Here is a 57,671-nt window from a genome sequence, read left to right on the forward strand (position 1 = left end):
TTGGTTGTAGGATTGAAAATTGGTATTCATATCTTTGATTGTCAGTACTTAAAGATAAAAAATAACCAATTTTTAAGCAAGCTTTTTAATAGAAAAAGCCGCCCCAGGTTTTGAGACGGCTTCTTTTAAAAAGCGGTTAATTGTAATATTTAACCCAATTTATCCAAATCTATTTCGTCAATTGCGTCCCAAGTTTCATCAATATCCATGTTGTTTCCTTTGGCTTCCAGATAGAAACGGTTGCCTTCCATCAATTGAATAGTACTGTTGTTGTTTCCTGAACGATATTCCTCAATAGCTTTTGTGCCATTCTTGGTTACGGTCCTTCGGGAGCCGTTTTCACTTTCTTCCTCAAAATCTTGGCTCATTACCATCCGAATGCCTGCCGTGGCCGCCGCGCCCACTTGGCCAGCGCCGTCAATGATGCTGATGGTGAATTTTTTCGATTTGTCTTCATTGGCATAAGCTGCTTCAATAGAGGCAATGCCCATCATCCCGGCTTGGCCGGCTTTATAGCTGATGCGTTTCATTCCATTTACCTCATCGGGCAGCCAAGCTTTTAATTCCTCGTTGGTGAGCGGGGTTGCTTCTTGCAGTTCTTTGATGTCGTCCTGCATTTTGGTCATTTCTTCCACCGCATTGGAGGTATTTGAAACCGCCTCTTTGGTTTCTTTTATTTTTTTGCTCACGGGATTGTCTTTACAGCTTACAAAAGCCGAAAAAACAAAAAGAGCCAATAGATACTTTTTCATAATTGAAGGTTTTAATTAATGATTAATTTTGTTGAATTTCAAACACTAATATAATCAATATCAATAAAATATCGATAGCATGTGAAAAAGTTATCGTGAAGCATTACATTTCGGAAGCTATCTTTTCCAGTTCGGCATACCAGTTTTCGCCGAATTTGCGGATAAGGGCAGTTTTCACAAATTTATAAACGGGCACTTGCAGCTCTTTTCCCAAAGTACAGGCATCATCACAAATGGGCCAGCGGTGGTAGTTTACCGCTGCAAATTCACTGTATTCTTGTACCCGAACAGGATATAGATGACAAGAAATAGGTTTTCTGAACCCGACAGCTATCGGGTCGATGGCGCCAGCATTGAAGGCATCTTCAATGCCACAGCTTGCAATGCCTTTGTCCGTAAAAGTTACGTAAGCACATTCCTTTCCTTCCACGAGTGGAGTTTCCAGTTCGCCGAGCTCGGTTTTAATGTGAGTGCCCTGTTTTTCAATGGCAGCAATACCTTCGGGGCGAAGGAAAGGCTTCACTTTTGGGTAAATATCCCTAAGAATTTTTACCTCCGCTTCAGTAACAGGAGCTCCCGCTTCACCTTCAATGCAGCATGCACCTTTGCAGGCGTTGAGGTTGCACACGAAATCCTTTTCGATTAAATCTTCGGAGACTATTGTCTTGCCAAGTTGAAACATGCGGCAAAGATAAATTGTTTCGGCATTCCATTCCGAAGAAATTGTGCTTTTATTAACCATGTTTTATTTTACGCCAACGGGAATTATTGTCTAATTTTGCGGGCTCAAAAAGAAAAGGATGAATTTCAACTTTAAGGAAATAGCTACGGCCACAATGGTGCTTTTTGCCGTAATCGATATAATAGGGAGTATCCCCATCATTATCGGTCTGCGCGAAAAAGCCGGGCATATTAACTCTGGGAAGGCTTCAATAATTGCCGCAATTGTAATGATTGTATTTCTTTTTTTAGGCGAAAGTATTCTGCATCTTATAGGTGTAAACGTCAATGAATTTGCAGTGGCGGGTTCTTTGATACTTTTCTTTATTGCCTTGGAAATGATTCTTGGGGTAACCCTTTTTAAGGAAGGAGATACCACGCCCGATTTGGCTTCTATCTTTCCGTTGGCATTTCCGTTGCTTGCCGGGCCGGGAAGTTTAACGACCCTACTTTCACTGCGGGCCGAGTATGCCATCGAAAATATTATTGTGGCAATACTTGTGAATATTGTAATTATTTATGCCGTTTTGAAAACTTCTGCCCGGTTGCAACGCTTTTTGGGAAAGAACGGAATTGCGGTAATCCAAAAAATATTTGGTGTAATTTTGCTGGCCATTGCGGTGAAGCTTTTCACCTCAAATATTCAAGAACTTTTTAATTAATTTAAAAGTTGTGGAACAAAGAGGGCGAATTTTTTTTCTTGCCCCATTCACATAAAAAGAACCATACAATGAAAATTTTCATCTACATTTTAATGGCTTGTGCTGCAGGACTTGTTGTTTTCAACAGTACAAAACTAAATTTTGACCATTTGCTTGAAGGCGATAGCTCTGTTGCGGCAGTAGGTATTTTGGCTGGATTGTGTGCTTTACTGGCACTTGGTATTTTGCTTATTTCTAAAAAAATTGCTTCCAAAGTAAAAAAATAGTCTTTTACTTTTTGTCCAAATGATTTTTTGCCTCCAGTTCCAAGACCTTTAAGAGCATGGGGTCTGTTTCGTTGAGAATTATTTCGTACTCATTCGGGCCGAAAAGCTGTTGGGCGATGTTCGCTTTCAGCGTTCTTTTAAGCTCTTCGGTATAATTTGAAAGATCTATCTGGGCTTCGTTGAATTTAGCGTATTCAATAAATTCCTTTGAAAGGGCGTCGTCCACTTTAAAATTCTTCCTAAAATCATCGAATTTAATTCCCTTAAAAAAGGTTCTGTTCTTTTCGAGATATTCAAAGATGAAGTAACTCATAAACCCGCTGCGAGCAACATATTGCAGGGTTTCATTTTCCACGCTCGTATCTTTCGGCACAAAAACATCTGGAATAATTCCACCGCCACCATACACCACTTTTCCTTTAGGGGTAACATATTTCAGGGAATCGGCAACCTTGATACTATCTGCGTGTATCAATTCGCCGTTGCGGTACCGTTTTTCATAATCGCTGTAATAGGTGTCATTTCCTTTCCCGTATGGCCGTTGAATGGAACGGCCCGTCGGGGTATAATAGCGGGCAATGGTCAAACGCACCGCGCTGCCATCGCCGAGTGACATTTCGCGCTGCACCAATCCTTTTCCGAAAGAGCGGCGACCGATGATGGTTCCTTTGTCATTGTCTTGAAGCGCACCAGCCACAATTTCGCTGGCAGAAGCCGAGTTTTCGTTTATTAGCACATAGAGTTTTCCGTGTTCAAAATCGCCACGGCGGGTCGCGTATGTTTTATTGATTTCGCCACTTTTATTTTTTGTGATAAGAACGAGTTTGTCGTTTTCCAAAAACTCATCAACTACCCTTTCGGCAGTTGAAATATAGCCTCCCGGGTTGCCGCGGAGGTCCAAAACAAGTTTTGTGATGCCTTGGTCTTTCAGCTTTTCGAGGGCGCTTTCAAATTCTTTATAAGTGGTTTCAGAAAAGCGGTTCAGTTTTATATATCCCAAATCGTCGGCCAATTTATAGGAAGCGTCCACGCTTACCAGCGGCACTTGTTTTCTCCGCACCTTTATTTCCAAGGTCTTGTTTTCACTGGGGCGATAAACGTCCAGCGCAACTTTGCTGTTTATTTCGCCTTTCAGATAATTTGAGATGCTGTCGCGCTGGACCAATTCACCAAAAAGTTTTTTTCCGTCGGCATAAAGGATTCTGTCGCCTCCTTTTATCCCTGCCTTTTCTGCGGGACCGCCTTCAATGGCGCGGATTACGGCAATGGTATCTTTATAAACATAAAAGCTAACGCCAATGCCCGTGAAGGCGCCACGCATATCGTCTGCATTGTGCTGGTATTCGCTTTTGGGAATATACACCGAATGTGGATCGAGGTTTTCAAGAATTCCGTTTACCGTAACATCCACGATGCTGTCCGTATTTACATTGTCCACATATTCGTAATCTATATAATCTATAAGCCTATTGAGCTTGTCTTTTTTTGAGCTAGTGGCAAAGATTTTTTCGGTATTATCGTGAAAATTGAGTTTGGACCCAATAAAAACACCCGCGGCAAGTGCCAACCCGATCCATAGAGGCAAGTATTTTTTTTGATTTCCCATTATTCTATATCCAAATCTGTAATGTGTTGTATGCTTACTCCGGCTTTCTCAAGAAAGGTAATGCCCGAGTTGTCTTTATATTCGTTGTAATAAACCAATCTTTTTATACCTGCTTGGTGTATCAATTTGCTACATTCCTTGCAGGGCGACATGGTTATGTAAAGCGTTGCGCCCTGACAGGCCTGGGTTGACGACGCCACTTTTAAAATTGCATTTGCTTCGGCATGCAGCACATACCATTTTGTGTAGCCTTCGTCGTCCTCACAAATATTTTCAAACCCGGTAGGCGTGCCGTTATAACCATCGCTGATAATCATTTTGTCCTTTACAATAAGCGCGCCAACCTGTCTGCGCTTGCAATAGGAAAGTTTGCTCCACTCTTGGGCCATCCGCAGATAGGCAATATCGTATTTGCGTTGTTTGCTGTCCTTCATACTTTTATATAGGTAGCGAAATTACTGGGAAGTTACGCCACTGCCAAAAAAAATGTTGTTAAGTTATTGCCAAAGAAGTTGAGGGGCCTATGAGTTTAAAAAGTTTAGGGGAAAAGTGGGGAACTCTAATTTTATTTATGAAGCCGCCCGGGCTCCCTTTTACCCTGTTTCGCGAATCTCTTCTCAAAAAATCCAATTGTTTATGAGCATCGGTATAACCATTCCTATAACTAATGAAGAAACCACCAGTACCCAATCTCTTTTGTTGAAACGGAAGATGGTTTGAAAGATAAAGGCGATAATCAAAATAATAATGACCACTATAATCTGTGCGGCTTCAATGCCAAGGGCGAATTCGAGCAATGGCAGAAAGCCTCCGCCACTGTCCAATGCAGTAAAGAACGAGGCAAACCCCAATCCGTGAATCAATCCGAAGAAAAGAGTTACCATATAAAAAAGGCCCATTTTTTCAACTTTCTTTTCTTTTCCTGCTGTAAAAAGGTTGAAAAGAGCCGTGACTAAAATAGTAACCGGAATTAAAAATTCGATGACCCTGCCCGAAACACTAATTACGTTATAACTGGCCAAAAGCAATGAAACCGTATGCCCCAGCGTAAATAGGGTAACAAGGAGCAACAATCTTTTCCAAGAGGAAAAAGTATAGGCAGCACAAAGCACGATCAAAAAGAGAATGTGGTCGTAGGCCTTCCAATCCAGCACGTGGTGGAGGCCAAGATTAAAATACAACCAAAAATCAGACATTGGGGATGATGTTTTTCAAGATTTGCCCAAATATAGTGATTGTAATCAATATTCTTAGCTTGAAAAACACACTTTTAAAAATTCAAATAATCACCCGCACTTCGCCCAACTGCTGAACCCGATACGGAAACAGTTCGCCCGGAGCGCCTATAAACATAAAGTTGATCGGGATCTTCCACCGCTTTGACAATTCCTTTATTTTTTCGGGACCAAAAATGCCCGGCTCCTCCACAAATTGGATTTTGATGTCGGGATACATGCGGTTCAGGACCTCAATGTCATTTTTTAGATTGTTCGCCACTTTCATCCCTTCATCGAGTACGGCAACAATTTTCAATCTCTTGGTAGGCTCGTTGTGTTTTATGTACTGCATTACCTTATTCAGGGTTTCCACGTTATCGTTATTGGTAAAAAACACAAACTGTTTGTTGGTGAGTCGCTGCAACTTGTTTTTCGTGATTTGGTTCCATTTTTTAAAAAACTTGTTGTCATCGGGAGCGATATATTCTATGAACCTGAGAGCCGCCTTCAGTATATAATGATGGTAAAGCATAAAAAACACAACCAGCAAGGTAGGGACCAAGTATTCAAAAAAGGTTATTAGAAAACCCGGGTTCAAAATAATATTGCCCAACAGTGCGGCAATAACCGAGGCAATGGCAAGAATTACTGCCAAATAGGAAGCGCGCTCAGGCCGCGGAAGGTTTTTTCGATTTACTTTCAACAACAAGTTACCAATCCCAAAAAGTACCATCACCGATAGAAAAGCAATGGTATAGACCCCCGCCAATGAAGGCAAATCGCCATGCGTCACCACGAGAATGGAAGTGCATAGCGCGAAGAATAGAATGAAAATTAAATAGGGGCTTTTCTTTTTGTTCCTTTTCAGTAAAAAACTGGGAAGCACCCGATCCAGTGCCATGCGTTCCATCAAGCCACCCACGCCCACATAGGAGGTTAGGACGGCACCGCTCAAAACCAGGGCGGCGTCAATTCCTATTAAAAAGGAGAGCCAATGGCCGCCCGAAGTTTCCCCAAGAAAGGAGAGCAGCGCGTCCTGATTGTTGTTTACTATTTCCTGGGGAAGCAGCCCCAAGGCCAAAAAAGCGATAAGCGGATTAAAAATGCTCACTACGATCCACATATTGCGCAGCGTTTTAGGGAATACTCCGGGCTGTTGCTCCTCCACGTAATTTGCCGAACTTTCAAAGCCACTAATGCCCAGCATGGCTGCTGAAAAGCCAAAAAAGAGCGCCATGGTAATGCTTCCGCCAACGGGCATTTTAAAATTTGCAATCAAGGTTTCAAAACCGTTGCTGAAGAAAAAGTAGAGGCAAAATCCACACAAAAGCGTAAGGGAAAGAAGATGGAACAGAAAAATAGCAACGGCCACTTTTGAGGATTCGCCTATACCCAATATAACCAAGCCCATAAACAACAGCAAAAGGCCTATAGTAACCGGAAACACGGGGATTGCTCCCCAAACACTGTGGGCATATTTAACGGCCTCGCTTGCGGAAAGCACTGCCGTGGCCATATAGGACAGGACGGTCAAGGCCGCCGCAACCGAGGCTGTGGATTTTTTGGTGGTGTTTAAAAGCGCATTGTAGGCTCCCCCGTTTAAAGGCAGGGCGCCAACTACCTCGCCGTAGATTTTTCGGAAAAGAAACAAAACGCCGGCAACCATCAAAAGCGAGATCCACGCGTATTGGCCTGCATAAAAAATGGCAAGTGCCGAAACATATAAACATGAAGAACTAATGTCGTTGCCACAGATAGCGGTGGCTTCCAGTTGGTTTAGTTTTTTAGGCATTTTTTGGGATTGAAAGATTAAAGGTAAGAACACAAAAAAACTTTTATGAAAAAGATTTTGTTAAAATTTAGGAAGGAAAAAGTAATTCAGTTTAAATGTAAATAAGAATATTGTTTTATTTCTTAGAGAGAAAAACAAGATTTGGAAATATTTGATTGGCTCACAGAAAAAACAACATTTCTATTGAGGTTCTGTATTTTGAGCCGGTTCCAAGGCTTCAATGGGACTGGTATAATTAAAAAACCCCCCAACAATTTCTGTTAGGGGATTTTGTACTCAAGGTGGGAATCGAACCCACACTCCCGAAAGAACTGGATTTTGAATCCAGCGCGTCTACCAATTCCGCCACTCGAGCAAACGGGAGGCAAAAATAAACAATTATTTATAATTTACTTAAAAATTTATCCAGCTATTTTTTTAAAAATCACTAACTATTAATTTTTACCTTTGTTGCCTAAATAACCCAAAACCACAAATTATGTCAACCGCTGTTCCGGAACCAAAGATTTTTGCCTGTAAACAAAGTGAAGAGCTCGCGCAGGACATTGCAGATGCCTTCGGAATACCTTTGGGAAAGGTAATAACATCTCATTATAGCGATGGTGAATTTCAGCCTTCCTTTGAAGAATCCGTTCGCGGAAGTCGCGTCTTTTTAATTGGTTCCACCTTTCCGAACAGCGACCATTTAATGGAGCTTTTGCTGATGATAGACGCCGCAAAGCGAGCTTCGGCAAGACATATTACAGCCGTATTGCCTTACTTTGGTTGGGCGCGTCAAGATCGAAAAGATAAGCCGCGTGTGCCGATTGCCGCAAAGTTGGTCGCAAAAATGCTTGAAACCGCAGGAGCAACACGTATCATTACAATGGATTTGCATGCAGACCAGATTCAAGGTTTCTTTGAAAAACCAGTGGACCATCTTTTTGCCTCAACCATATTTCTTCCTTATTTAAGAAGTTTTAAACTTGACAATCTTACAATAGCTTCTCCTGATATGGGCGGTTCAAAACGTGCCTATGCCTATTCAAAATTTTTGGAAAGCGATGTGGTAATCTGCTACAAGCAGCGTGAAAAAGCAAATGTAATCTCGCACATGGAACTGATTGGTGATGTAAAAGGGAAAAACGTCGTTTTGGTTGATGATATGGTTGATACAGCCGGCACCCTCACTACCGCTGCCGATTTGATGATGGAGCGCGGTGCTTTGAGTGTTCGCGCGGTTTGTACGCACCCATTGCTTTCTGGAAATGCTTACGAGCGAATTGAAAAATCGCAAATGCTCGAACTGATCGTTTCAGATTCCATTCCTACCAAACCGAGCAAGAAAATTAGGGTTATAAGTTGCGCAAAATTGTTTGCAGATGTTATGTTGAGCGTAAATGCCAACAAGTCTATAAGCGGCAAGTTTTTAATGTAAATTTCTTCACACGGAAAAAATCAAATTTCCTAAACCGATAATCCAAAATAAAATTTATCTTTGCACTCCCTAAAAAACAGCTTTTTAGGGAGTTTTTTAATAAATAAACAATTCAAACAAAATGAAATCTATTACAATTAAAGGATCACAAAGAGAAAGCGTGGGCAAAAAGGCAACGAAAGCCCTACGTAATGCTGGAATGGTTCCTTGCGTAGTTTACGGAGGGGATGAGCCAATTAGCTTTTCAGCAGAAGAAATTGCATTTAAAGACTTGGTTTACACTCCAGACGTACACACGGTTGTAATCAACCTGGGAGGCACAAAAATTAACGCCATCCTTCAGGATATACAATTTCACCCAGTGACTGACCGTATTCTTCACATCGATTTTTACCAAATTTTTGATGACAAGGAAGTAACTATGGAAATTCCGGTGCGTACCGTTGGTAACTCCCGCGGTGTTCGTAACGGTGGGGTTTTGCGTATTGTTACACGTAAACTTCGTGTGAAGGCTTTGCCAGAAAATCTACCGGATTTTATTGAGGCAGACATTACCGAAATGCGTATTGGTAACAAAATGTACACAAAGTCACTTAAAACTGACAATTACAAAATCATGCACCCAGATAACACCGTTATCTGTCAGGTTAGAACTTCACGTACCGCCATTGTGGACGAAGTTGAAGAAGAAGATGAAACTGCTGAAGGTGCAGAAGGAGAAGAAGTTCCAGCTACAGAAACCGATGATGTTGCTGCAGTAAAGGAATAAATTTCTTTTTAAGAAGATTACCCAAAAGCATCCCGTTAATTCGGGGTGCTTTTTTTATTTTTACCGAAGATTGACAGTAGTATGTTTTCATTTTTCAAAAAACTTTTTTCGGCAAAAACTGTCGATACTATTTCAGAAGAAACAGATCCAATGAAGAAATTCCTTATTGTGGGCCTTGGCAATATTGGCCCAAAATACGCAAACACCCGCCACAACATCGGTTTTAAAGTGGTCGATTTTTATGCCGAAAAGAATTCACTTTCGTGGGAAACGGCAAAATTGGGCGACGTTACTTCGCATAAAGTAAAAGGAAGAACGCTCATATTTCTGAAGCCGAGCACGTATATGAATTTAAGCGGAAAGGCCGTAAATTACTGGCTTGAAAAAGAAAAAGTTCCGTTGGAAAATATGCTGGTGATTACGGACGATTTAAATTTGGCTTTTGGAACCATTCGCGTAAAAACCAAAGGCAGCGACGGCGGGCACAACGGATTGAAGGATATTCAGAATACGCTGCAAACCACCAATTACAACCGTTTCCGTTTCGGGATAAGCGATGCTTTTTCGAAAGGACGACAGGTAGATTACGTTTTGGGCGAATGGGAAGCCGAAGAGGAAAAACAACTGCCCGAGCGGCTGGAGTTAAGCTGCAAGATTATAGAATCCTTTGCCCTCGCGGGGATGAATATTACGATGAACACATATAACGGCAAATAATTTTGAAGAAATATCCATCAGCTTCCGCATATAAAAATTCCCGCCAAAGTGTGGTCACAATCGGCACTTTTGATGGCGTGCATATTGGCCACAAAGCCATTTTGAAGCGTTTGGTAGAAACCGCAAAAAAGGAAAATCTGGATTCCGTGGTGCTTACTTTTTTCCCACATCCGCGGATGGTGCTTCAGCAAAATGTGGATATAAAATTGATAAACACCATCGAAGAGCGCACCGAACTGCTCGAAAACACAGGGCTGGACCATTTGGTTATCCATCCGTTTACCCACGCTTTTTCACGATTGACCGCTTTGGAATACGTGCGCGATATTTTGGTAAATAGTTTAAAGGCGAAAAAAATCATCATCGGTTACGACCACCGCTTCGGAAGAAACCGAAATGCCGATATTGAGGATTTAAAGGAATTCGGAAAAACCTATAATTTTGAAGTGGAGGAAATTTCAGCAAAGGAAATTGACGATGTGGCCATCAGTTCCACAAAAATCCGCAAATCCTTGAACGAAGGCGATATTGAAACGGCCAACAATTATTTGGGGTATAACTTTATGATTTCGGGTGAAGTGGTAAAGGGAAAAGCCATTGGCCGAACTATAAATTACCCTACGGCGAATTTGAAATTGAAGGAAAACTACAAACTCATTCCCAAAAACGGCGTTTATATTGTAGAATCCACAATTGAAGGCGAAAAAAAATTTGGAATAACAAGCATCGGCACCAATCCCACCGTTGGCGGAACCGAAAAAACCATCGAAACACATTTTCTCAATTTCAATAAAGACCTTTACGGAAAGGAAATAACCATTGCGTTTTTAAAATACATCCGCGACGAGGAAACGTTTGATTCGGTGGAAATTCTAAAACAAGAAATTGAAAAGGACGAAACCTTCGCAAAGCAATTTTTAAAGGACCGTGGATAAATTTCTTTTCAAACAAATTGACAATATTGGTTTGGTCCTTTTTAGGGCCGTTTTTGGTCTTTTGATTACCATCGAGGCTTTTGGAGCAATTGCCACAGGGTGGGTACGGCGTACACTGGTAGAGCCGCCTTTCACTTTCAACTTTATTGGGTTTGACTTTTTGCAACAACTGCAAGGGCCCGGAATGTATTATTACTTCGTGATAATGGGTATTTTCGGGATTTTTGTGATGCTTGGTTTTAAGTATAGGTTCAGCATGATAGCCTATGCGCTAATGTGGACCTGCGTATATTTAATGCAGAAAAGCAGCTACAATAACCATTATTACCTAATGATGCTGCTGTGCTGGATTATGGCCTTTCTTCCCGCCAACCGATGGTTTTCAGTGGATGCAAACCTAAATCCTGAAATTAAATCGCCGTCCATGCCGCGCTGGGTGCTGTTGATTTTGATTTTGCAGGTATGGATAGTTTATACCTACGCCTCCATCGCAAAACTATACCCCGATTGGCTCGATGCCTCCATGCCGGCACTGTTGATGGCCGGGAAAAAAAATTATTGGCTCATTGGCGAATTTTTGCAGCAAAACTGGGTGCATTGGGCCATTGCTTATACGGGTATTTTTTTCGATTTGCTCATAGTGCCGTTAATGCTGTGGAAACGTACGCGCTTATTGGGTTTTATAATTTCCGTGTTTTTTCATCTTTTCAACTCAATCGTCTTTCAGATTGGCATTTTTCCGTATATGTCCATTGCGTTCGCACTGTTTTTCTTTTCTCCGGAAATACTCAAAAAACGATTTCTCCCGAAGAAAAAATTATATACGGGCAATGCGGTAATCGTGCCGAAATACAAAAACCTGTTGCTTGCGGTTTTTGGGATTTATTTCGCCTTTCAAATAGGTTTACCGCTGCGGCATTGGTTCTTTAAGGACGATGTGCTTTGGACCGAAGAAGGCCACAGGCTTAGCTGGCGGATGATGCTCCGTTCCAAAAGCGGAAGTCTTACAGTGTGGGTAAAAAATAAGCCTGATGGTGAAAAGAGACGGTACAATTATAGTGAGCTTTTGGGTCCCAAGCAACAAGGCTCCGTCGCTACAAAGCCAGATGTTATGTGGCAACTTGCCCAAAAAATAAAAGCAGTGGAAGCTAAAAAAGGGAATGATGTGGCTGTGTATATGGAAGCTTCCGTTCGCGTAAATCACGGTAAATACCACCCCTTTACCGATCCAACCGTAGATTTGGCCGCCGAGCCATGGCATCCCTTTAAGCATAGTGAATGGATTTTGCCCTCGCCGGAGGATTATAATGAAAAGCCAGTAAAAGAATAAGGCGATTTTCCTAACTTTGCGCTTCAAAATATTTTAGGAAAATGCTACAAGTAACCGACATCCGAGAAAACAAAGAGAAATATATAAAAGCCCTTGCCAAACGCGGCATAGATGCTGCTTCCGTTTTGGAAGAAGTTTTAAATGCGGATGAAGAACGCCGAGCTTCACAAGCGCAGCTGGATGAGGTTTTGGCACAGAGCAATTCCTATTCAAAGGAAATCGGGAAACTTTTTCAAAGTGGCGAAGTCCAAAAAGCAAACGAACTAAAAGAGAAAACAGTTGAATTGAAGGAGTCCTCAAAACAACTGAACGAGCAAATGCTTGCCGCTGCCGAAAAATTGCAGCAATTACTTTATACGCTTCCAAACATTCCGAATGATTTGGTGCCTGCCGGAACTGATGAAAACGACAACGAAGAAGTTTTCAAGGAAGGCGAAATTCCAAAACTTGTTGATGGCGCGCTACCGCATTGGGAACTTGCCAAAAAATACGATTTGATTGATTTTGAACTCGGCGTAAAAATTACGGGCGCAGGTTTTCCTGTTTACAAAGGGAAGGGCGCGCGTCTGCAACGGGCGTTGATTACCTACTTTTTGGATAAAAACACAAAAGCCGGTTATACCGAATATCAAGTGCCGCATCTGGTGAACGAAGCTTCGGGCTATGGCACCGGCCAACTTCCGGACAAGGAAGGGCAGATGTACCATGTGGGCATTGACGATCTTTATTTAATCCCTACCGCTGAGGTTCCCGTAACAAATATGTTCCGTGGCGATTTACTGAACCATTCCGAATTGCCAATTACCTGCACAGGCTATACGCCTTGTTTTAGAAGAGAAGCAGGAAGCTACGGCGCGCACGTTCGCGGTCTAAACCGTTTGCACCAATTTGATAAGGTGGAAATCGTCCGCATCGAGCATCCTGATAATTCCTACCAAGCTTTGGACGGAATGGTAGAGCACGTAAAGGAAATTCTTCGCGAATTGAAATTGCCATACCGAATTCTTCGCCTATGCGGCGGCGATTTGGGCTTTACTTCAGCATTGACGTATGATTTCGAAGTATTTTCAACCGCGCAGGACCGTTGGCTGGAAATTTCATCATGTTCAAATTTTGAAACCTTCCAAGCCAATAGATTGAAACTTCGTTTTAAGGACAAAGACGGTAAAAACAAACTCGCGCACACATTGAATGGAAGTGCTTTGGCATTGCCGCGTGTTCTGGCGGGCATTCTTGAAAACTACCAAACCGAGGATGGAATAAAAATCCCGGAAGTCTTGGTTCCGTATTGCGGGTTTGATTTTATAGACTAATTTTTTAGTGTAGTAAACAGCAAAAACCCCAAAAGTCTCAAGAACCTTTGGGGTTTGTTGTATTTAAATATATCAAATTTTCTACTCTTTCGGTGCAGACATAGTTGTGTATTCCAAAACAAGGGCACTCAGCCAGTCCCAATTAATGGATTTGTAAGGATATTTTGCCATAAACTCGGCATTGTCGCCAAAAAGGAATTCATAATTTTCCTCAAAATCACTTTTAGGAAGCCAGATTACTTTATCGCCTTTTTGCACGTAGTATGATTTTACGACACCGCCGCCAATAGTAGGGCCAGGCCCCATTTTAAACCCTGAGGATTCTTTGGCAAAAGGATCGTGGTAAACAGAGATTATTTGGCTGAAGTCTGGATTGATCAACTGCATCAAAAACTCCCTTTCGTCTTTTTTGTTTTTCAGGGAAACCTTTTGGTTTACGAAATAAATCTGGTCATTGCTCGTAATTTTCTTTACACTGTTTCTTCCGCCCATCCCGAAGTTGCTGAATTTTTTGGACACTTTTCCAAATTTTTCAAAACCGCTTGCATATAGATAAGCTTCGGCAATTTGCTGTGCGTCGTAGGTCTCCTTATTGCCCGTTACACTGTCCTTAAAAACAATTTGGGCAATCTGGCCTTTTTTGGTTACAACACCTTTGCAATACCCTTTGTGTTCGGAACCATCTTTCATAATAACGGTTGATACTTTTTTTGTGGCCGGTTGGTCAAAACCTTCACTGAAATAATACGCTTTAAGCATATCGCGTTCTTCGTCGGTATATTTCACCTTGTCTTGCGCAAAGGCAAAACCGCAGGCCATCATAAATACAATTGATAAAAATTTTAGTTTCATAATGTTGAGATTTATTGGTTGCTGAAACAATATTCCAACATTAATTTGAAACGGAGCATTTTTTTTCTGGAAAATCGTTCCCCAAGGCATCAAAATACGGCATATGCCCTATAAAGTTTAGCGCCACTTCGAATTTTAAAAGGAAAAAGGAGCCCGATTCGGCTCCCTTTTCGCTAAAGATGTTCTGGAATTTACTACGCTTTTTTATAGCTGGTGTAATACTCTTCCATCAAATTCATCAAAGCTTTTACCAAATCCTTGGTTTCGAGCAACAGGCTGAAATACAAAGTGGTGTTTTTCGGGCTCGATTCTTCGGTGCGGGTTCGGGCTATCTGCTTTTCAATCTTGTTTGAAAGACTTGCGAAGATTTCCTCTTTTTTAGAAAGTACATTCCCGATTCGCTGGAATTCTTTTTTGTGGAAAATATCCTCAATTTCATTTAAGAGTTCTTCCAAATGTTGGTCTATTTCCTGCAAATCTTTAATTTGGTTGAAGCGAAGCGCTTTGTGATTGTTGTTCACATGCTTGTAACTCGCCTTCGAAATGAATTCCAAGGACTGCACAACATCGGTCAAATACCCTAAAATCACGATATAGAAATTACTTCCCCGGACGCTGGTTTCGTCAAGATTCTTAATGAAATAGAAAATGTTGTCGCGCAGTTCTTCCACTTCATCGTTCAATTTATTTACCCCTTTTTTGCTCTTTTTCAGTTTTTTGGTGTCCTGTTTGGCAAGGCCGCGAAGCATATCGCTGTAAATTTTGTTGGAACGTGAAACCACATTGCTGATGTTTTCGGCACTTTCCTGGATTATTCCCTGAACGGTTTTGCTTTCGGTTTTCTTCAAGCCACTTTTATCCAGTTTTAGTTTCACTTTGTTTTTGTGCGAAAGATAATTCCGAACCAACAAAAGGATAGCCAATAACAGCAATACGGCAATCATTGCGCCCCTTCCTATATAAATTAAATAGGCGAGCGTTCCTGCAGCAACAAAAGCTACAAAAGCCGTAAAAAACCAACCGCCGATAACGTTGAGCACGCCGGCAACCCTGTAAACTGCGCTTTCACGGCCCCATGCTCTGTCGGCCAAGGATGTACCCATAGCCACCATAAAGGTTACATAGGTTGTGGAGAGCGGCAATTTCATAGAAGTTGCGGTTGCAATCAATATACCTGCAACCATTAGGTTTATGGAGGCACGGATCATGTCAAAAGCAGGCAACTCATAGGTTTTATGCTTCGGAAGGTTAACAACGGGTTTTTCAAACCGCTTGTCTATTTTTGTTTGAAGCGATTTGGGGAGAATGAACTCAAAATAGGTCGCAATCTGGGTGCTCGATTTTACCAAAAACCGCGAAAGCATATTCGGGCTGAACTTTTCGTGCCCTTCGCCTTGACGTGCAAGGTCTATCTCGGTATCAGAAACGGTACGTGCTTTTTTGGAAAACCAAAGGGTAAGTACCATAATACCACCCGCAATAAATAGAAGCAAGGGTTCTGCGGGCACCTGATCTGCCAGACTGTGCATATTGTAATCTGAAGCCGCCACCCCGGAAGCTGCCCAATCTATGTAACTATGGTAGGCCGCCATCGGTACGCCTATAAAGTTTACCAAATCGTTCCCCGCAAACGCCAGGGCAAGACTGAAAGTACCTACAGCAATTACGATTATGAGAATGTTCTTTTTGAAAATCATCATAAAAAGCTGTGAGAATACCGTCCAGAATATGAAGCTGCCGCCGATAAGCAACCAAGTGTCGCTTTCAATAATGTTTTTAAAACTTCCGTAAAATGGCGTACCCTTTAATCCTTTTACGAGGATGAAATAACTAATACAGGTAAGGGCCAAACCACCAAAAATAGCCCCGAAATATTTCATCTTCCGTTCTACATGAAATGTAAACACGAGCCTTGAGAGGTACTGCACGACCGCACCCACGGTAAACGCAATTACCACGGAGAGTAGGATTCCCGTGATGATTTCTACCGCTTTTTCGGTGTTGATGTATTTTGTGATGGCTGAAATGGTCTCCGCATCGTTATGGCCTATTTTTATCAATGCCATAATAACGGCAGCTCCCAAAAGTTCAAAAACGATGGAGACCGTGGTAGATGTGGGCAACCCAATAGTGTTAAAGAAATCGAGCAGTAAGATATCGGTTATCATTACCGCCATAAAGATGATCATGATTTCATCAAAGTAAAACTCGCCGGGGACAAAGATACCTTTCCGCGCTACTTCCATCATCCCGCTTGAGAAAACGGCCCCAATGAAAATTCCCAAACTGGCGATTATCAAAATGGTCCTAAAGGAAAGTGCCTTGGAACCGATGGCGGAATTTAGAAAGTTTACGGCATCGTTACTTACCCCAACCACCAAATCTGCAATAGCAAGTGCGGCAAGCGCCACGATCATTAATAAGTAGATATTATCCATTCTGGTTTTTATTAAATTGGTGCAAATTTCCCATTTAAATCAGGAATGATTGTTACCAAATTGTTATCTGTATTTTAAAAATCTATTTGAAAGCGCCCCTGTAAAATTGTTGCGTTTCCTTGGTCTTTAATATCTGCCCAAATATAGTTTACCATTAAACGGGTTGCCGGATTCAAATACCAATTCAAGCCCAAAGCAAGGTCCGACTGTTTTCCGCCAAAGATTGATTTATCGGTCAAATCTGTTTCCGAATAACGCACAGCCACCTCCCAAGCTCCGGCGCCGCTGGCTTTTCCGCCGAAATTTCGATTGGGTTTTACCCTGTCAAAACCTTCGTATGAACTTTTATAGTTTTTGCTTTCACCCGTTATAAAAAAGCTCGCTTCGCCATAAAAATTGGAAAAAGCGAAGTCATCGGCAATGGTTTTTACGGTAGCGTTTAAATATTCCCCCTGAAAAGAAAACGGCCCGTGTACGTACGCCGCCTCGTAATTCGTGAGGGCAATACTTTCTACATCTTCCAAAATTCCGGTAGAAATATATTTGGGAGCCAAATACGCGCCGGGTCTTATAGCAACTTGGTACGCTTTGCTCTCTGGTTTTCTGTAGCTGTGTGCTGCGCCCAAATGCAATAATTGTCTTTTTTCTATATTTCGTATTGCCAGACCGGTCATTCTTCCCGTTATCACATAGCCATCATCGGCAAAGGCATCGTCGCTGCTGTTGTTTGCATTTCGAAAAGCCCCCACCTGGGCAGATAGACGCTGGGCTAAAAAATCGTTCAGCAAAAGGATACCGTTGTTGCGGCTTTGGGCGAAGGCATCATTTTGGCCCGGCTCCATAAAAGTGGTGTATTTGCTGCTGTTTAGGGCCGATAGCCGAAAAGGTTCCTTAAAATGCCCAATCATAATGTTGCCTACAACAGGAATATCGCCCACTCCAATGTACACATCCTTTAGCTCCGTTTCATCACCGGCAAAATCTACTTGAAATTTGAAGAAAGTATGTTCATAAATAGTTCCAGAGAAAAATAACCTTGCCCGTCTTATCTCGGTCCCGCTTTTTGCTTCAAGGGGGCCATAGGTTTCATTGAGGGCGCTATTTTGGAAGAGGTAGGCGTGGTCCACCATAATCCGACCGCCGAATTTTAATTTAAATTGCTGGTCCTGACTTTCCAATTTAAATCCGTTGTCCCATTTAAAAGAAAAGGGATTGCCGGGTGTTTCCTGCGAAAACGTAGTAAAAAAAGAAAACACCAAGGCACTGAAAAGGAAGTGCTTACGCTGCATTGAAAATCAGTTTTAGTTTTTGTCGCCACAAAGGACTGATTTTATGGCAAATTGAATGTTTCTTTAATGTTAAGTTAACAGGGTAATATTAACATTAAAATTCAAAGAAAAGGGCTGTGCAAATAGGCACAGCCCAATTTGAAAATCTAGTCGACAAAAACTAAACGATTTCAAAAATTGCCCAATATAATAGGCAATTACAAAGAAAATCTATCGATCATAACTTAGTGTGAAGATAGCTTTACCAAATCATTAAGATATTGATTCGAAACAAAGGACTATTTTTAAAACACTGAAAATAAACAGGTTAAAGGTTTAATGTTAAGTTAACGTTACCAAATGGTTTCGTAAGCGTTAATTTTGTAAATTTGATTATTCTGAAAATCTAAAACTTCGAAAAATGAAAAATTTAATCACCCTTTTTGCAATCGTATTAACAGTTTCAATGGCATTTGCACAAAATGCTAATAAAAACACGTATTATTTGGATGGCAATGTGATTAAGGCAACAATATATCACGATAATGGAACGGTTGCACAAACTGGCTACTATACTGCAGACAATAAGCTAACTGGAGAATGGGTGAGCTATGATTTTAACGGTAATAAGACTGCCATTGCGCAATATAATAATGGTGAAAAAGTGGGCACGTGGTATTTCTTTACAAATGAAGACATAAAAGAAGTTTCTTATGCTGATGCCCGTATTGCCAAGGTTGTAACTTGGAAATCTGACGATATTCAAATTGTTTCTAATTAAACTCTAATTCTATTATACATAAAAAACCCTAGCTCAAATGCTAGGGTTTTTTATTTTTCAAGTAATACATTTTAAAATTTGAGTGAGTAGCCCAAACTAATTTCTTGTCCCGGACTCCATTTGGAAAATAGTTGATCTTCTGCTCCAAACGATTGATAAACGCTTTCAATATCGTCATTTAATAAGTTGTCAAACTTTAAGGATATTGTTGAATTTCTGTTTGATCCAAAGCTTTTTGAAATGTTCAGTTTCACATTGTGAAAGGGCATTGTATAAACATCTGCCACATCTCCTGCGCCTACAATTTGAAGGGTTTTTCCCTGAGTATTGTAGAAAAGGCCTCCTTGGAGTCCAGTTTCCGCATATTTATAATTGAAGCCAAGGTTTATTAAATAAGGGCTTTGGCCTTGCAATTGTCTATTGTCGTCAAGAGTTTCACCGGTACGTAAATTATCTAGCCTTCCTTCCCTTTCGTCTTCACTGTACTGCTGTTGCGATTCTATAAGTGAGAAATTTAAATTAAAATCTATATTCTGTAAACCGCTTATAAACCCGAGATTTTTTCTTATTTCTAGCTCACCCCCAAAAACTTTTGCGTCTCCTAAGTTTAGTGGCGTGTATTGTCCATATGCCCTTCTGATAAATGAAAGCTCAATAGGATCAGTAAAAGATTTATAGAATCCGCTTATTGCGAAGAAATCTCCTGCTTCTCCATATTGTTCGTATCTAATGTCAAAATTATTTACATAAGTAGGCTGAAGGTTTATATTGCCAATAAATGTGGTACTGCTTATTGGGTCAAAAATTTCGGCGAGTGAGGCTTCTTTAAATGAAGGTCTTGCCGTAGTTATTGAATAGGAAGTACGTATTTTTTTGTTTTCATCTTCATTCAAATCAAAAATTAGATTTGCCGATGGGAAAAAGTCGGATTTTTCTAAAATTTTGGTATCTTCCAGTCTGGTTCCGTCCTGTCTTTCACCTGTGTAAATCAAGTCGAATTTTTCAAACCGCACCCCTAAAGCTGCATTCATCCAATTTGTTACCTTAAATTCTTCAGCTATATACCCTGCTGCGATTTGTATTTTTGAATTGTAAGAATCTGAATCGTTGGAGTCTTGGCGCACATAGGTTCCGCTATTTGTATTTGGGTCATAAATATTTTCTGGGATCAATAGTTGGTTTGGATTACCTCCAAATGTTGCCGACGAAAAATTAAGCAACGGCAAAGAGTATTTTATTACTTCAAAGTCTCTTTCTTTTTGGGTAAAGGCACCGCCAATTTTAGCTTTTGCTTCAAAGCCAAAAAGATTGTGATCCTTTTCAAGGCCAATTTTTCCGGCAAGATTTAACTCTTCAAGTGATCTAAAAAATCTGGAGGCATCGCCAGATTCACTTGGCTCAATTGTAAATACTTCCTCGCCCGTATTGGGATTTATTGATACTCTAAATGGAGTTGTGCGAAAATCTTTATCGTCCACCTTGGCAAGGGAGGGCGATAGGTTCCATTCCAAATTCCAGTCATTATTACTGCCAAGGGTATGTGTGCCTTTTAATAGTCCATTTGTAATGGATCTCTGAACGTAGGTTAGGTTGTCTTTTTTAATCGTATTGCTGCTAACTATAAAATTGTCCAGCCTAAAAATGCCCGCTTCAGATTCTCCATTTTGGATGTGAAGTACATTAAATTGATATTTTGATTTTTCGGTTTTAAATGTTAATCCACCAAGGGCGCTAATTAAAACGGTGTTGTTTCCTAACTCACCAGTTTGTGTGCGGTCTGCTAAAAGTTCAAAATTAGATCTGTCTGATTCGTCTTTTCTGTATAGCTGGCCATTGATGTATTCATCGTAATACTTTGTTTCATTTCGGTATGACACTGATGCCAAATACCCTAATTTATTTTCGCCTACATCAAATTGATCTCCCGCTGTTATAGCAAAGTTATAGTTCATAAAACTTTGTTCCCGCTCTGCTGCCATTTGTGGGTTAAACCGTTGGGTTAAATCTCGAACAAGCTCTCCGTCCTGTTGCGGTAAAGGCACTTGTTGCGATTGGGGAATAGGATTGTCCCTTAGCCCGTCATCAAAACCTAAAAAGTCTGTACCACTTTTATCGCCTGTTAAGTAGTTGTTTTTGAAATGAAAATCAGCGTTGTAGCCCACTCCAAGCGAAATACTATATTCAGCCCTGCTAGGAATGTCCTTGGTTACGATGTTTATTACACCGCCGGTAAAGTCGGCTGGCTGGTCTGCAGTTGCAGATTTGGTAATCAATACATTTTCTAGAATTTGTGAAGGAAAAATATCCAGTTGCAGTGTATTTCTATCAGGGTCCAAACCGGGCACTTCCATGCCATTTAGTATGGATTTTGTGTATCGGTCTCCTAAGCCCCTAACATACACGTATTTTCCTCCTTGTACCGAAACGCCCGGAACGTTTTGAACTGCTGAAGCCACATCGCTTGCACCAGTTTTTTTAATGGATTCCAAAGACAAGCCATCCATTAGGGTAACTGAGTTTTTCTGAATGCTTAAAACAGAAGCTTCTGTATTTTTACGGGCAGTTGTGGTAACAACCACTTCATCCAGTTGTCCAGCAGAAGCATTAAGCGTAACATCAACAGTTGTGGTTTGGCCTGGATTTATTTTTACTTCTGTAATTTCCTTAGTTTGATATCCAACGAACGAGAAAACAAGTGTGTAAGTTCCAGCATCTAACTTTAGGTTGTACTTGCCATCAAAATCAGAGGTTGTTCCCGTTTGTGAACCTTTCACAATAACGTTTGCAAAAGAAAGCACGTCATTATATTCACCATCATTTATAACCCCCGTAACAACACCTGTTTGTGAAAAGGAAATTTGAAATAAAAACATTGCAATAAGCAATGGGAAAATATTTTTCATAAAAATATATTTATAAAATTTGCCCGTCTTCTTTTAGAAAGACGAGCAAATTGCTAATTGATTTAAAACAAGTTAAATGAGAATACAAATTTTTAGAAAGCTCCTTTAGATTGTGTGTAAGTCCAAGTAAAGTTTGAAAGATTGGCTCCTCCTGAATTTCCAGAGTTTGCCCAAGAAGCAGCTCTTTCAGTAAATGATGGATTAAGGATTATCGGTGTTTCGCCTTCGCCAGTTTTTTCAACAAAAATGTCATTAGCGTTAGCAACACCACTAGGTAAGCTTACAGTCCAATTTGAAAACGATAGCTTTCCATTGAGGAAGTTTTGTGCCACTGCATTGTTGTCTAACTCTACATCAGAATCTGCTTTAAAACCTACTGCATAAATGTTTTTTAGGGTGCCCATTGCTCTGTCGCGCAAATCTGCATATTCGCCATTTTCTGTAGTAGTATTTCCGATTAACGTGATACCGTCCAGTGTGAATTTTCCTTCCAACGATCCTGCTGGGCCGTCAATTTCTAAAGCGTGGTCTGAAACATTTCCTAAGATTGCAACGGAATTTGAAATTGTACCGGAATAAGCCTCGTCTATATCAAGGGCATCATCACCGCAGGCCCAAACTATTGCGTTTGAAACATTTACAGATCCTCCGAACCACTCGATGCCATCATCCACATTTGCTACAACTTCAATGTTTGAAATAGAAGTTCCTGTTCCCACGGCTCCAAGTGTAAGACCGTTAATTTCATTACCATCCCCAATAGAAGTACCTCCGTGGCGAATGGAAACATAATTCAAAGTACCTGAATCATCTGCATTATCAGATCCTCCATAAAGACCATTCGTGTCACTGGCTGGAATACCTTCAATTTGGTTTTCAAGGGCATCACCAGACAAAGAGGCTTTTGCCTTACCTAATATTATAACACCGCCCCAAAGGCCTCTGTCATTTTCAGTAAGATTAGTGCCAAATTTTTGTCCCAATGCTATATTATCTGCAATTGAAGTAAATATAATTGGCTTATCTGCCGTTCCATTAGCTTCAATTTTTGCACCTCTAGCAATAATAAGTACAGCAGCACTAGCTTCTTGACCCGCATAGGCTTTTATTATTGTTCCTTCATTAATGGTTAAGGTAGCGCCGGAGGTAACTGTTACACGGCCATCAAGTTCCCAAATAACATCATTGGTTAATGTCATGTCTGATGTAATTTGACCAGATAGTTTATTGTTTACGGGATCTGGGTCTGGATCAATAATTGGTCCGTCGTCATTACTGCTGCAGCTAACGCTAAGCACAAGAGCAAAAATCGCTATTAGAGGTAAAAAGAATTTTTTCATTAGTTTCATCTTAATTTTATAGATTAATTTCTTGGGGCAAAGATGGTTCTCTTATGTAAGGTTTGTGTTAAACTGAAGTTACCAGTTCGTCATTTTAGGGTTAGCTAAACGTTAAGCCGAAACCAAAAAAAATTGATTGGTTTGCCTTTTGAAAATAGTATCTTGCCTACAAAATTTTTAAAATTATGATGCAATGGGAACAGTTGCTTTCACTACGGAAGCACGGAGATAAAAACAAAAGACTGAGAATTGAGGAGAACGAGACCCGTTTGGGGTTTGAAGTAGATTATGACCGGGTAATTTTTTCCTCCGCTTTCCGAAGTTTGCAGGATAAAACCCAAGTTATCCCGCTTTCAAAGACTTCGTTTGTTCACACCCGATTAACGCATAGTTTGGAAGTTTCCGTGGTGGGGCGCTCATTGGGAAGAATCGTGGGGAAGGAAATCCTCAAGAAACATCCACAATTGCAGGGTGTGCACGGGTATCAGTTTAACGATTTTGGGGCGATTGTTGCTGCCGCTGCCTTGGCACACGATATTGGCAATCCTCCGTTCGGTCACAGTGGCGAAAAGGCCATTGGCGATTACTTTCTGAACGGAAATGGCAAACGTTTTAAAAATCAACTTTCCGAAAAGGAATATCAGGATTTGGTTGCTTTTGAAGGAAATGCCAATGGGTTCAAAATCTTGACGGAATCCAAAAACGGGGTTGAAGGCGGCCTGCGGCTGACCTTTGCAACCTTGGGAGCCTTTATGAAATACCCCAAGCAATCGCTTCCGAAGAAACCTACAGCGCACGTTGCCGATAAAAAATTCGGCGTTTTTCAAAGCGATACGGATTTTTTTAATGAAGTGGTTTCCGAACTCGGGCTTTTAAACAGGAACAATACTGGTTTTGCGCGCCATCCGCTTACTTTTTTGGTGGAAGCTGCGGACGATATTTGCTACACGATAATCGATTTTGAGGACGGAATCAACCTCGGATTGATTGAAGAGGACATCGCGTTGGAATATTTGATCAATTTGGTCCGAAACAATCTAAAAACGGAAGTCTATTCCCGATTGAATACACCGCAGGACCGATTGGCCTATTTACGCGCGCTTGCCATAAATACGCTGATTGCAGAGGCGGCGGCTATTTTTATTGAAAACGAAACGGAAATTTTAAAAGGAACCTTTTCCGAAGCCTTGCTGGACAGAAGCCAATACAAAGCCCAGATTGCCGATATTATAAAGATAAGTGTTGAAAAAGTGTACCAAAGCACCGAAGTGATGGAAAAGGAAATAGCTGGCTACACCATATTGAGCACATTGCTCGATGCTTTTACTACGGCTTTTGAAAACCATCAAAACGGAAACGCACGCCATTACGATACACTTTTGTTGCGAATGTTTGAAGGGAATATTTCCGAAAACCAATCGGTTTATGGATATGTAATGGACTGCTGCAGTTACATTTCACGATTGACGGATGGGAATGCGCTTCAAATTTTCCAGAAAGTAAAAGGGAATTTATAGAAAGACCTCTTTGGGGTAAGAGGGAATTGTGTTAAATATCAGCTTTTTAGTAAAATTTCGAAAATTTTACAATAATTTTAAAAGAGCTAAAGCATACCCAATTGACATTGTTTCAATTTGTTATGGCTTATTAACTTCGCTAAAAACTTAATCTATGGTCCTATGAAAAAAATTCTTTACTTATTCATCATTTTTACCGCCAATCTTTCCTTCGCACAGGATTACAGTGGCGTGATAAAAACATATCTTGAGCAAAACCGATCAGCGTATTCGTTACAGCAGCAAGATATTTCAGACATTTCAGTGGTATCACAAAGTTTCTCAACGAGCATGCAGGCCTATACTGTTTATGTAGAACAACGATACCAAGGCATTAAATTGTTTAATTCCACTTCCCCTTTTTTGGTAAAGGATGGGGCGGTTGTAAGCGCAAAAGTTTCATTTACCGAGAACATTGCTTCAAAAGTCAATGGAGTAAATCCCGCATTAACAGCAAATATAGCCATTGCAAAAGCGGCTGCCGCACTTGGGCTGGATGCACCTTCCAATTTAGAATTGCTTCAACAGGGAATGGATAATACCTATATTTTTTCCGATGGAAATATTTCATTGGAAAATATTCCCGTACAGTTGGTCTATCAAAAAATGGAGAATGGCAATTCTTTAAGACTGGCTTGGGATTTAAGTATCTATTTACGCGATGCAAGCCATTATTACAGTGTGCGTATGGATGCGACGACCGGGGACTTGCTGGAAACTATGGATTGGGTTTCGCAATGCCATCTGCCTGATTTTTCTGCGACCCATAAGCACGGCTCAAAAAACAACGAAAGTATTTTGATGGGAAACCATACTTCAATCAAAAAAAACACACTTGTAGATGCCCAATATCGGGTTTTTGCGTTGCCATTGAGAAACCCGGACGATGGGCCAGACACCTTGGTGATCAATCCTGAAGATGCAACGGCCTCCCCGTTTAAATGGCATGACACAAATGGTGCTGCAGGTGCCGAATACACAATTACACGAGGAAACAATGTTTATGCATATTTGGATTTGTGCGATACAGATTCGGGAGATTCACCCGATGGTGGGCCTACTTTGAATTTTGATTTTCCTTTTAACCTGCCTCAGGCTCCGGCTAACTTTAGAGATGCTTCAGCCGTGAATTTGTTTTATTTGAATAATACCATTCACGATGTAATGTACCAATATGGTTTTGATGAAGCCAGCGGCAACTTTCAGGAAAACAATTATGGCAATGGCGGTAATGGCAGCGATTCAGTAAACGCAGAAGGGCAGGATGCCGGCGGAAACGACAATGCAAACTTTGCAACCCCACCGGATGGCGGTAACCCAAGAATGCAAATGTACCTTTGGGGTGCAAGTTCTGCACCGGTTGCAAATATTTTTACAATTAATGGCGGCCCTCTTGCCGGAACCTATAGTGGTGTTGCCGCGGGTTTTGGAGCAGGAATCCCTATAAATCTGACCCAAGATTTAGTTTTGGTGGAGGATGATGACGCTGGTCCCTCTTCCGACCCGAATGACGGTTGCGACAATATTACGAACGGGCCGTCCATAAATGGGAAAATTGCCGTAATAAGAAGAGGGGAATGTGAATTTGGATTTAAGGTTTTGGCCGCGCAAAACAACGGTGCCGTTGCAGCTATTATTGTAAACAATGTGGCCGGCAATCCACCGCTTATGGGTGGCGGCGTCTTTGGCTGCCAAGTTACAATTCCGGCATTTGCCATTTCAAATGTTGATGGAGAGCCTATAATAACTCTTTTAGACGGTGGTGGTTCCGTAAACGGGACAATAAACGGGACAGATGTTCCGGTAAGCCGTGACGGCGATCTTGACACTGAAGTTGTTGTACATGAATATGGCCACGGAATCTCAAACCGACTTACCGGCGGGCCTAACAATACAGGATGCCTGCAGAACGAAGAACAAATGGGAGAGGGCTGGAGCGATTTTTTCGCATTGGTGATGACAATCTATAATGGAGACCAAGGAGCAGATGTAAGGCCGATGGCCTCTTACGCCTCTGGCGATCCCAATGGAATCAGGACCCATCCTTACAGTACAAATTTTGGTGTAAATCCACATACTTATGACGACATTAAAACCGAAGTTGCCCCACACGGAGTGGGATCGGTATGGGCAGCGATGCTTTGGGAAATGACGTGGGATTTAATAGATGAATACGGTTTTGATCCGGATATTTACAATGGAAATGGCGGTAACAATGTAGCATTGCAACTGGTAATCGATGGTTTGAAACTACAGCCCTGTAGCCCGGGATTTGTGGATGGAAGAGATGCTATTCTTGAAGCAGATGTATTGGCCAACGGTGGCGCAAACAGATGTATTATTTGGCATGCTTTTGCCAGAAGAGGCCTTGGGTTAAGTGCAAGTCAAGGAAGTTCATCCAGCAAGTCTGACGGCACTGAAGCTTTTGATGTACCTGTTGATTGCCAATTAGGAACAAACGATAATGGTAGCATTAAGAATTTCATAATCTATCCAAACCCGTCCAAGGGCGAAATAAACATTATGTCTAGAGTTGATGTGGGCAACGCAACCCTTTCTATATTTGATATAAATGGCAGAAAAGTCTTTACCCAGCAAGTAGAGCTCCATAACAGCACAAGCATTCAGGCAGGGGGGCTTAATGCAGGGGTTTATTTGATAAAGATAGAAAGTGAAAATAGCACACAAACTTCTAAATTAATTATCAATTAAATACGGGTAATTTTTATAGGTAAAGAGAGGCCTTATAGCGGCCTCTTTTTATTTTCTATAGGAAATACTAACCATTTGACACCTAAGTTTTGAAGAGTCGAAATAGGGCTCAAAATTAAAATATTGGAATATTACACGTCTAAATATGTTAAAAAATGAGTTGAAGAAGGTTTTATAGCCAATTTTATGATATTTTTATAAATTCTATTTTTGGAAATTTTATATCAACATTTTTTTTGATCAATCATTTCTGATCGTAATCACCTAAAAACTTAATTTTATCTTATGAAAAAAATTCTTTACTTACTTGTCATTTTTGCTGTAAATGTTTCCTTTGCACAGGATTACAGCACTGTGATAAAATCGTACCTTCAACAAAACAGAGCGCAGTATTCGCTACAACAGCAGGATATTTCGGATATTTCAATTGCTTCCCAGAGTTTGTCAAAAAGCATGAAAGTCCACAATGTTTATGTTGAACAACGCTACCAAGGCATTAAATTATTCAATTCGGTTTCCCCATTCGTTATAAAAGATGGGGCTGTAATAAGCGCGAAACTTTCTTTTACTGAAAATGCTGCTGCAAAAGTAAACAGCACTTCCCCGTCTATTTCCGCGGTAATGGCAATATCAAAAGCTGCAAACGGGCTTGGTCTGGAAAATCCTTCAAATCTTAATTTATTGGAAACAATTTCAGATAACAGCTACATTTTTTCCAATGGCAATATTTCTCTTGAAAACATTCCCGTAGAACTTGTTTATCAAAAAATGGATGAAACGGGCGCATTAAAACTTGCTTGGGATTTGAGTATCTACCTACTGGATGCCTCACATTATTACAGTGTTCGTGTTGATGCCCTTACTGGGGAATTATTGGATACAAACGATTGGGTGGTGAGCTGTAATTTTGAAGGATCGCACTCCCATACCAATTCAGGCAGTATGCTTTTCTCAAATACTAAAGTAAACCATTCAAGCCGCACGCTTGGCGATGGTTCTTCGTATCGTGTATTTCCTTTGCCGCTGATTGCTCCTAACGATGGAGACGACCAGATAGTTTCTGACCCTTCCGACCCTATCGCTTCCCCATTTGGATGGCATGATTGGGATGGAGTAGCCGGTCCAGAGTTTACGGTAACTAAGGGTAACAATGTTCTGGCAAATGAAGACCGAAACGGTAACAATGGTAATGGTGATACCGCTGAAGGTGGCCCAACACTTACCTTTGATTTTCCTTTTGACCTTCCGCAGGTTCCAGTTAACTTTTTGGATGGGGCGATTACCAATTTGTTTTATATGAACAACATGATGCACGACATTCTTTACCATTACGGTTTTGATGAGGCAAGCGGAAACTTCCAAAAAAACAACTATGGCAACCCGGGCAATGGAAATGACTTTGTTGTTGCCGATGCGCAGGATGGCAGTGGCCTGAACAACGCAAACTTTGGAACCCCACCTGATGGTGGCGCACCAAGAATGCAAATGTATCTGTGGAGTGCCCCAGGCAAAGTATTGGGAACTTTTCTTACCGTGAATAACGGTCCGTTGGCTGGTGTTTATTATGCAGCCGATTCCAATTTTGCACCTGAATTACCGGTTTCTCCCATAACTGCAGATTTAGTGGTGATTGAAGATGACGGAGGCGATCCGAACGACGGTTGTAACAATGTAACCAACGGGGCTGATTTGAACGGTAAAATTGTTGTAATCAGAAGAGGAACTTGCGCTTACAACATAAAAACCCTCGCTGCACAAAATGAGGGTGCGGTAGCTGTAATAGTTGTGAATGACGTTCCCGGAGACCCTCTTGCAATGGGAGGAAATGGTTCCGGCATCACAATACCTGCTATTATGGTCTATCAATCAGACGGAGAGGCATTGATTACCTCACTTCTAAATGGAGATACCATAAACGCCACTTTAAAAAATGACGGTTCAGGAAATGATCCTTTCCAAAGAGATGGCGATCTTGACAATGTGATTATCGCACACGAATACGGCCATGGCGTTTCCAACCGTTTAACCGGTGGTCCAAACAATACTGGCTGTCTTCAAAATGAAGAACAGATGGGCGAAGGTTGGAGCGATTATTTTGGACTGATACTTACAATGAAGCCAGGTGACACCAGAAACGACTACCGAGGTATAGGTACCTATGCCCTGGGTGAAGGAATAGGTGGAAGAGGCTTGAGAACCAAATATTACAACACAGACTTCGCAGTAAATAATTTTACATACAATAGCATTAAGACCCAAGCAGTTCCTCACGGGGTAGGCTCCGTTTGGACAACCATGCTTTGGGATTTAACTTGGGATTTGATTGACCAATACGGTTTTGACCCAGATATTAAAAACGGAACCGGCGGTAATAACATTGCGCTTCAACTTATTATGGACGGAATGAAACTTCAGCCTTGCAGCCCGGGATTTGTAGATGGGCGTGATGCTATCCTGGAAGCAGACCAACTTCTTTATGCAGGGGCTAACAGATGTCTTATCTGGCGTGCTTTTGCCAAGAGAGGTCTTGGAGAAAATGCTTCCCAAGGAAGTACCAACAGCAGATCCGATGGAACAGAGAATTTTGATATTCCAGTAGGATGTGAGTTAGGTATTTCTGATAATGACGCTAACAAAATCAATTTCATAGTATATCCAAATCCTTCAAATGGAGAACTTAGCATCAAATCTCGAATAGATGTTGGAGAAGCTACAATCTCTATTTTTGATATGAACGGTAGAAAAGTGTTCAACCAAACAATTGAACTTCACCAAAGCGCGACCATCAATGCATCTGCGCTTACTTCAGGTATCTACTTGATGCAGATTGACAGTGCTGACCGTTCGCAGACAACTAAATTGATAATCAACTAAGATTGGATATCATTTTTGAAACTGAAAAGGGGCTCGAAAGAGCCTCTTTTTTTTATAGATTTTTTTGAAGGATTTGTTTTATTTTTTCAGAAGAAATACCTGCGATTTCCTGTAATTCTGAAATGGTTCCGTGTTGGGGAAAAACATCGGGAATGCCCGTAACCACAATTTTGTTCGTATAACCTTTGGAAGCAGCGAAAGCAGCAACCGAAGTTCCCAGGCCGCCAAGAATCGTTCCGTCTTCAACGGTAATAATTGTTTTGTATTTCTTGAAAATTTGATGAAGAAGCGCCTCATCCAAAGGCTTTAGGAAACGCATATCAACCAAGCCAATTTTTTCCTGTTGCGGAGGCGATAACATTTTCATTGCTTTTAGCGCATTTTCGGCTATGGTTCCAAGGGTCAGGACAGCTATTTCGTTCCCTTCTTTCAAAACAGCAGCTTTTCCGATTTCAATATTGCTAAAAGGATTTTGCCATTCCAAAATCTTTCCCCTACCGCGTGGATAGCGGATAAATATCGGCAAATCCAGTCCCTGCTGGGCCGTAAACATGATATTGCGCAGCTCCATTTCATTACGGGGCGCGAAAATGATGAGGTTTGGGATACAGTTTAAATAGGCCAAATCAAAAATACCGTGGTGTGTGGCGCCGTCTTCACCCACAATGCCAGCGCGGTCCAAACAGAAAATAACGGGTATTTTCTGAAGACAAACATCGTGAATTACCTGATCGTAAGCTCGTTGTAAAAAAGTGGAATAAATATTACAGAACACATAAAATCCCTGTGTTGCCATGCCCGCAGCAAAAGTAACGGAATGCTGTTCGGCGATTCCAACGTCAAAGGCCCGTTCAGGATATGCATCCATCATGAATTTTAAGGAGCTTCCAGTGGGCATTGCGGGAGTAATACCTATAATTTTTTTATTTTTTGAAGCAAGTTCAACGAGTGTTTTTCCGAATACATCTTGAAATTTAGGAGGTTGCACCTCAGTGCTTTTTGGAGCCAGATTACCTGTAAGTGCATCAAATTTGCCGGGTGCGTGATATATCACTTGGTTTTCTTCGGCTTGCCGTAACCCCTTGCCCTTGGTTGTAATTATGTGGAGTATTTTTGGTCCCGGAACATTTTTAAGTCTTTCCAGTTCTGAAATGACCAAGTTCAAATTATGGCCGTCAATGGGCCCCGAATAGTTGAAGTTTAAAGCTTCAAAAATATTGTCAGCGTCCTTTGCGCCATTGGATTTCACTTTGGTGAAATATTCCTTTAACGCACCCACGCTTGGGTCTATGCCAATGGCGTTATCGTTTAAAATTATCAAGAGATTGGTGTCCGTAACGCCGGCATGGTTTAAGGCTTCAAAAGCCATTCCACTGGCGATGGAGGCATCGCCGACTACAGCTATATGCTGTTTGTCAATTTCGCCTTTCAATTTGGAGGCAATGGCCATTCCCAAGGCGGCGGAAATTGCGGTACTGCTATGTCCAACCCCAAACGTGTCGTATTCACTTTCGTCGCGTTTTGGAAAACCACTGATACCGCCCAACTGTCGGTTTGTGTGAAAAATCTCTTTTCTTCCGGTCAAAATTTTATGGCCGTAGGCTTGGTGGCCCACGTCCCAAACCAAAATATCATCGGGCGTTTTAAACACATAATGAAGTGCAATGGTAAGTTCTACCACGCCCAGACTGGCGCCCAAGTGCCCTTCTTTTGCAGCAACTATGTTTATAATGAATTCACGAAGTTCCCGTGCCAATTGCGGCAATTTTTCCTGCGGAATTTTCCGAAGGTCTTCGGGGGAATGAATGCTATTTAATAATTTTTCTGACACAGGACAAAGATAGGTTTTCAAAATTGTATATTTGGGTTGAGGGGATTTAGAAGTTTATAAGTTTAGTCTAAAATTAGGGCACTATGAGAATATTTGGCTTTGAAAAATTACAGGTTTGGCAAAAATCAAGAGAACTTTCTGTCTTTGCTCATCTCGCTAAACCTTATAACCTTTAAGTTTTGATTAACCCCTACGACGATACCTATTTTATGAAACGCGCCCTCCAAGAGGCAGAAGCCGCCTATGATAAAGGCGAAATACCCATTGGCGCCGTTATAGTCATAAACAACCAAATAATTGCCCGGGCACACAATCTTACCGAAACGCTAAACGATGTTACGGCCCATGCCGAAATGCAGGCCATTACTGCTGCCGCTAATTTTTTGGGAGGAAAATATTTGATTGATTGTACGCTTTACGTAACCATTGAGCCCTGCCAAATGTGCGCTGGGGCTTTGTTTTGGAGCCAGATTTCAAAAGTTGTTTATGGCGCAAGAGATGAACATCGTGGGTGTATTGCCCTAAATGCGAAACTTCATCCTAAAACAGTGCTTACTGGCGGCGTAATGGCCGATGAGGCATCACAACTGCTAAAACGGTTCTTTATCGAGAAAAGGAACTTAAACTAAATTAAAAAAGCCTTTCAAAAATGAAAGGCCCTTGGTTTCCAAATCGTATATCTTTTAGTCATGGATTACGCGCACTTGGGCGGCAACCATTCCTTTTCTTCCTTCCTCTTCAACATATTCTACTTTGTCCCCTTCGTTAATGGCTTCACCATTTAAGCCGGTTACGTGTACAAAAATGTCCTTTCCGGTTTCATCATTGGTGATAAAACCAAAACCTTTTGATTCGTTAAAAAACTTTACTGTTCCTTCCATTGTAAATAAAAAATAAATTAATAATTAGATACAAATGTATAATAATTATGATTTCATGAGTTAAGGAAATCAAAAATTTTTATAGCTGCCCGTTGCTCAAATCTTCTTATCTTTTTGGTAATCCTGCATTTTCTGAATGTTTTCCTTGGTAAGCATATAGTCCTTTACACTGCGGTTTTTCCAGCGGTGATAGATGAATAGGGGCATTAAAATAAAAAATCCGACCAATAAGGTAAGGCCGATAATCAAGTTGCCAGTGCCTTCATCTGTGGATTTTATGTAAAAACCAACACCTAAACTTATAGCTACGGATATAAATAATATTGCAATAACGTACTTCATTTTTTAGTTTTTGACTACTGACCACTGAACTATTTCCCCGAAAAATCAATCAATTTTCTTCGGTATGCAGTTAGCAATTTCGATTTTGAAACGAAACCGTAATATTCCCCATTATTGATTACCGGAAGGTTCCACGCACCGGTGTCCTGAAATTTCTTCATAACATCGGTCATCTTGTCCTGGTTCAGGTTAATGATTCCCGGCGGACTGTGCATGAGCTCTGTGGCTTTTACTTCTTCATATAAATTTTGATCGAACATTACGGGCCGCAGATCGTCCAAAAGAATGATTCCTTCCAAGGCATTTGTTTTTTTGTTCAATACGGGAAACAGGTTTCTTTTCGATTTTATTACCGCCTCGTGAACGATTTCGCCTAAATTCATCTGCGGATGGACAGCTATAAAATCGCGTTCAATTACCGAGGTTATGTCCATCAAAGTGAGTACCGCGTGATCTTTGTTGTGCGTAATAAGGTCGCCTTTTCGGCCCAATTCCATCGTATAGACCGAATGGGGTATAAAATATTTGGTTAGCGAATAGGAGATGGCCGCGGTGACCATCAAAGGTATAAAAAGCTCGTACCCGCCCGTTACTTCCGCGATAAGGAAAATTGCGGTCAACGGGGCGTGAAGCACACCGGCCATCAAGCCCGTCATTCCAACCAGGGTGAAATTACTCTCTGAAACCGGGTTGTTGAGCAACCCGATATTGTTCAAAATTTTAGCAAAACAGTTCCCCATAATACTTCCCATAAAAAGGGTTGGGGCAAAAATACCGCCCACGCCGCCCGCGCCAAAAGTGAGGGCACTGGCTATAATTTTAAAGACCACCAAGCCCGCAAGTAGCAGAATGACAACCCAGATACTGGATAGGTCTAAATTGAAAAAGTTGTTTTCCAAAGCGGCGTTGGGATTGCCCTGCACCAAATTGTTGATTACGTCGAAACCTTCGCCGTAAAGGGGAGGAATGAAATAGACGATGACGCCAAGGCCAATTCCGCCAATCAACAGGCGTTTAATGGGACTGCCAATTTTTTCAAAGAAATCCTGAATATAGGAATACATCTTTGTGTAATAAATGGAAACCATAGACGCTACCAATCCCAATAAAATAAAGAAAGGAATGTCGTTGATCTCAAATTTATCCGTGATTTTGAAGGGAAGTAAAACGTCTGTTCCCAAAAAGAAATAGGAAGTGGTAATTGCAGAAATAGACGCCAACAACAAAGGTACCATTGAAGCCAAAGTGAGGTCGAGACTGAAAACCTCTACCGCAAAAACAATGGCGGCTATGGGCGCCTTGAAAATTGCTGACATGGCACCGGCGCCGGCACAGCCGATCAACAAAGTTCGGGTAGCTTGGTTCATATGTAAAAGCCGCGACAGATTGGAACTTATTGCGGCCCCCGTCGCAACCGTTGGACCTTCAAGCCCCACAGAACCTCCAAAACCAACAGTAATTGGTGCGGTTATCAAACTGCCGAATATTTGAAAAGGCCGCATAAAACCTTTACGTTTTGAAATTGCGTAAAGTGTCGAGGGAATTCCGTGGCTAACTTTATGGCGAATTAAGTAACGCATCGCCAAAAATGCCAAAGTAAGACCGATAAGCGGAAAAATGAAATAGAAGGCCGTCTGGTATTCTGCAATAAGTTTGCCTTCTAAAAGATGCTGGATTAAGTGGGTGAAGTTTTTTAGAATTACTGCGCCCATCCCTGCCAGAAGACCAACCAATATGCTCAGAAACAGCACAAATTGTCTGTGGGAGATATGCTTTATCCTCCAAATGAGGAAGCGGGTCAGTATATTTCTTTTTTGTGTTGGCATCTTTAAAACTATCAAAAAATCCCGCAAATGCAGGATTTTTTTCTTAAGATTTTAGCGTAACCTTTAAATGAAGCTCCTCCAACTGTTTTTGGTCAATTGGCGCAGGCGCATCAATCATCACGTCGCGGCCGGCGTTGTTTTTTGGGAAAGCAATAAAGTCGCGGATGGTTTCCTGCCCGCCCAAAATGGCAACCAATCTATCCAAACCGAAGGCAATTCCGCCGTGCGGTGGTGCCCCGTATTGAAAAGCATCCATCAAAAAGCCGAACTGTGCCTTTGCTTCTTCGGGTGTGAAGCCCAAATAATCGAACATCAACGCCTGCGTTTTTTTATCGTGGATACGGATGGAACCGCCGCCGATTTCGTTTCCGTTTAAAACCAAATCGTAGGCATTGGCCTTTACCTCGCCAGGGTTTGTGGCCAAAAGTTCCAACTGTCCCGGTTTTGGGGAAGTGAAGGGGTGGTGCATGGCGTGGTAACGCTCCGTTTCCTCGTCCCATTCCAATAGCGGGAAATCCACAACCCAAAGCGGGGCGAATTCGTCATTCTTTCTTAAACCAAGTTGTTCTGCCAAATGCATGCGCAGTGCGCTTAACTGGGTTCGCGTTTTATATTTGTCTCCGGCCATTATAAGCATTAAGTCGCCAGGTTTCGCATTACATTTTTCGGCCCAGATTTTTAAAGTTTCCTCATCAAAAAATTTATCAATGGAAGATTTCAAAGTGCCATCGACATTGTATTTTACCCAAATTAAACCTGTAGCTCCAATTTGGGGTCGCTTTACGAAATCTACCAAGGCATCAATCTGCTTTCGTGAATATTCCGCACAGCCTTCCACATTTATTGCCACAACCAATTCAGCTTTATCAAATATTGGAAAACCTTTGGGCTCAAAAGTTCCCCCTTCGGGGGTTAGGGGGCAAAACTCCATCCCAAAACGAATATCCGGTTTGTCGTTTCCGTACTTCGCCATCGCTTCATCATAGGTCATTCTTGGGAATTCGGAAATTTCTACGCCGTTTATTTCTTTTAAAAGATGTTTCGTCAGCCCTTCAAAAGCCTTCAAAATATCTTCCTGTTCCACGAAAGCCATTTCGCAGTCTATTTGTGTGAATTCCGGCTGGCGGTCTGCACGCAGATCCTCATCGCGAAAGCATTTTACTATTTGGAAATATTTATCCAGACCGCCAACCATCAGCAATTGCTTAAAAGTTTGGGGTGACTGTGGAAGCGCATAAAACTGCCCTTCGTTCATTCGGGAAGGCACGACGAAATCGCGCGCGCCTTCGGGGGTTGACTTAATTAAATACGGGGTTTCTACTTCCACAAAACCTTCGTTTGATAAATAATTGCGAACGGCAATTGCTACTTTATGACGGAAGATAAGATTCTCACGCACAGGTTTTCTGCGGATGTCGAGGTAGCGATATTTCATACGCAAATCCTCGCCGCCGTCGGTTTCGTCTTCAATAGTGAAGGGCGGAGTAAGGGATTCATTCAGAATGGTCAGTTCAGAAACCAAAATTTCCACATCGCCGGTTTGCATGTTTGGGTTTTTGGACTCGCGCTCTATTACGGTTCCTTTCACCTGTATTACGAACTCACGGCCCAGTTTTGTGGCTTTTTCCATTACTTCCTTGGGAGTTCTTTCCTCGTCAAAAATAAGTTGGGTAATGCCGTAGCGGTCGCGAAGGTCCACCCAGACCATAAAGCCCTTGTCGCGGGTTTTTTGTACCCAGCCCGCGAGGGTTACTTCCTTGTTTATATCTGCCGCCCGAAGCTGGCCGTTGTTGTGCGTTCTGTACATACTATTTCCCGCGAAGGCAGGAATCTTTTGAATTAAACCTATATTTTATTGAGACGGCAAATTTAATAAGTAATTAATGAATAGTTGTGGTTTTAAAGGTATTATTATTGGGGCGGGTCTATTCACCACGAATTTCCGAATGTTTATAAAAGAAAAGACCTGCAAGATGTTGAAAACCTTGCAGGTCAGTTAAACTCATACGAATATTCTTATAAATTATGCAATTCGGCCATTATTCATAGCTTGTTTCGCCTTCAGCTTTTTAATCTCTTTCATCCGGCGTCTTTTTCTGAATTTAATTTTGGCGCGATTTACCAAATAGAACATTACCGGAACCACAATTAAGGTCAAGAAAGTGGCGAAGATCAATCCGAAGATTACCGTCCACGCCAGCGGGCCCCAGAAAATCACGTTGTCACCGCCAATGTAAATGTTTGGGTTGTAATCCGTGAACAGCCCAAAGAAATCTATGTTAAACCCAATGGCCAACGGAATTAGGCCTAAAACAGTTGTGATGGCAGTCAACAAAACAGGACGCAAACGCGACTTTCCACCCGCAACTATCAACTCAAAATACTGGCGTTTGGTGAGCATTTGGTCTTCATCCATTTGCAGATCGTACATTTTTCTGTCAATGAGAATCTGAGTGTAGTCTATCAATACGATGGCGTTGTTGACCACGATTCCCGCAAGGGAAATGATACCCATCATCGTCATAATAATCACGAAATCCATTTGGAAAACCACCAGCCCGAGGAATACCCCAGCCAAACTTAGCACCACCGAAGTTAAAATAATCATCGGTTTGGAAAGCGAGTTGAACTGCGCCACCAAAATCAGCAAGATTCCACCCAAAGCATAGAACAGCGCCAACAAAAGGAAGCCCATGTTGTCTGCCTGTTCTTCCTGTTCGCCCGTAAAAGCAAGGGTTATGTCTTTTGGCAGATCGTAATTCTGAAGCTCGGTTTTTAGGTCGTTTACAATTTCGGTGGCGTTGTAGCCCCCAATCACGTTGGAGTAAACGGTAATGGTCCGTTTCAGATCTTTCCTTTTAATAGAACTGAAGGAAGCGGTATTTTTCTTCGTAACCATTGCGGAAATAGGCACTTGCACAATTTTTCCTTGATTGTTCCTAAAGGTAATTGGCTGGTTGAAAAGCGCGCTTTCATCATAACGTGATTTTTCGGAAAGGCGGACGTTTATTTCGTAATCGTCATCACCTTCTTTATAGGTGGAAGCTTCTTCCCCAAAAATGGCACGGCGCAGGGTTTGCCCAATCTGTCCGGTGGAAATGCCCAATTGCCCCGCTTTTTCACGGTCCACGGTTACGTCCATTTCGGGTTTACTTTTGTTGACGTCTATCTTCAGTTCCTCGATACCGCTGATGCCCAAACCTTCAATATAGGAACGCAGATTTTCGGCTTGGCGAAGCATTTCCTCATAATCCTCACCAATCAATTCAATGTTTATTGGGTAACCCACGGGCGGGCCGGCAGCATCCTTTTCAACAATAATGGAAGCGCCCGGAAAGCCTTTTACGGCATCGCGCACTTCTTCAAGAACGGTGCTACTTTTCACGCCACGGCGCAGTTGGAAATCGCGCATGGAAAGGGTAATCTTTCCTTTTTGCGGCATTTCGTTGCTTTGGCCGCCGTCAGTCTGCGGGTTTCCGGCACCTTGGCCCACCTGCGAAATGGCAGATTCTACCATATAGTTGTAGCCGTTGTCATCATATTTCGCAATGGCGTCAAACACACGTTTTTCAACCTGTTTTGTAAGCTCGTTGGTCTTTTCAATATCGGTTCCCTGCGGATATTCAATGTAGGTAATAATCTGGTTGGGCTCATTTTCGGGGAAGAAAAGCACTTTTGGCTGTGCAATTCCCACTAAAATGAAAGAGAAAATTAAAAGTGCAATCGTTCCGAAGAAGAATACGTAGGCTTTTCTTCCGCGCAAGGCGTATTTCAGAATCCGTTCATAGAAATTTTCCAGCTTTTTAAGCGATTTGTACTGAAAATAATCCACGGCACCGGCCAAGATATATTTATAAACCCAAAGCATAATTGCAGTGAGGATTGCCAAGTTTCCAAAACCTCGGAAAGCGGCCACGTCCATTGCAAACCCTGCAACCAAAAGCAGCAACCCAACGCCCAAAAGGATCAAACTCCAACGGATCAGTTTCTTTTTTGCCAACGGCTCTTCTTCGGTTTTCATAAATTCTGAAGTAAGCATGGAATTTATAATCAACGCCACAAATAGGGAGGATGAAAGCACCACGGAAAGTGTGATGGGGAAGTAAATCATAAATTTACCAATGGTTCCCGGCCACAGCCCAAGTGGGAAAAACGCCGCTAAGGTGGTTGCGGTTGAAGCGATAATGGGCCAGGCAATCTCGCCCATACCTTGTTTGGCGGCTTTTCGCGGCGGCATGCCCTCGCTCATTAAGGTATATACGTTCTCCACCACCACAATCCCGTTGTCCACCAGCATCCCAAGACCCATCACGAGCCCAAAAAGCACCATGGTGTTCAGCGTGAAACCCAATGCCGAAAGGATAAATAGCGACATGAGCATAGAAAGCGGAATGGCGAAACCAACGAAGAGCGCGTTTCTGAAACCGAGGAAAAACATCAAGACCAGTACAACCAAAATTACCCCGAAGATGATGTTGTTTACCAAGTCGTTCACCTGGTTTTCGGTCTTTATGGATTGGTCGTTCGTGAGACTGATGTGCAGACTTTTTGGAAGATAACTTTCCTGTTCTTCGGCAACAATTTTTTTGATCTGCTCTACGGCCTCGATCATGTTTTTTCCGGCGCGTTTTTTCACGTCCAGCATCACCACTGGGTCGCCATATTCACGCGCATAGGTTGTAGGGTCTTTTTCCTGGAACTTTATATCGGCAATGTCTTTTAGGAAAATGATGCCGTCATCTTTTTTAACCACAACGTTTTCCAACTCTTTCGGGTCTTCAATTTCACCCGTAATCCGGATGTTTTTTTGAACGCCGTTGGTAATAATGTTTCCGCCGGAAATCGTATTGTTTTCCCCTTTTACCGCGTTGATGATATTGTCAAAACTAACCTGCGAGGCGGTCATTTTATAGATGTCAACCGCAATTTCAACTTCTTTTTCCTCGGCCCCGCGAATGGTGGCTTCCTTTATCTGGGGAAGCAATTCAATTTTATCTTGGAGGTATTCGGCATAGTCCTTCAACTGCTGTACGGGGTAATCGCCCGTAAGGTTGATGTTGAGGATGGGCATTTCTTCGGAAAAATTCAGGTCGAAAACATTCGGCTCTACCTTGGCGCCATTGGTAAGCGTGGGCCAAGTGGTTTCTGCCTTTACCTGGTCCACCTTATCTTTTACGGATTGTTTTGCTACGGGTATTTCAACATTTTCCTCAAATTCAACAATAATAATGGAGTAATCCTGAAGGGTAGTTGAAGTGATTTCCTTTACGCCGGCAACGTCCTTAAATTCCTCTTCGAGTGGTTCTGTGATGAATTTCTCAACATCCTCGGCAGAGTTTCCGGGGTTTACGGAGCTCACGTAAATTTTGGTCTCGATAATCTCTGGGAAAGCCTCGCGCGGCATACTGTAATATGAGTAAGCACCCAAAAACAGGATGATGGCCATAATTACATAGACCGTCATTTTATTGTCAATGGCCCAAGACGAAATACTAAATTCTTTATACGGGTTTTTGCTCATGGTGCAAAGGTTTTCTTAGTTTTTGATGGTTACTTTCTGTCCGTCACGAAGGGTTTTTGCGCCTTCCTTAATTATGGTATCGCCTTTTTTGAGGCCAGATTTTACCTCGGTGTGGTTTTGGTAGGAAAGCCCGGTTTCAAGCAGCACGCGTTTGGCAATCCCAACGGAATCGTTTACGGGGTGGTAGATATAGGCAATCGTTTCGCCGGCGGCATTTTCCTGCAATACATTTTCAGGAACGGTAATGGCTCCTTCCGCGCTGTAATCGTTCACTTTTACGGTGGCGATAAGGTTTGGTTTTACCAGTCCATCTTTATTGGGAATTTCAACCTGAATGTCAAAACTTCTGTTGTTCGGGTTGATGTAGTTGCTCACTTGGCGAACCTTTCCGGTGAATTCTTCATTGATGGAAGCTAATTTCACCTTTACCTGTGTACCCTTGGTAATGTTTTTAAGATAGGTTTCAGGAATGGAGGCCTTTACGTACATATTGCTCAAATTCACCAAACGGATGATTGGGGTTTGTCCGGGAACCACCACTTGGCCTGGGTCTGAAATAATCTCATCCACAACGCCGCTAAAGGGTGCGGTGATAACGGTTTTGGCCAATTGGGCGCGCAATTGATTGGTAACGTTTTTAGCAGATTCATAATTGGTCTTGGCCTGTAAATATTGTATTTCGGAACCAATTTTTTGTTCCCACAACCTTTGCTGACGCTCAAAAGTGGTCTGCGCCAAAGCCATTTGGGCTTCTTGTTGCGCTACCTGGCTGGAAAGGCCGCCATCGTCTATTTTTGCAAGGCGCTGCCCTTTGGAAACGCGTTGCCCTTCCTTCACATACACATTGGTAAGTACACCGGAATATTCCGCATTTAAAACTACGTTTTGGTCTGTTTCCACATTGCCCTGCACTTCAACATAATGTTTAAAAAGGGTGTCTTTAATAACCTCAGCGGTAATTAAAGCTGGTCTTTCTTTCTTTTCGTTTTCGTCTATGTAGGCGTTCAGTTTATCTATTTCGGCCTTAAGTTCGCGCTGTTGTTTGTTCAGTTCGGCACGCTTGGCTTTTACCGCCGCCATGTCCTTCGAATCAATAACCGCATCAACAGATTTGTTGTCACCTCCGCAGGAAGCGAGCGTGATGATTGTTATTAGTAGTAGAAATGATTTTTTCATTGTTGATTTATTTTTAGAAAGTCGATTAGTTGAAAGTTTATAAGTTTAAGTGTTTATGAGTTTAAATGTTTAAAAGTTATTGTGTGAAAAAGTTTATTGCTTTGATTTATACTATGAATTTGAATCTTTTTTGTGCAATTTCATAAACTCTTGATCTTTTAAACTTCTTTATTCTTGATTTGGGTTTTATATAGTCCGTTTAACATTGCGGCTATTTCTGAAATATTTTCCCGAATCTCGCTATATAATTCGTCAGACAGAAGTTCCAAATCATTTGCAAGAATGGATTGATTCAAAAGTTCTAAGGCAGAACTATGGGCTATTTCAGTAAATCGAGCTTTATCCTTAAAAGAATGTCTTCCAGTTCCTTCAGCTATATTAGAGGAAATAGAAATTGCAGCGCGTCTCATTTGACTTGTTATACCAAATTTTTCTTCCGAAGGAAAATCTTTGGTGCTTTTGTAAATTTTTATGGAAAGCTGCCGTGCTTTCTGCCAAACATTTAATTTTTCAAACGAAAATATTCTCATAATTTTTGTTTTAATGTATAAATTTTTACAGTCTAATTTCTTTGGGTAAGCACTGTTCAATAAACTTTTAAACTCATAAACTTTTTTCAGTATTTCCCTTTAATTTCTTCATAATTCATCCGTAACTGCGGAATGTTCAGAACCGTTTCAAGATTCGCTTTTTCATTGATTAGCGTAAGCATGGATTGAAAATATTGTTGCTGTGCCATATATAATTGAGTTTGGGCCTGGCGCAAGTCAAAACTGGTTGAAAGGCCTTCCGTGAATTTCACTTGGTTTTTACCTTCAATACGCTCGGCCAGCGCAAGGTTTTTCTTTGAGTTTTCATAATTCTCAATAGCGAATTGGTAATTGCTTTGCGCAGTTGTCAAGTCAAGTTTTATTTGTTGTTTGGTTTGCTCAAGTTCTGTCTTAGCTTGGTCCAATGCTATTTTGGTGCGTTGGCTGGCGGCGCTTCGCATGCCACTGCTGAAAATGGGAATATTCAGACTGACCCCCAAAACAGAGGACTGATACCATTTTTGGTCACCGTTAAAAAAACTGAAATCATCACTGTTTGCTGAAGTTCCATAATTCACAAAAGCCGAAAGTCTTGGGAGGAACTTGCTTTTTTCAAGCCTGTTTTCAAAATAGCGCTGTTCCGTAAGGTTAAAGGCAATTTTATAATCTACGTTTTCTTCAATTTTTAGGGATGAATCCAACAGCGAAAGACTTATGTTTTGATTGGCCAATTGGTCCAAATCATCGGTCAGGGTTACCGGGGCTTCCACGTCGATTCCCAAAGCAAGATTGAACATTTGCTTGGCGATGGCTTGGCTTCTGCGGGCATTGTTGAGTTGGGTTTCAATGTCCAAAAGGGTTATTTCCAGTTGCTCAACGCTTTCTTCCTCTGTTAAACCATTCTCATAGATTTTTCGGGTTTCGTTGAGGTTTTCTTCAAGATTGGTCTTGTTTTTTTCAAAAATGTCCACCAGTTCCTGCGCCAGCAAAACACTTCCGTAGGCGTTGATTACACCTTTCCGCACTTCCAAACGTGTTTTCTCGTTGGCATTTTCAGAATATCTTAAAAACGCCTTTGCGGCTTTTAAACCTACCAGATAGCTTCCATCAAAAATTAGCTGGTTTAAGGTAGCCACGGCGTTCGCATTTTGCTTGGTTCCAAAGGTTATGGGAACAAAGGTGCCGGGCTCGCCGCCACTAAATTCGCCTGGAATAAGGGTTACGGGCTGTTTTAGATTGTTTTGGTAACTGATATTGCCATCTATCTGCGGAAGGCCCTGCGCGGTGGTTTCCCACTTTTGCTTGATGGCTTTGGCAATATCGCGTTGCGCGTTTATGGAGGTGTAATTGCTGTCCAAAGCAAAGGTTACGGCCTCTTCCAAACTGAACGTATAATTTTTCTGCTGCTGCGAAAAACCTAAAGTAGCGCACAATAGCAAACTGAAGATTAAAAGTTTTTTAGTCATTGGTTTGATGCTCTTTGATGAATTTTTTTAGTGTGAGAAAACCTTCGGATGTTACAATTCCTCTCAGGTGATATTCAAGATATTCCTCGGTTACGAATTTTGCAGGAAACTTATCTTTGGGAAACAGGTTTTGGTCCTTGATGCCGTGGATGCCCAAAAAATACAGGCGGGCAACAAAATCTGGATCCAAATTGCTTCGGTATAGCCCTTGCTCAATGCCTTTCTTCATGTTTTTTCGGGTACACTCCATCATTTTCTCAAAATGGTTTTGATGTAGTTTCTGGCTTATTTCAGGATAATATTTCTGAAGTTGGTACTGTGGCGAGGATTGGTCATTTTCAAGTTTGCGCAGGATGAATTTCTTAATTTCAAATAATTCCTCAATGGGGTTTTGGTCCAAGGCGCAAATTTCGTCTATGCCGCTGGTAATGCTATCCATAACACAAAAGGTGCATTCCTTTACCAAAGCGGTTTTATTTTTAAAATGCGTATAAATGGTTTTTTTTGAAATGGCCATTTCATTGGCGATATCGTCCATGGTAACGCTCTTAAAACCAAGTTTTAAGAAGAGGTCGGTGGCTTTTTGGATAATCTTTTCTCTCATAACAGGGGGCAAAGATAGGTTGCGGAAACTTTTAAAACAAAAATAGTTTCCTTAGTTTTATTTTATTTAACAGAAGCTTAACAGCTATGCTATTTTGACACATTAATTGTGGCCTTTTGCTTAGCTTGTTTTACTTTAGCCGAAATTTTTTGAAGGATGGAGGTTTTAAAGAAATACAATTCAGAATTGCAGCAGCATCTTGAAAACGCCGTTGCCCAAAAGGAGCCGCACCAACTCTACGACCCTATAAAATATATTCTTTCGTTGGGGGGCAAGCGCATTCGGCCGGCATTGACGTTGATGGTTTGCGATTTTTTCGGAACCGATTTCAAAAAGGCAATGAGCGCTGCCCTGGCAGTAGAGCTGTTTCATAATTTTTCGCTCATCCACGACGATATTATGGATAATGCGCCACTGCGCCGCGGCAAAAGGACCGTCCATGAGAAATGGGATGTAAACACCGCAATTCTTTCGGGTGATGCGATGCTTATTTTGGCATATCGTTTCTTTGAAAACTACGAACCCAAAATGTTTCACGAATTGGCGAAGCTTTTCAGCGAAACGGCCCTGCAAGTTTGCGAAGGGCAGCAACTGGACATGGATTTTGAAACCCGGGATGATGTAACCCTTGTGGAATACATAAAAATGATAGACCACAAAACCGCAGTCCTTTTGGGAGCGGCGATGAAAATGGGCGCTATCGTTGCCGAAGTTTCCGAAAGCGATAAAGACAAAATTTATCAATTCGGAAGAAATTTGGGTATTGCCTTTCAATTGCAGGACGATTATCTGGATGTTTTCGGCAATCCCGAAACCTTCGGAAAACAGGTGGGCGGCGATATTATTTCAAATAAAAAAACCTTTCTGTATTTAATGGCGGTGGGCGAGGGCACTTCGGCCCAAGCGGAGGAACTGGAGCATCTTTTCACCATAAATCCAAAAGACCCTGCCGATAAGATTGCTACGGTTAAGGAAATATTTTCAAGCTCTGGTGCAGCCGAAGCTACGCAGGCAGAAATAGAAAAATTCAGTCATTTGGCGTACTCGCTTTTGGATGAAATAGATATTTCTGAGGAGAAAAAGAAACTGCTCCGCAAATTCGGGAAGGATTTGATGGAGCGCGACGTTTAAAAATACACCCGCACGAAAGGGGCAAAGGCACTTGCGTAAATACTTTCATCCGCATCAAAAAGCACATCGTAACGGATGCCAATTGTAAAATTATTGCTATGGAAACCGACGCCCAGAAATAAGGCCGGATACCAATAGTTCCGCGTTTTGTCGGGGCTTCCCAAGTATTTATACTTTCGGGTTACATGCAATTCCTCAAATTCTGCCGAAAGCTGTATTTCCGGTATCACGTTGTAAAGTGCCAGCACACTTCCGCCCAGAATGGTCGCGTTGGTATCGTTTTTTAGGCTTGCATACGTTCCGTTTAGCGCCACTCCGGCCGCAAACTGGTCGTTAAACTGATAAATGGCACTGGGCGCAAGGGTTCCGCTGAAAAAACCATCGCCAAAACTAAGGCCGATTCCTCCACCAAAACGCACGTGCTGCCAGAATTCATTTTTATTGTCTTGACTGAACGATTTAGTAACGCCAAGAAGAAACAGTGCTATAAAAAATAATTTGCCAACACACCTAAATTCAGTCTTTTTCATTATGAATACTTTAAGATTTTCCGCCTATAAATATATAGAATCAGGCGGAGTAGTTTGCGTAATTGTTGTATTTTTGTACCGTTTTATCAAAATGACCCATTTGTACATTTATCATGGATAAATTTTCCTTCTTAAACGCGATGCATCCCTCCCAAATCGCGGAACTTTACGAAAAATATTTACAATACCCCGATAGCGTTGAGCCAAGTTGGCGTGCTTTTTTCCAAGGTTTTGACTTTGGTTCGGAGAATAGTGCACAGGAATTCTTTGGCACCGCCGAGCCTGTGGAAACCCAAGATTACGACGTGGGCGCTATCTGCGCAGATGTTATAAAGGAGTTTCAGGTTATAAAATTAATCGATGGTTACAGGACGCGCGGGCACCTTTTTACCAAAACCAATCCCGTACGGGACCGCCGGAAATATACACCAACCTTGGCAATCGAGAATTTTGGCCTTTCACAGCACGATCTTAAGGCTACTTTTAAGGCCGGGGAAATTATTGGTATTGGCGAGGCTACCCTTGAAGAAATCATAAAACACCTTGAGAGCATTTATTGCGATTCCATCGGGATTGAATATATGTACATTCGCAGGCCGGAAGAAATCCAGTGGATTCAACAAAAGTTGAACGTTAATGATAATCAGCCCAGTTTCTCCAACGAACATAAAAAGCATATTCTTAAAAAACTCAATGAGGCTGTGGCTTTCGAGAGTTTTCTTCATACGAAATACGTAGGTCAAAAACGGTTTTCACTGGAAGGAGGCGAAAGTTTGATTCCCGCCTTGGATACCTTAATTGAAAATGCTGCCGAAAAAGGCGTGGAGGAATTTGTAATGGGAATGGCCCACCGCGGCCGATTGAGCACGTTGACAAATATCTTCGGAAAAAGTGCCAAGGACATTTTCAGCGAGTTTGACGGAAAGGATTATGCGCAGGATATTTTTGATGGCGACGTAAAATATCACTTGGGCTGGACTTCAAAGCGCAAAACCGAATCTGGCAAAGAAATAAATCTTAATATAGCTCCCAACCCTTCACATTTGGAAACCGTGGGCGCCGTGGTACAGGGAATAGCCCGTGCCAAACAGGACGACCATCACAAGGACAATCCAAATAAAGTCTTGCCAATAATTGTTCACGGCGACGCGGCCATTGCCGGACAGGGCATTGTGTATGAAATTGTGCAAATGGCACAGCTGGACGGATATAAAACAGAAGGCACGATTCACATAGTAGTCAACAACCAAATAGGTTTTACTACGAATTATTTGGATGCGCGCTCCTCAATTTACTGTACCGATGTTGGCAAGGTAACGCTTTCGCCCATCCTGCACGTAAATGCGGATGATGTAGAGGCAGTGGTACATGCAATGAATTTTGCGTTGGATTTCAGAATGGAATTTGGCCGTGATGTTTTTATCGATTTGTTGGGCTATAGAAAATATGGACACAATGAAGGTGACGAACCGCGTTTTACGCAGCCCAAACTTTATAAGGCTATAGCCAAACACGACAATCCCCGTGATATTTATGCCAAAAAACTGATTGAGGAAGGAGTTATTGATAAGGGCTATGCCGATAAACTGGAACAGGAATACAAAGATAAGCTCGAAGAAAATCTTGAGGATTCCAGAAAAGAGGACAAAACCACAATTACCGCATTTATGCATGACGAGTGGGAAGGCTACGATTATGCCGAGGAGGATAAAATGATGGAAGCGGTTGATACCACTTTCGATTTGAAAAAGTTGGATGAAATTGCCGAAGTAATAACCAAGTTGCCTGAGGATAAAAAATTCCTTAAGAAAATTGCCAAGCTTGTTGAAGCAAGACACACTATGTATTTTGAGGACAACAAACTGGATTGGGCCATGGGCGAATTGCTTGCTTACGGATCACTTTTAAAGGAAGGCCACGACGTGCGTATGAGCGGGCAGGACGTGGAGCGCGGAACGTTTTCGCATCGTCATGCCGTTATTAAAGTTGAGGACAGTGAAGAAGAAGTGGTGCTTTTAAATCATTTAAAGGGAGATCAAGGCGATTTCTATATATACAACTCATTGCTTTCAGAGTATGGGGTTGTTGGTTTTGACTATGGGTATGCTATGGCGAGCCCGCGAAGTTTAACCCTGTGGGAAGCGCAGTTTGGCGATTTCAGCAATGGGGCGCAAATTATGATAGATCAATACATTTCGGCCGCCGAAGACAAATGGAAGCTGCAGAATGGTTTGGTGATGCTTTTGCCCCACGGTTATGAAGGCCAGGGCGCGGAGCATTCATCGGCGAGAATGGAGCGTTATCTGCAACTTTGTGCAACAGACAATATGTTTGTGGCGGATGTGACTACGCCAGCCAACCTTTTTCACCTTTTCAGAAGACAATTAAAGGTAAATTATCGCAAACCGTTGATCGTATTTACGCCCAAGAGTTTGCTGCGCCACCCAAAAGTGGTTTCCACTAAAGAAGAATTTGCTAACGGAAGTTTCCAAATGTTGATTGACGATGCCGAGGCAAAAGTTGCAAAAGTGAAAACATTGGTATTCCTTACCGGTAAATTCTATTACGATTTGCTGGAAAAAAGGGAAGAATTGAAAAGGGATGACGTTGCATTGGTGCGTATAGAGCAGTTGTTTCCATTGCCAACGGATGAAATGAAAAAGATTCTAAAGAAATATAAAAACGCCGATGATGTGGTGTGGGCACAGGAAGAACCAAGAAATATGGGCGCCTATTCGCATATCTTAATGCACTTTGAAGAAGCGAGAAACTTTAGGGTTTGCAGCAGAAAAATGTACGCGGCACCGGCAGCGGGCAGTACAGTTAGGTCAAAAGCAAGACACGCCAAGGTAATTGAAAACGTGTTTGACAAAGATATGGAGTAGGGACGCACGGCCGTACGTTTCCACGTGTTTTTGAAATGTTGTGATGTAACTGAAAATGATGGATTATTTTATTATTTTCATACTGTGAAATTGCAGTAAATTCAGAATAAGATTTAAGAAGTCCGCGGCTAAAGATTGATGTTCGATTTTGACCTTGCGGAATATATGGCGAGGAAACAAGGGTTTTAAAGCAAGCGGTCCGCAGGAATATGGAATGGTTTCCGAAGGATTTTATGTTTGAATTTGCTAAAAATGAGTTTGAAAACTTGAGGCCACAGATTGCAACCTCAAGTATTTGATACAAAAGGGATAAAACGATAAAGAGCAATCTGAAAGAAAGTGAATAGAATACAAATAAGTAGATTTATAAAAATCTGAAGAATAAAGAATAAAGAATAGCACCCTCCAGGTTGCAATAAACAATAAGATTATGGCATTAGAAATGAAAGTTCCCTCCCCGGGAGAATCCATCACCGAAGTTGAAATAGCATCTTGGCTAGTAAAGGATGGTGATTACGTTGAAAAAGATCAAGCAATCGCCGAAGTGGATAGCGACAAAGCTACGCTCGAACTTCCGGCGGAAGCCAGCGGCATCATTACCCTAAAAGCTGAGGAAGGCGATGTGGTAGGCGTAGGCGAAGTAGTTTGCTTGATAGATACCGACGCCAAAAAACCGGGCGGTGATGATGCGTCCGACAAAAAGGAAACTTCCAAAAAATCCGAATCCGAGGATACGGAAAAGAAGGAAAAGGCTACAAAAGAAGCCACTACCGATAAAGGGGAAGCTAAAAAACAAACGCCGTCAAAATCGTCAACTCCCAACCAAGAGCAGGATAAGAAAACATACGCCACAGGTTCGCCTTCCCCTGCGGCAAAGAAAATTCTTGATGAAAAGGGAATGTCTTCAAAAGATGTGAAAGGAACTGGCCGTGATGGAAGAATCACAAAAGAAGATGCGGTAAGCGCAACCCCTTCCATGGGAACTCCTGGAAGCGGCAGCCGCGGAAGCGAGCGTAAAAGGCTCTCCATGCTTCGCCGAAGAGTCGCGGAACGTTTGGTTTCCGCAAAAAATGAAACTGCCATGCTCACTACTTTTAACGAAGTGGATATGTCTGCGATTTTTGAACTGCGAAGCCAGTACAAAGAACAGTTCAAAGAAAAACACGGCGTAGGGCTTGGGTTTATGTCGTTTTTTACCTTGGCGGTAGTCCGTGCACTGGAACTTTACCCAGAAGTAAACTCCATGATTGATGGCGATTATATGATAACCTATGACTTTAAGGATATTTCAATTGCCGTTTCAGGACCGAAAGGTTTAATGGTTCCCGTAATTAGAAACGCCGAAAACCTAAGTTTTAGAGGTGTGGAAAACGAAGTGAAGCGACTTGCAATTAGAGCGCGCGATGGTGAGATTACCGTAGATGAAATGACTGGAGGCACATTTACAATCTCTAACGGCGGCGTTTTTGGCAGCATGCTTTCAACGCCCATTATAAACCCTCCCCAATCCGCAATTTTGGGAATGCACAATATTGTGGAGCGCGCCATTGTTCGCGATGGCGGGATTGTGGTAGCCCCGGTAATGTACGTAGCACTTTCGTACGACCACAGAATAATTGACGGCCGTGAATCTGTTGGCTTTTTGGTTGCGATAAAAGAAGCCTTGGAAAGTCCTGAGGAACTTTTAATGGACAATGATGTTAAAAAGGCTTTGGAGCTATAGCCGATAATTAGAAAATAAAAAATCCGGCCTGTGAGCCGGATTTTTTTGGTTAGTTAGGAAACATCTTCTCAGCTAAAAAATAAGGTATTGATCAAATTTAGTAAAAGAACCAATACAACCGAAACAGTTATTACTATAACTCCTAATTTGGTAGAAGTTGTAGTAGCAGAGTAATTCTTTTCTTTTTCTTCTATATAAACTGTTTCTTTCATATTGTAAATATCCATATTTATGTGGAATTATGAAATACGTGGTAACACGTAAATTTCTGAAAAGCAACTATAACAGTTTTTCATGATGCTCTTTCGCCCAAATGAGGAGACTGTTTGTTTTGGGCTCTATGTTGAGTTTGGTAATGATGTTGCTTCGGTGTTTTTCTACTGTTCTGTATGAAATGAAAAGTTGTGAGGCGATTTCTTTGTTGGTCTTGTCTTGTGCAATTAATTTTAAGATCTTTTTTTCAGAAGGGGTAAGTGAGTTCAGTTCTCCATCATCCACAAAAACAACACCTATTAGTTCTTTTATTTTATCACTAAAAAAAGGAACGCCCTCGGTAACGGTTTTAATACAGTTCTCGATCTCTTCAAGGGCAAATTCTTTCAGGATGTATCCAAAAATGTTGAGCTCCTGTGCTTTTTGATAGAGATCCTTTTCTTTGTGAAGCGTTATCAAAACAATTTTGGTGTCTAAATCGAGACCCTTGCATTGTTGTGCAATTTCGAGCCCAGACATATAGGGCATCTGAATGTCCAGTATTGCGATGTCTGGGTTTTTTTTGGTGATGAGGTTATATGCCTCTCTCCCATCTTTGCCACTTCCCAACAGGTTGTAGCCTTTTTCTATCAAAAAGTCGCTGAGCCCTTTTAATAGCAATGGATGATCGTCTGCAATAATGATGGATGGTGTAGTTTTGCTCATAACGGAAATTGAAATTCCAGCACAGTGCCGGTGTCTTTTTTAGAGGTTACTTTCATTTGGCCTTTTAAAAACTTGGTCCGTTCCAAAAGGGTCTTCAATCCCAATGATTTTACATCTTGGTATTTTTCTGCAAAGTCAAAGCCCACGCCATTGTCACGTATGGAGATAAGGATGTTGTTGGTGAATTTTTTCACGGAAACCTTTCCCGCTTCGGCGTTTGCGTGTTTCAATATATTGCTGAGGCTTTCTTGGATAATCCGATAGATATTTACTTCGTCTTCTTTTGAGAAAATGTTATCAATATTATCTATTTCGGCTGAAATGAAAAGCGTCGTGTTTTCATCTATCATGTTTATGGTATATTCAATGGCCTTGGTAATGCCCAGTTCCTGAAGCTGAAAGGGGTGCAAGTCTCTAGAAATTGACCGAACTTCTTCTATGGTATGGTCCACCATTTTTTTTGTATCATCATCCCCGCTTGCCATCAGCTTGTTCTTGATGACCAACAATTGCTGCCCGATGCCGTCATGAAGGTCTTTTGATATTCTTCGGCGCTCGCCCTCTTGCGAAATGAGCAGTTCCTGGCTAAATTTTTCCTGAAGGATTTTATTGCTTCTTAAATGTCTTTGGTTGCGGAAAAGCAAGATAAGCCCAAAACTTAAAAGAACGGCAATGCCTCCAAAGAGCATCGCTTTTTTAAAACTTTCATTATCTTTTTCAAGAAGGCTGATGTTGGAGGATTTTTCAACCAGTTCCTTTTCCTTTTTTTCGGTTTCGTAGAGGGTTTGGTAGTAGGCAAGTGCGTTTGCGGTACTTCGGTTGTATATGGAGTCTTTGATTGCATTGGAGGCTTGGTTGTTTTCTACGCTTTTTTTATAATCTCCCATGTCAAAATAGAGCTCGGAAAGAAAAGAGTAGGAGCTCATAATTTCATCTTCAAGGCCTAAGTTCTTGGCTATGTCGAGTTTATTTTGCGCAAGTTTTAATGCTTCGTCATAGTTGCCCGTTGTTTGAAGATATTTAGCTTTTCCGCCCAAAAAGTTTAGTGCTGCTGAAGGATTTCCGGAGAGATCATACTCTAAATTCTCTATGAGTTCGAGATGTTTTTTTGCCTCAATAAGTTGGTTGTGCTCACAGTAGTATTCAATTAATCTTGAATGGATCCCAATAAAGGTGGATTGATCTGATTGGGTTTTGTCAAAAACCTTTTCGGCGGTGAGCAATGATTTGTATTCCAGATCGCGCTCTCCCATTTTTTTGTAGTCCAGGGCTTGATTGTAATATTCATTGGACAAAAATCTATTCAATCCCAATGCCTTCATCTTTTTGATAAGTGCATTGCGTTCCAATTTGGCTTTTTCATAAAAACCATTCATACTGAACATGCTTATGATGCCTTGTTGCGCATACACCATGTAGTCATATTCCTTTTTGTTTTCATAAATAGTGTACGCTTGGGTAAAATCCTCTCCCGCCAAAACAAACCTCCCCAAATTTGAATATGCCTGCCCTCTAAAAAGATAGGTGTCCGCAATGTTCAGGGAATCGTTTTTCGAGAAATTTTCGAGTGCCATATTATAGTCTTCAATGGCTTTTTTAAGATCTACCTTGGTATTGGCCTTCCCACGTTTAATATAAAGACCGCCCAGCAAGAGGCTGTCCTTTATTTTATACTTGCGCGCAAGTACGCTATTTATTATGGTTATTGCGTTCAGCGGATCGTTGGCGTAGTTGGTAAGCGGATATTGAAGGTTCATCGCCTTCCTGGCAGCCCCCTCAATACTGTCCATCTCCTGTGCCAGATTTATATATTGGATGCTGTATTTTATGAAAGCGTCGCTGTCGGTAAAAAATGTCCGGGACAATAGGCTGTCCAGTGCGGTTAATCTTTCCGTTTTGTTTTTGGCTGCGGCCAATTTTTTTTCATAATGTGGAATATCCTGACAATACCCCGAAGCCGGGGAAAATGCAATAATAAAAATGAGGATTACTATTTTTTTCAGCACAAATGAGAATTATTTCAGAGGAAGATAAAAGTACTTAAATTATTGTAAATAAACCATATCCGTAAGCCATTCTATTTTACATAGAAGCAATTTCTGCCATAATCGATCACGGCTCGGTGTTTCTTTAAAAAATCTGCGCCAATGATGCCATGCACGGGCCCTTCATTCACTTGCGACAGGGCTTCGTTTACATGTGATAGGTCAAAAAGCACAAAATCCATATTCCCGATGCTCCAGTTTTTAATGCTGAATTTATTTCCGCGGGAAAGCATGGTTTCCATATTTATGGCCCCAGCTCCCGCAGCCTTAATGATGCTTTCCTCGCTGATCAATAAAAAATGTGTGCTATCGGTAAAGCCCACACAGCTTGTGGAAGCGCCCGTGTCCAGTATAAAATCGCCCGCGACCCCGTTTATTTTTGCCGAAAAAAGATAGTGGTCCGTGGCGAGCTTTTTTAAGGGAATGCGATAAAAGCCTTGGCCTTCGAGAATTTTGCGTAACTGCATCAATTTTTTTGTGTAAAGATAGCAAACAAAATAAGTAGCTTTGCAACTATGTTGACCGATACACACACCCACCTATATAGCGAGGCTTTTGCCGAAGACCGCAACGAAATGATGCAGCGCGCTTTTGATGTTGGCATAAAACGCTTCTTTATCCCGGCCATAGATTGTAGCCATACGGAGGCAATGTATGCCTTGGAAAAGGAATATCCCCAAAATGTGTTTTTGATGATGGGCCTGCACCCAACCTCGGTAAAGGAAAATTTTGAGGAAGAGTTGGCGCACGTAGCGGAACAATTTAAAAAACGGAATTTCTTTGCCGTTGGCGAAATTGGGATAGACCTTTATTGGGATAAAACTACTTTGGGAATACAGAAAACTGCTTTCAAATGGCAAATTCAATTGGCGAAAAAGCACAAACTGCCCATCGTTATCCATTGCCGAGATGCCTTTGATGAAATTTTTGAAGTATTGGAAACCGAAAAAGGCGATGATCTCTTCGGAATTTTTCACTGCTTTACCGGAACTTTTGAACAGGCGCAACGTGCCATTTCCTATAATATGAAGCTCGGCATAGGCGGGGTGGTTACCTTCAAGAATGGAAAGATCGATACTTTCTTAAATCAAATTCCACTGAAACACATCGTTTTGGAGACCGATTCGCCCTATCTTGCCCCGGTACCCTTTCGCGGAAAGCGGAACGAGAGCAGCTATTTGGCATTGGTCTGTAAAAAACTTTCCGAAATCTATGGCGTTTCGGAAGCGGAGATTGCAAGGATTACTACGGAAAATTCGAAAGCGGTTTTTGAAATATAAATGTCAAAATAACAAGCAACAAATTCCAAAAGGATAATTTTGGCTTTGGAATGTACAAAATTTGGAATTTCAATTTTTGGAATTTTATTCAATATTAAGTAAGTATTAGTATGACAAAAACCCCCAACATCCTCCTTATATATACCGGCGGCACCATCGGGATGATCAAGGATTTTGAGACCGGCGCCCTGCGCAATTTCAATTTTGACGAATTGCTCAACCACATACCGGAGCTGAAACTTTTGGATTGCAACATTACAACCACCTCGTTCCAAAAACCAATCGATAGTTCCAATATGAACCCGAAGTACTGGGTGGACATTGCAACCATTATTGAAAACAATTATGAAAAGATGGACGGATTTGTGGTGCTTCACGGCAGCGACACCATGAGCTATACCGCTTCGGCATTGAGTTTTATGTTGGAAAACTTGGGCAAGCCGGTTGTTTTTACTGGGTCGCAGCTTCCCATCGGCGATCTGCGGACCGATGCAAAGGAAAATTTAATTACTTCCATCCAGATTGCGGCATTACAGGAAAAAGGAGTTTCAAAAATTGCTGAGGTCTGCCTTTATTTTGAATACAAACTGTACCGTGCCAATAGGACCACTAAAATTAATGCCGAGCACTTTGAAGCATTTGCCTCGCTCAATTATCCTGAACTCGTGCAGAGCGGGGTGCATTTGGTCGTGAACAACGAAGCGCTGTACCGGCCAAACAGAAGAAAAAAATTGAAAGTCCATAAAAGTTTGGAAAGCAATATCCTGTTGGTGAAAATGTTTCCGGGAATAGATGAGGCTACCATTAATCATCTTTTTGACTATCCCGAAATGAAGGGGTTGGTGCTGGAAACGTATGGATCGGGCAACGTTACCAATGCAGAATGGTTTATAAATTCACTTAAAAAAGTGATAAAAAGAGGTATCCCCGTCATCAACGTTACCCAATGCTCCGGCGGAAGTGTGAATATGGGCCTTTATGAAACCAGCACCGATCTAAAAAAAATAGGTGTTATAAGCGGAAAAGATTGTACCACGGAAGCTGCTTTGGCTAAATTAATGTATTTATTGGGCCAAAAAATTTCGGCTAACAGCTTCAAAACCATATTTGAAACCTCATTGCGGGGAGAAATGCAATAAATAAACCGCTTAAATTATTTTATGGCGTTGTTTTTTTTTTTGATATTTGGCACTCCATTCGAAAAAATGGCTGATAGTAATAGAGAGGTGGCCGAGTGGTCGAAGGCGCACGCCTGGAAAGTGTGTATACGCCACAAGCGTATCGAGGGTTCGAATCCCTTCCTCTCTGCAACAAACTTTTAGGATATTAACAAGCTCATTTTGAGTGTCCATTAATATTCTTGCAGATTAACTAAATTATTTTATATCTTTAAACCTTTAACTAAAAACAAACTTTAAGTCGATAGCAATGAAAAAATTATTTTCTATTCTGGCAGTTGCCGCAATCGTTTTTGTAGGCACGTTTAACGCGAACGCCGCAACAGCGCAAACCATGCCAACCAGTTCGCAAGCTCTAGTTACAGCAGCTACTTTCACTATTATTCAAGATGAGCCGGCTCCGGCCGCAGAACCCGAAAAAGGATTCCATCAAGAATTGAAAGAACGCTTTGTGGAAGGTGGTCCCGGATTTATGGGGATCGTATTACTTTGTTTAATTCTTGGATTGGCTATTGCTATTGAAAGAATTATCTTCCTTAACCTTTCTACTACCAATACACAAAAATTGGCTCAAGACGTGGAAGACGCCCTAAACAGCGGTGGTATTGATGCTGCCAAAGAAGTTTGCAGAAACACAAAAGGCCCTGTTGCCTCCATTTATTACCAAGGTTTGGATCGTGCCCACGAAGGTATTGACATTGCTGAAAAAGCTGTTGTTGCCTATGGTGGTGTACAAATGGGCCAACTTGAAAAGAACGTTTCCTGGATCTCCCTTTTCATCGCCCTGGCTCCGATGCTTGGTTTCATGGGTACGGTAATCGGGATGATTATCGCGTTCGATAAAATTCAGGCTGCTGGTGATATGAACCCATCATTGGTTGCGGGAGGTATTAAAGTGGCGCTTTTAACGACCGTATTTGGTTTGATCGTGGCTATTATCCTTCAGATTTTCTACAACTATATTATCGCTAAGATCGATAGTATCGTTAACAGTATGGAAGACGCTTCCATCACTTTGATCGATATGTTGTTCGACTACAAACAAAAAAACAAAATCTAAACAAACCACAAGATGGCATTACATAAAATTTTAAAAATAGTAGCGTTGCTTCTAGGCGTTGTGGGAGTTATTTTTCTCGCAATGATCATCGCCAAAGGTGATGAGGCCGTATCGGCAACCGGCGAAGGCGTTGATGGTTTCTTGTATGTTGCTTATATTACATTTGCTATTACAATTGTTTTTGTTCTATTCTTTGTATTAAAAGGAATATTTGCAGGAAATCTAAAAAACACACTAATCTCTGTTGGAGCATTCCTTCTTATTGTAGTAATTGCATACCTTTTGGCAGATGGAAACCCAATGCCAATGCAAGAAGGTGAAATGCTTTCCGCTAGCGGCTCTAAATGGGTCGGAACAGGATTGTACGCTTTTTATATATTAGCTATACTAGCGGTCGGCTCTATGGTTTTCAGCGGAATTAAAAAAGTAACAAAATAATGGCAAGAAGAGCAACACCCGAAGTAAACGCAGGGTCGATGGCCGACATCGCTTTCCTCTTGCTTATCTTTTTCTTGGTAACTACG

At 41.6% G+C, this 57,671-nt stretch carries 47 protein-coding genes and 2 tRNA genes (1 of these 49 running past the window's edge); 23 read left to right on the forward strand and 26 right to left on the reverse strand.

The genetic code is table 11. The annotated features are described in order from the left end of the window. Nucleotides 1-149: 149 nt before the first annotated feature. Together POV26_RS13390 and POV26_RS13395 are read right to left on the reverse strand one after the other, a co-directional pair. The gene (locus tag POV26_RS13390) at nt 150-752 is read right to left on the reverse strand and encodes a hypothetical protein (protein ID WP_272856976.1); all 603 of its coding nucleotides are present in this window, start codon (nt 750-752) and stop codon (nt 150-152) included. Between the two features lie 103 nt (nt 753-855). Next, nucleotides 856-1,434 carry a DUF3109 family protein gene (locus tag POV26_RS13395; RefSeq protein WP_272857053.1) on the reverse strand — a complete coding sequence of 193 codons (579 nt, stop codon included), beginning with the start codon at nt 1,432-1,434 and terminating at the stop codon, nt 856-858. A 118-nt stretch (nt 1,435-1,552) separates the two neighbouring features. Here POV26_RS13395 and POV26_RS13400 point away from each other — a divergent pair, with 118 nt between their 5' ends. Both POV26_RS13400 and POV26_RS13405 read left to right on the forward strand, forming a co-directional pair. Further along, the gene (locus POV26_RS13400; protein ID WP_272856977.1) at nt 1,553-2,134 is read left to right on the forward strand and encodes a MarC family protein; all 582 of its coding nucleotides are present in this window, start codon (nt 1,553-1,555) and stop codon (nt 2,132-2,134) included. 68 nt (nt 2,135-2,202) lie between these two features. Then, nucleotides 2,203-2,400, forward strand: coding sequence for a hypothetical protein (locus POV26_RS13405; protein WP_272856978.1), 198 nt, complete (start codon nt 2,203-2,205; stop codon nt 2,398-2,400). A gap of 4 nt (nt 2,401-2,404) precedes the next feature. Here POV26_RS13405 and POV26_RS13410 read toward each other — a convergent pair whose 3' ends face one another. From POV26_RS13410 to POV26_RS13430, 5 genes are all read right to left on the reverse strand, one after another. Further along, nucleotides 2,405-4,006, reverse strand: a complete 1,602-nt coding sequence (locus POV26_RS13410; protein WP_272856979.1) for a S41 family peptidase — start codon at nt 4,004-4,006, stop codon at nt 2,405-2,407. Then, a complete protein-coding gene (locus POV26_RS13415; protein ID WP_272856980.1) occupies nt 4,006-4,440 on the reverse strand; it encodes a deoxycytidylate deaminase in 435 nt (144 codons plus the stop codon). The genes POV26_RS13410 and POV26_RS13415 overlap by 1 nt, the downstream gene beginning before the upstream one ends. Before the next feature lie 183 nt (nt 4,441-4,623). After that, nucleotides 4,624-5,202: a HupE/UreJ family protein gene (locus tag POV26_RS13420; RefSeq protein WP_272856981.1), complete on the reverse strand. Its 579-nt coding sequence runs from the start codon at nt 5,200-5,202 to the stop codon at nt 4,624-4,626. Nucleotides 5,203-5,284: 82 nt separating this feature from the next. Continuing rightward, a complete protein-coding gene (locus POV26_RS13425; protein ID WP_272856982.1) occupies nt 5,285-7,015 on the reverse strand; it encodes an APC family permease in 1,731 nt (576 codons plus the stop codon). 273 nt (nt 7,016-7,288) lie between these two features. Then, nucleotides 7,289-7,370: transfer RNA gene (locus tag POV26_RS13430), tRNA-Leu, on the reverse strand. A 123-nt stretch (nt 7,371-7,493) separates the two neighbouring features. On the opposite strand from POV26_RS13430, the gene POV26_RS13435 reads away from it, so the two are divergent. The 6 genes from POV26_RS13435 (at nt 7,494) to serS (ending at nt 13,496) form a co-directional block, all read left to right on the forward strand. After that, nucleotides 7,494-8,432 (forward strand): ribose-phosphate pyrophosphokinase, encoded by a 939-nt coding sequence (locus tag POV26_RS13435; RefSeq protein ID WP_272856983.1) that lies wholly within the window; start codon nt 7,494-7,496, stop codon nt 8,430-8,432. A 121-nt stretch (nt 8,433-8,553) separates the two neighbouring features. Next, a complete protein-coding gene (locus POV26_RS13440) occupies nt 8,554-9,201 on the forward strand; it encodes a 50S ribosomal protein L25/general stress protein Ctc (RefSeq protein ID WP_062620046.1) in 648 nt (215 codons plus the stop codon). 81 nt (nt 9,202-9,282) lie between these two features. After that, on the forward strand, nt 9,283-9,918 hold the full coding sequence (gene pth, locus POV26_RS13445) for an aminoacyl-tRNA hydrolase (protein WP_272856984.1): 636 nt from the start codon (nt 9,283-9,285) through the stop codon (nt 9,916-9,918). 2 nt (nt 9,919-9,920) lie between these two features. Further along, complete coding sequence (locus tag POV26_RS13450; protein WP_272856985.1) at nt 9,921-10,853, forward strand: bifunctional riboflavin kinase/FAD synthetase; 933 nt, start codon at nt 9,921-9,923, stop codon at nt 10,851-10,853. Next, on the forward strand, nt 10,846-12,183 hold the full coding sequence (locus POV26_RS13455; RefSeq protein ID WP_272856986.1) for an HTTM domain-containing protein: 1,338 nt from the start codon (nt 10,846-10,848) through the stop codon (nt 12,181-12,183). The genes POV26_RS13450 and POV26_RS13455 overlap by 8 nt, the downstream gene beginning before the upstream one ends. A 41-nt stretch (nt 12,184-12,224) precedes the next feature. After that, nucleotides 12,225-13,496 carry a serine--tRNA ligase gene (gene serS, locus POV26_RS13460; RefSeq protein ID WP_272856987.1) on the forward strand — a complete coding sequence of 424 codons (1,272 nt, stop codon included), beginning with the start codon at nt 12,225-12,227 and terminating at the stop codon, nt 13,494-13,496. Between the two features lie 81 nt (nt 13,497-13,577). Here the strand turns inward: serS and POV26_RS13465 are convergent, their stop codons facing one another. The 3 genes from POV26_RS13465 to POV26_RS13475 form a co-directional block, all read right to left on the reverse strand. Continuing rightward, nucleotides 13,578-14,348 carry a hypothetical protein gene (locus POV26_RS13465; RefSeq protein WP_272856988.1) on the reverse strand — a complete coding sequence of 257 codons (771 nt, stop codon included), beginning with the start codon at nt 14,346-14,348 and terminating at the stop codon, nt 13,578-13,580. 194 nt (nt 14,349-14,542) lie between these two features. Next, nucleotides 14,543-16,786 carry an inorganic phosphate transporter gene (locus tag POV26_RS13470; protein WP_272856989.1) on the reverse strand — a complete coding sequence of 748 codons (2,244 nt, stop codon included), beginning with the start codon at nt 16,784-16,786 and terminating at the stop codon, nt 14,543-14,545. A 74-nt stretch (nt 16,787-16,860) separates the two neighbouring features. Continuing rightward, nucleotides 16,861-18,075, reverse strand: a complete 1,215-nt coding sequence (locus tag POV26_RS13475) for an OprO/OprP family phosphate-selective porin (protein ID WP_272856990.1) — start codon at nt 18,073-18,075, stop codon at nt 16,861-16,863. A 400-nt stretch (nt 18,076-18,475) separates the two neighbouring features. Between POV26_RS13475 and POV26_RS13480 the strand changes: the two genes are divergently transcribed. After that, on the forward strand, nt 18,476-18,835 hold the full coding sequence (locus POV26_RS13480; protein ID WP_062620028.1) for a nicotinic acid mononucleotide adenyltransferase: 360 nt from the start codon (nt 18,476-18,478) through the stop codon (nt 18,833-18,835). Between the two features lie 71 nt (nt 18,836-18,906). Here POV26_RS13480 and POV26_RS13485 read toward each other — a convergent pair whose 3' ends face one another. Next, nucleotides 18,907-21,738, reverse strand: coding sequence for a TonB-dependent receptor (locus tag POV26_RS13485; RefSeq protein WP_272856991.1), 2,832 nt, complete (start codon nt 21,736-21,738; stop codon nt 18,907-18,909). Between the two features lie 92 nt (nt 21,739-21,830). Beyond that, nucleotides 21,831-23,078: a hypothetical protein gene (locus POV26_RS13490; RefSeq protein WP_272856992.1), complete on the reverse strand. Its 1,248-nt coding sequence runs from the start codon at nt 23,076-23,078 to the stop codon at nt 21,831-21,833. Nucleotides 23,079-23,266: 188 nt separating this feature from the next. On the opposite strand from POV26_RS13490, the gene POV26_RS13495 reads away from it, so the two are divergent. The 3 genes from POV26_RS13495 (at nt 23,267) to POV26_RS13505 (ending at nt 30,220) form a co-directional block, all read left to right on the forward strand. Continuing rightward, a complete protein-coding gene (locus POV26_RS13495) occupies nt 23,267-24,595 on the forward strand; it encodes a deoxyguanosinetriphosphate triphosphohydrolase (RefSeq protein ID WP_272857054.1) in 1,329 nt (442 codons plus the stop codon). A 162-nt stretch (nt 24,596-24,757) separates the two neighbouring features. Then, nucleotides 24,758-27,346, forward strand: coding sequence for a T9SS-dependent M36 family metallopeptidase (locus tag POV26_RS13500; RefSeq protein ID WP_272856993.1), 2,589 nt, complete (start codon nt 24,758-24,760; stop codon nt 27,344-27,346). Nucleotides 27,347-27,631: 285 nt separating this feature from the next. After that, on the forward strand, nt 27,632-30,220 hold the full coding sequence (locus POV26_RS13505) for a T9SS-dependent M36 family metallopeptidase (protein WP_272856994.1): 2,589 nt from the start codon (nt 27,632-27,634) through the stop codon (nt 30,218-30,220). Between the two features lie 52 nt (nt 30,221-30,272). Here POV26_RS13505 and POV26_RS13510 read toward each other — a convergent pair whose 3' ends face one another. Further along, nucleotides 30,273-32,051 (reverse strand): 1-deoxy-D-xylulose-5-phosphate synthase, encoded by a 1,779-nt coding sequence (locus POV26_RS13510; protein ID WP_272856995.1) that lies wholly within the window; start codon nt 32,049-32,051, stop codon nt 30,273-30,275. Nucleotides 32,052-32,230: 179 nt separating this feature from the next. Here POV26_RS13510 and POV26_RS13515 point away from each other — a divergent pair, with 179 nt between their 5' ends. Beyond that, on the forward strand, nt 32,231-32,680 hold the full coding sequence (locus POV26_RS13515; protein WP_272856996.1) for a nucleoside deaminase: 450 nt from the start codon (nt 32,231-32,233) through the stop codon (nt 32,678-32,680). Nucleotides 32,681-32,734: 54 nt separating this feature from the next. On the opposite strand, the gene POV26_RS13520 is transcribed toward POV26_RS13515, so the two are convergent. The 9 genes from POV26_RS13520 to POV26_RS13560 form a co-directional block, all read right to left on the reverse strand. Then, nucleotides 32,735-32,932, reverse strand: coding sequence for a cold-shock protein (locus tag POV26_RS13520; RefSeq protein ID WP_272856997.1), 198 nt, complete (start codon nt 32,930-32,932; stop codon nt 32,735-32,737). A gap of 96 nt (nt 32,933-33,028) precedes the next feature. Beyond that, entirely contained in the window at nt 33,029-33,274 is a 246-nt protein-coding gene (locus tag POV26_RS13525) for a hypothetical protein (protein WP_272856998.1), read from the reverse strand. A gap of 29 nt (nt 33,275-33,303) precedes the next feature. After that, nucleotides 33,304-35,100, reverse strand: a complete 1,797-nt coding sequence (locus tag POV26_RS13530) for a chloride channel protein (protein WP_272856999.1) — start codon at nt 35,098-35,100, stop codon at nt 33,304-33,306. A gap of 43 nt (nt 35,101-35,143) precedes the next feature. Continuing rightward, complete coding sequence (gene aspS / locus POV26_RS13535; RefSeq protein WP_272857000.1) at nt 35,144-36,907, reverse strand: aspartate--tRNA ligase; 1,764 nt, start codon at nt 36,905-36,907, stop codon at nt 35,144-35,146. Between the two features lie 216 nt (nt 36,908-37,123). After that, a complete protein-coding gene (locus POV26_RS13540) occupies nt 37,124-40,621 on the reverse strand; it encodes an efflux RND transporter permease subunit (protein ID WP_272857001.1) in 3,498 nt (1,165 codons plus the stop codon). A 15-nt stretch (nt 40,622-40,636) separates the two neighbouring features. Continuing rightward, nucleotides 40,637-41,797 (reverse strand): efflux RND transporter periplasmic adaptor subunit, encoded by a 1,161-nt coding sequence (locus POV26_RS13545; RefSeq protein ID WP_272857002.1) that lies wholly within the window; start codon nt 41,795-41,797, stop codon nt 40,637-40,639. A 158-nt stretch (nt 41,798-41,955) separates the two neighbouring features. Further along, a complete protein-coding gene (locus tag POV26_RS13550; RefSeq protein ID WP_272857003.1) occupies nt 41,956-42,327 on the reverse strand; it encodes a four helix bundle protein in 372 nt (123 codons plus the stop codon). Between the two features lie 86 nt (nt 42,328-42,413). Beyond that, complete coding sequence (locus tag POV26_RS13555; protein ID WP_272857004.1) at nt 42,414-43,793, reverse strand: TolC family protein; 1,380 nt, start codon at nt 43,791-43,793, stop codon at nt 42,414-42,416. Next, on the reverse strand, nt 43,786-44,397 hold the full coding sequence (locus POV26_RS13560) for a TetR/AcrR family transcriptional regulator (protein ID WP_272857005.1): 612 nt from the start codon (nt 44,395-44,397) through the stop codon (nt 43,786-43,788). Before POV26_RS13560 ends, POV26_RS13555 begins: the two co-directional genes overlap by 8 nt. Nucleotides 44,398-44,553: 156 nt before the next feature. On the opposite strand from POV26_RS13560, the gene POV26_RS13565 reads away from it, so the two are divergent. Next, nucleotides 44,554-45,528, forward strand: coding sequence for a polyprenyl synthetase family protein (locus POV26_RS13565; RefSeq protein ID WP_272857006.1), 975 nt, complete (start codon nt 44,554-44,556; stop codon nt 45,526-45,528). On the opposite strand, the gene POV26_RS13570 is transcribed toward POV26_RS13565, so the two are convergent. After that, complete coding sequence (locus tag POV26_RS13570; protein WP_272857007.1) at nt 45,525-46,058, reverse strand: alpha-ketoglutarate decarboxylase; 534 nt, start codon at nt 46,056-46,058, stop codon at nt 45,525-45,527. The two genes, POV26_RS13565 and POV26_RS13570, sit on opposite strands and share 4 nt — an antisense overlap. Nucleotides 46,059-46,171: 113 nt before the next feature. On the opposite strand from POV26_RS13570, the gene POV26_RS13575 reads away from it, so the two are divergent. From POV26_RS13575 to odhB, 3 genes are all read left to right on the forward strand, one after another. After that, complete coding sequence (locus POV26_RS13575; protein ID WP_272857008.1) at nt 46,172-48,943, forward strand: 2-oxoglutarate dehydrogenase E1 component; 2,772 nt, start codon at nt 46,172-46,174, stop codon at nt 48,941-48,943. A gap of 209 nt (nt 48,944-49,152) precedes the next feature. Continuing rightward, a complete protein-coding gene (locus POV26_RS15400; protein WP_419180020.1) occupies nt 49,153-49,242 on the forward strand; it encodes a hypothetical protein in 90 nt (29 codons plus the stop codon). Nucleotides 49,243-49,373: 131 nt separating this feature from the next. After that, entirely contained in the window at nt 49,374-50,666 is a 1,293-nt protein-coding gene (gene odhB / locus POV26_RS13580; RefSeq protein WP_272857009.1) for a 2-oxoglutarate dehydrogenase complex dihydrolipoyllysine-residue succinyltransferase, read from the forward strand. A gap of 279 nt (nt 50,667-50,945) precedes the next feature. Here the strand turns inward: odhB and POV26_RS13585 are convergent, their stop codons facing one another. The 3 genes from POV26_RS13585 to POV26_RS13595 all read right to left on the reverse strand — a co-directional run bounded on the left by POV26_RS13585 (nt 50,946) and on the right by POV26_RS13595 (nt 54,096). Beyond that, complete coding sequence (locus tag POV26_RS13585) at nt 50,946-51,584, reverse strand: response regulator (protein ID WP_272857010.1); 639 nt, start codon at nt 51,582-51,584, stop codon at nt 50,946-50,948. Then, the gene (locus POV26_RS13590; RefSeq protein ID WP_272857011.1) at nt 51,581-53,590 is read right to left on the reverse strand and encodes an ATP-binding protein; all 2,010 of its coding nucleotides are present in this window, start codon (nt 53,588-53,590) and stop codon (nt 51,581-51,583) included. The genes POV26_RS13585 and POV26_RS13590 overlap by 4 nt, the downstream gene beginning before the upstream one ends. A gap of 71 nt (nt 53,591-53,661) precedes the next feature. Then, nucleotides 53,662-54,096, reverse strand: coding sequence for an aspartyl protease family protein (locus POV26_RS13595; RefSeq protein WP_272857012.1), 435 nt, complete (start codon nt 54,094-54,096; stop codon nt 53,662-53,664). A gap of 48 nt (nt 54,097-54,144) precedes the next feature. On the opposite strand from POV26_RS13595, the gene POV26_RS13600 reads away from it, so the two are divergent. The 6 genes from POV26_RS13600 to POV26_RS13625 form a co-directional block, all read left to right on the forward strand. Next, the gene (locus POV26_RS13600; RefSeq protein ID WP_272857013.1) at nt 54,145-54,909 is read left to right on the forward strand and encodes a TatD family hydrolase; all 765 of its coding nucleotides are present in this window, start codon (nt 54,145-54,147) and stop codon (nt 54,907-54,909) included. A gap of 110 nt (nt 54,910-55,019) precedes the next feature. Further along, nucleotides 55,020-56,048, forward strand: a complete 1,029-nt coding sequence (locus POV26_RS13605; RefSeq protein ID WP_272857014.1) for an asparaginase — start codon at nt 55,020-55,022, stop codon at nt 56,046-56,048. Between the two features lie 81 nt (nt 56,049-56,129). Further along, nucleotides 56,130-56,217: transfer RNA gene (locus tag POV26_RS13610), tRNA-Ser, on the forward strand. A 120-nt stretch (nt 56,218-56,337) separates the two neighbouring features. Then, nucleotides 56,338-57,147 carry a MotA/TolQ/ExbB proton channel family protein gene (locus POV26_RS13615; RefSeq protein ID WP_272857015.1) on the forward strand — a complete coding sequence of 270 codons (810 nt, stop codon included), beginning with the start codon at nt 56,338-56,340 and terminating at the stop codon, nt 57,145-57,147. A gap of 12 nt (nt 57,148-57,159) precedes the next feature. Beyond that, entirely contained in the window at nt 57,160-57,585 is a 426-nt protein-coding gene (locus POV26_RS13620) for a hypothetical protein (RefSeq protein WP_272857016.1), read from the forward strand. Continuing rightward, nucleotides 57,585-57,671 carry the start of an ExbD/TolR family protein gene (locus POV26_RS13625; protein ID WP_272857017.1) on the forward strand. The gene runs 543 nt beyond the window's last position, so the window shows 87 of its 630 coding nt (coding positions 1-87); the start codon lies at nt 57,585-57,587; its stop codon lies beyond the right edge, outside the window. The genes POV26_RS13620 and POV26_RS13625 overlap by 1 nt, the downstream gene beginning before the upstream one ends.

Source organism: Aequorivita todarodis, from assembly GCF_028561335.1.
GTDB lineage: Bacteria > Bacteroidota > Bacteroidia > Flavobacteriales > Flavobacteriaceae > Aequorivita > Aequorivita todarodis.

Coding starts and splice junctions, on each gene's coding strand:
- POV26_RS13390 (WP_272856976.1), bottom strand. CDS start 752: ATGAAAAAGTATCTATTGGCTCTTTTTGTTTTTTCGGCTTTTGTAAGC.
- POV26_RS13395 (WP_272857053.1), bottom strand. CDS start 1,434: ATGTTTCAACTTGGCAAGACAATAGTCTCCGAAGATTTAATCGAAAAG.
- POV26_RS13400 (WP_272856977.1), top strand. CDS start 1,553: ATGAATTTCAACTTTAAGGAAATAGCTACGGCCACAATGGTGCTTTTT.
- POV26_RS13405 (WP_272856978.1), top strand. CDS start 2,203: ATGAAAATTTTCATCTACATTTTAATGGCTTGTGCTGCAGGACTTGTT.
- POV26_RS13410 (WP_272856979.1), bottom strand. CDS start 4,006: ATGGGAAATCAAAAAAAATACTTGCCTCTATGGATCGGGTTGGCACTT.
- POV26_RS13415 (WP_272856980.1), bottom strand. CDS start 4,440: ATGAAGGACAGCAAACAACGCAAATACGATATTGCCTATCTGCGGATG.
- POV26_RS13420 (WP_272856981.1), bottom strand. CDS start 5,202: ATGTCTGATTTTTGGTTGTATTTTAATCTTGGCCTCCACCACGTGCTG.
- POV26_RS13425 (WP_272856982.1), bottom strand. CDS start 7,015: ATGCCTAAAAAACTAAACCAACTGGAAGCCACCGCTATCTGTGGCAAC.
- POV26_RS13435 (WP_272856983.1), top strand. CDS start 7,494: ATGTCAACCGCTGTTCCGGAACCAAAGATTTTTGCCTGTAAACAAAGT.
- POV26_RS13440 (WP_062620046.1), top strand. CDS start 8,554: ATGAAATCTATTACAATTAAAGGATCACAAAGAGAAAGCGTGGGCAAA.
- pth (WP_272856984.1), top strand. CDS start 9,283: ATGTTTTCATTTTTCAAAAAACTTTTTTCGGCAAAAACTGTCGATACT.
- serS (WP_272856987.1), top strand. CDS start 12,225: ATGCTACAAGTAACCGACATCCGAGAAAACAAAGAGAAATATATAAAA.
- POV26_RS13465 (WP_272856988.1), bottom strand. CDS start 14,348: ATGAAACTAAAATTTTTATCAATTGTATTTATGATGGCCTGCGGTTTT.
- POV26_RS13470 (WP_272856989.1), bottom strand. CDS start 16,786: ATGGATAATATCTACTTATTAATGATCGTGGCGCTTGCCGCACTTGCT.
- POV26_RS13475 (WP_272856990.1), bottom strand. CDS start 18,075: ATGCAGCGTAAGCACTTCCTTTTCAGTGCCTTGGTGTTTTCTTTTTTT.
- POV26_RS13480 (WP_062620028.1), top strand. CDS start 18,476: ATGAAAAATTTAATCACCCTTTTTGCAATCGTATTAACAGTTTCAATG.
- POV26_RS13485 (WP_272856991.1), bottom strand. CDS start 21,738: ATGAAAAATATTTTCCCATTGCTTATTGCAATGTTTTTATTTCAAATT.
- POV26_RS13490 (WP_272856992.1), bottom strand. CDS start 23,078: ATGAAAAAATTCTTTTTACCTCTAATAGCGATTTTTGCTCTTGTGCTT.
- POV26_RS13495 (WP_272857054.1), top strand. CDS start 23,267: ATGCAATGGGAACAGTTGCTTTCACTACGGAAGCACGGAGATAAAAAC.
- POV26_RS13500 (WP_272856993.1), top strand. CDS start 24,758: ATGAAAAAAATTCTTTACTTATTCATCATTTTTACCGCCAATCTTTCC.
- POV26_RS13505 (WP_272856994.1), top strand. CDS start 27,632: ATGAAAAAAATTCTTTACTTACTTGTCATTTTTGCTGTAAATGTTTCC.
- POV26_RS13520 (WP_272856997.1), bottom strand. CDS start 32,932: ATGGAAGGAACAGTAAAGTTTTTTAACGAATCAAAAGGTTTTGGTTTT.
- POV26_RS13525 (WP_272856998.1), bottom strand. CDS start 33,274: ATGAAGTACGTTATTGCAATATTATTTATATCCGTAGCTATAAGTTTA.
- POV26_RS13530 (WP_272856999.1), bottom strand. CDS start 35,100: ATGCCAACACAAAAAAGAAATATACTGACCCGCTTCCTCATTTGGAGG.
- aspS (WP_272857000.1), bottom strand. CDS start 36,907: ATGTACAGAACGCACAACAACGGCCAGCTTCGGGCGGCAGATATAAAC.
- POV26_RS13540 (WP_272857001.1), bottom strand. CDS start 40,621: ATGAGCAAAAACCCGTATAAAGAATTTAGTATTTCGTCTTGGGCCATT.
- POV26_RS13545 (WP_272857002.1), bottom strand. CDS start 41,797: ATGAAAAAATCATTTCTACTACTAATAACAATCATCACGCTCGCTTCC.
- POV26_RS13550 (WP_272857003.1), bottom strand. CDS start 42,327: ATGAGAATATTTTCGTTTGAAAAATTAAATGTTTGGCAGAAAGCACGG.
- POV26_RS13555 (WP_272857004.1), bottom strand. CDS start 43,793: ATGACTAAAAAACTTTTAATCTTCAGTTTGCTATTGTGCGCTACTTTA.
- POV26_RS13560 (WP_272857005.1), bottom strand. CDS start 44,397: ATGAGAGAAAAGATTATCCAAAAAGCCACCGACCTCTTCTTAAAACTT.
- POV26_RS13565 (WP_272857006.1), top strand. CDS start 44,554: ATGGAGGTTTTAAAGAAATACAATTCAGAATTGCAGCAGCATCTTGAA.
- POV26_RS13570 (WP_272857007.1), bottom strand. CDS start 46,058: ATGAAAAAGACTGAATTTAGGTGTGTTGGCAAATTATTTTTTATAGCA.
- POV26_RS13575 (WP_272857008.1), top strand. CDS start 46,172: ATGGATAAATTTTCCTTCTTAAACGCGATGCATCCCTCCCAAATCGCG.
- POV26_RS15400 (WP_419180020.1), top strand. CDS start 49,153: ATGGAATGGTTTCCGAAGGATTTTATGTTTGAATTTGCTAAAAATGAG.
- odhB (WP_272857009.1), top strand. CDS start 49,374: ATGGCATTAGAAATGAAAGTTCCCTCCCCGGGAGAATCCATCACCGAA.
- POV26_RS13585 (WP_272857010.1), bottom strand. CDS start 51,584: ATGAGCAAAACTACACCATCCATCATTATTGCAGACGATCATCCATTG.
- POV26_RS13595 (WP_272857012.1), bottom strand. CDS start 54,096: ATGCAGTTACGCAAAATTCTCGAAGGCCAAGGCTTTTATCGCATTCCC.
- POV26_RS13600 (WP_272857013.1), top strand. CDS start 54,145: ATGTTGACCGATACACACACCCACCTATATAGCGAGGCTTTTGCCGAA.
- POV26_RS13605 (WP_272857014.1), top strand. CDS start 55,020: ATGACAAAAACCCCCAACATCCTCCTTATATATACCGGCGGCACCATC.
- POV26_RS13615 (WP_272857015.1), top strand. CDS start 56,338: ATGAAAAAATTATTTTCTATTCTGGCAGTTGCCGCAATCGTTTTTGTA.
- POV26_RS13620 (WP_272857016.1), top strand. CDS start 57,160: ATGGCATTACATAAAATTTTAAAAATAGTAGCGTTGCTTCTAGGCGTT.